This window comes from Shimia sp. Alg240-R146 (assembly GCF_947331465.1).
In the GTDB taxonomy this organism is placed as follows: domain Bacteria; phylum Pseudomonadota; class Alphaproteobacteria; order Rhodobacterales; family Rhodobacteraceae; genus Shimia.
Genome location: NZ_CAMZOK010000002.1, coordinates 977,143 through 1,034,229, shown reverse-complemented (window position 1 = coordinate 1,034,229; position 57,087 = coordinate 977,143). Strand labels below are relative to the sequence as shown.

Sequence of the window (57,087 nt, the reverse complement as noted above, 5' to 3'; positions counted from 1 at the left end):
TTGTTGTTGAAGTTGTGGACAGTCTGCTCGCGACGGGAACCGCGTCATATACTCTGACCATTGTACCTGTGACGACCTTGGTGGTTTCTCCGACGTTACTGGGGGACGGAATTTATGGCGTGGCCTACGCCGATCTGTTTACAGCAACCGGAGGCGATGGCAGCAATAACTTCGTAGAGACATCCGGCAACTTACCCAATGGGATGCAGGTTCAGTCAAGTGGTGCAATTGACGGCATTCCTTCGGAAACGGGTACCTTCAACCTTACGGTGACGGTGGAGGACGGGCAGGGCAACACTGGCAGTGCTTCTATGCCCTTGGCCATTAATCCAGTTGTGGACCTATTCAGTCTGACCCCCACCACGTTACCAAACGCCACGTATGCCGCGTCTTATGAAGTCACAATCGACACGACCGGTGGCGTTGCGCCTTTCACCGGTGCGCTTACTGGGAGTTTGCCGAGCGGGGTTACGTTTAACACCACCAACGGAAAGATTTCCGGTGTACCAACTGAGGTGGGGAGCTTCCCGGTCAATATTGTCGTCACGGATGTTCATGGGAACACGGGATCGCGCGGGTATACTTTGGTGGTTAACCCGATAGAAAACCTGCAAATTTCACCGGATGCGGTGGCGGATGGCGTTTACGGGACCAACTATACCGAAACCTTTGGTGCCGCAGGGGGCGCCGGGGGCTATGGCTTTGTGGTGAGTTCCGGATCGCTGCCTACAGGGGTGACTCTGGCAGCAGGAGGCGAGTTGTCGGGGGCACCAACTGAGACCGGAGAATTCAATTTTACTGTGACGGTCACGGATAGCGAAACCAACACTGGGACCAAGTCGTACGCGTTGACTGTTGCGCCTGCGGATGTAATTGCGATTACTCCTACTGCGGTGCCCGGTGGCAGCTTTGCTGTTGCGTATTCGCAGGTTCTGACAGCGACGGGTGGCTCTGGCGGATACACCTTCCAACGGTCATCAGGAGACTTGCCGAATGGCGTGACATTGGCCGCCAATGGCACCTTGGCAGGAACGCCAAGTGAAACAGGTAGTTTCGATTTTGTTGTCGGCGTGACGGACAGCGAAAACAATACTGGAAGCCAAAGTTACACACTTGCCATTGATCCGGTCGATGGCTTGTTTGACCTCACACCAAGCAGTCTGTCGCAGGCCACATATGGCCAAAGCTACAGCGTGACCATCGACACCACAGGCGGGGTGGCTCCGTTCGTCGGGCAGGTGGCAGGAGCATTGCCTGTAGGGGTGAGTTTCGACACAACCACCGGAAAAATTTCGGGTATACCTACGGAAACAGGGGATTTTCCCATCACGGTCACAGTGACGGATGTGCACGGCAACACCGGCCAACGTGACTATACTTTGACTGTTTTGCCGGTGAATAATTTGGAGATTTCACCTGCCAGCCTAAGCGACGGTGTTTATGGCGAAGCTTACTCGGAAACACTAACAGCCAGCGGAGGCGACGGAACATATCAGTTTGATGTGTTAGCTGGGAGCCTGCCTTTGGGACTGACGTTGACGGCGCAAGGGGTGCTAAGCGGAACCCCAACCGAAACTGGTGCGTTCAATTTTCTCGTACGCGTGCAAGACGGACAAACCAACACAGGTACGCGGCTTTATGCGCTGCAAATTGACACCATTTCATCACTTACCGTTTTGCCAGCGACGTTACCTGATGGCGACTATGGCGTGGCCTATGCAGAGGCTCTGACCGCGTCAGGTGGCGACGGAAACTACAGTTTCTCTATATCCTCCGGTGCATTGCCTGATGGGTTGAGCCTTGCATCGAATGGCGCGCTGTCAGGGGCACCTACTGTGACCGGCATCTTCAATTTCACTGTCGCAGTAGAAGATGGACAGGCGAACACCGGCGGCCTTGTCTATACAATCGAAATTCGTGCGGTATCGGGCCTGTTGACGATTGCGCCTTCGACTCTCGCGGACGGTCAATTTGGCACAACTTATATCGGTTTATTCATCGCAACAGGAGGGGACGGGGCCTACTCCTATACGCTAACCGGCGATTTACCCGCCGGTATGGCTTTTGACGGGGCGACGGGTTTGTTGGGCGGCGATCCACAGGAAACCGGCAGTTTCGAATTCGAAATTGGTGCTCAGGACGGGCAAAGCAACACAGGTCAGCGGTCTTATTCTTGGACCGTGGCACCGATCACAACTCTGAACATTACCCCGAGTGCTTTGACCGATGGCGTTTTCGGAACGCCGTATACTCAAACACTCACGGCGTCCGGAGGCGTGCCCGCTTATGAATTTAGTGTGACCGAAGGTGTTTTGCCCGACGGACTCAGCTTGTCGGCCAGCGGGGAGTTGAGCGGAACGCCAATTGAAACTGGAAGCTTCAATTTTGAGGTCACGGTGATTGATGAGCAGTCCAATATAGGTAAGCAAAACTTTTCGTTCGCTATACAATCGCTCACCAATCTGGCCATTGCGCCGGCAAGTTTGCCTGCGGTTGATTTTGGCGCAAGTTATTCCCAAACGTTGACTGCATCCGGAGGAGACGGGACCTATGAGTTCTATGTTATTTCAGGAAGTTTGCCGGCAGGGATAACGTTGTCGGTAGCAGGTGGGCTGTCAGGGACACCGTCACAAACAGGGAGTTTTGCGTTCCAGGTTTCCGTGGTCGATGGGCAAAACAACTCTGGAACGATTGGGTACACTTTGGTGGTGAATCCTGTGTCAGGCCTGATTGAGGTTATTCCGGCAGACTTGCCAACAGGTAGCTTCGGCACCGCATATGTCGCGTTGATCCAAGGCAGCGGCGGGGTGGAGCCCTATACTTCGGTCATGACTGGCACCTTGCCGTCAGGATTGGTTTTTGATGCTGCGGCTTCCGGAATTTCGGGTCGTATTTCGGGTATTCCAATCGAAACGGGTCAATTTCCGGTCAGTGTGGTGGTGACTGATGCAGAGGGCAACTCCGGCACCCGAAGTTACACGCTCGATATTCAGACGATCGACACTTTGGAGATTTCACCAGCATCATTGAGCCCCGTCACCTACGGTACAGGGTTCACGCAGACGTTGACGGCAACTGGCGGCGCGGGCGGCTATGAGTTCCATGCAGTCAGCGGAAGCCTTCCTAGTGGCGTTGTATTGGCTTTGGACGGCACTCTTTCCGGTACGCCTGCGGAAACCGGAACCTTTGAGTTTTCCGTGCAAGTGACCGACACACAGGCCAACTCAGGTACTCGATCGTATTCGTTGAGGGTGGATCCAGACACAGATTTGGAGATTTTGCCAAATACATTGCCAAACGGCAGCTATGGCGCTGCCTATTCGCAAGCGCTTAGTGCGACTGGCGGCGATGGAAATTATGTTTTCGCAAAGGCGAGTGGGGACTTGCCGGCTGGGGTTGGGCTTGCAATTGATGGGAGCCTGTCCGGAACACCATTGGAAACAGGGGTGTTTAGCTTTGATGCCTTTGTTCAGGATGGTCAGGGCAATGAAGGCACACAAGCGTTGACGCTGACCGTCTTGCCGCAAGTTGGTCTCGTTGACATCACACCGGTAAGTATTCCTGAAGGCACCTTTGGCCAAGCTTACTCTGTTCAGTTCTTTAACGACGGCGGTGCCGCGCCTTATACAATGACCTTAACCGGCACATTGCCTAACGGAATAGGATACGTTGCCCGAAGTGCAACGCCGGCAGGGGAGCTGACAGGCCTTCCGACGGAGACGGGAAGTTTCCCGTTCACATTGAATGTCACCGACGATGAAGGAAACACCGGATCCCACAGCTATACATTGATCATCAATGAAGTTACCGATCTCGTAATTCAGCCTAGCGACCTCGCAGACGGTGTATTTGGAGATGCCTATTCGCAAAACTTGAGCGCGACAGGCGGCGATGGGAACTATACGTTCTCACTGACATCCGGCGATTTGCCTGATGGCCTTGCGTTGGCCGCAGGGGGTGCGTTGACCGGTGTGCCCACACGCAATGGAGATTTCAATTTCTCAGTCTCGGCCCAGGACGGTCAAGGCAACACGGGCCAGCGTACTTATTCGGTTAGAATTACGGCACGCACCGATCTAAGCATTACTCCGACGAGTTTGCCGGATGGCACCTATGCAAATAGTTATTCCGTTTCTCTGAATACGACTGGAGGGGCTGGATCTTACGTCTATGGCGTCTCATCTGGGAATTTGCCCTCTGGTTTGACGCTAAGTCCGGGTGGCGAGATATCTGGCCTTCCTCTTGAGGCGGGGCCATTTCCTTTTGATGTCCAAGTTTTCGACGAAGAGGGCAATTCTGGCACGCAGAACTTTACGCTGGTTATTTTGCCGGTTGAGAATGGGCTCCCTATAACGCCCTCCACATTGCCGACAGCGCGCTATGGATCATTTTATAGCGTGGTGTTGAGCACGGGCTTTGGTGTTGCTCCCTATACTTTTGAAGTCCAAGACGTCGTCGCTGCGAGTGCTGACCGCGTATTTCAAGACGGGCTGTCTAGGAATATAGGCAGCTTGTCTGACGGCGATGAGGTCTTTTTTGGCATCCCGGTTTTGACTGGCTCATTTCAATTGGTGGCTCGAGTAACGGATTCTGTGGGCAACACGGGCAGCCAATCCTATACCCTTGTCGTTGAACCGGTTGATGATTTGGATGTATCGCCGGACGATTTGCCGGCGGGTGCCTATGGTTCTCCGTTCAGCCTTAAATTTGAGACCGCTGGAGGCGACGGAAATTACAGTTACAGCCTCGGAACTGGTGATCTCCCGACTGGCGTGAGTCTGCAAAGTGATGGTGAATTAGCCGGTACTCCGACCGAGACTGGGGACTTCAATATCCGGATTGATGTAATTGATGGACAATCAAATACTGGTTCGCAACAGGTTGTTGTTCGGATTTTGCCAGCAGCGGTTTTGACAATTTCACCTGAGACGCTGTCAGATGGAACATATGGTTCTCTCTACGCAGCGAGCCTTTCGGCCTCAGGCGGTGATGGAAATTATTCATTCTCGGTTGGAAGTGGCGATTTGCCTTTGGGGCTTGATCTGGCATCAGATGGGACGTTAACCGGCACGCCAGAGGACACCGGGAGTTTCGAATTTACCGCTGACGTTATCGATGGGTCGGGCAACACGGGCAGCCGTGACTATGTGTTGCTAATCGCATCTGTGGACGGATTGTTGACCATTTCGCCAGCCGCACTGACGGAAGGTACCTACGGCGAGCCTTACAGCGAGGTTTTGACTGCGAGTGGGGGCAACGGAAATTACACATTCACCTTATCAGCCGGAGCGCTACCGGACGGAATAGACCTGACGTCTGCTGGTGTTCTGCAAGGTGCACCACTCGAAACCGGAACTTTTGCTGTGACAGTTGCTGTGGTGGATTCAGTAGGCAACACTGGTGTTGCATCCTATTCATTAGAGATAGATCCGGCGCTAGGGATTTTGGATATCTCTCCGGATGTGTTGCCAAGTGGCTCCAAATTTGAAGAATATAGCCAACAGTTGTCGGCAGATGGCGGAAGCGGGGTTTATCAGTTTACTCTGGAAAGTGGAGTCTTGCCCACTGGTTTGACTTTGGGGGCGGAAGGACTTCTGTCGGGTACACCTGAAAATGATGGTGATTTCAACATTTCGATTGGTGTGATTGACAGCGAGGGCAACACAGGGCTCATCAACTATAGTTTCGTCATTGAAGATCGCCGACCCGATCCGACAACTGATCCGGATATCGCCGACCTGATCGAGAAACAATTTGGTATGTCGATGCGAATTTCAGACGGGTTCAGCCGCAACATACTTCGCCGTACCGAAACTCTTCACTACAAACTGAATTGCCTTGGTTTCGAAGATAACTGTAACGATCTTGGGGTCTGGATTGAGGGAGAATATACCGAAGCCGATGATGAGACGCAAAGCAGTCATAGCTTTGGAATTGACTTTAAAATCAATGACAATCTTTTCGCTGGTGTTGCTTATTCTCACGCTGCCGCTGCCGCTCGAATTGGATCGTTGGGAACGTATTCCGAGGCTGACGCTCATTCGCTGGCTGGCTATTTTTCCTTGAAGTTTCAGGACACATTTTACCTTGATGGAACGATAGGGCACGGCGAATTGCGCTATTCAGATACGAGGGTGGATGCGACGACGGGCATTACCGAATTTTCAAACCGAAGCGGGAATAACAGTTTCCTCTCCATGAAGCTTTCAGGTGATTACACTTTGGAGTCTCAAACGATCCTGTCACCGTATTTGCGCTACGATTGGCGACGGACCAATTTGGACAGCTACCAAGAGGGTGGGGCGGGGCCTTTTGCCTTGGGATATTCACAATCTGATCAGACGGTCCAAAGACTGGCCGTAGGTTTGAAAATGCGACGGATAATTGTACGACCCTGGGGTTCGATGATTGGTGAGATTCAGGCCGAAATTGGTCATGACTATCGAGGCGGGTACCAGCAAGGCATTTACTATTTGGACGACCCGGCGACCGTCTACACTTTGAGACAAAAGAGGACAGACAGTACCCGCGGGGCGATCGGGGTTGGTCTTGATGTGCGACGCGGCAATGCCCAGTTTGATTTCGACCTCTTTGTAACGCAGACCACAGCAGATCCGTCTCCAACGGTCACTTTGGCCGTAGGCGCCAGCATAGAGTTTTGATTGTACAGAAATGGGATTGGCACAAATTCGCCTCCACACGGATGTCGCTGACCACCCAATCGATGTCAGGCGATAAGTGAAAGTCTAAGGCGCGGCGCGTATTCAGCATATCCGCTTCGCAAAAACGCCGATGAGATAGCGACCCAATTTAAAGCGAAACGAAAGTAAAGGGCGTAGTTTTGCCCTTCGAAAGTCAAGAGTTTCTCTTTTAAGTCATTGATTTTATGGCGGAGAGACAGGGATTCGAACCCTGGGTCCCCGTGAAGGGACAACGGTTTTCGAGACCGCCCCGTTCGACCACTCCGGCACCTCTCCGCGGTAGGGTCTTGGTGAGGGAGGCGTTTAATCAACTTCGTGATCGCCTGCAAGCGGCTTTTGCATTGTTTTGCCGGGTAAATGTTCTAGCGTTGAAGAATGTCATGTTCTGTTCAGGCCCGCGCCGTCCCGTTTCGCCAACCAATGCCATTCTCTCATATCCTGTGGGGCGCATTTGTGGCTGCGTTTATTGCTGTTCTGCTGTGTACCGGACCATCTCGGGCTGCGGAGCGCGACAAAGTCAAAGCTTTTCTTCAGGTGACCGGATTTGACGTCGCCATCGACTCCATTGCTCTTTCGGCCAGCACAGCACCTTTGATGCTCGGATTGGAAGAAGATGCGTTTGGGTTGGAATGGACGTTGTTGTCAAAGAAAGTGTTCGACAGGGAACTGATGCAAACCCGCGCTACGGATATATTGGAAGCCACGCTAAGCGACGATGTATTGGCGCACGGTGCGGCGTTTTATGCGTCGGAACTGGGGCAAAGGTTGGTAGAGGTCGAGAACGCGTCTCATTTGGCCGATGACGATGAAAAGGCCGCCGAGGGAGACCGGCTGCTGCGGAACTGGGGCGAAGAGGGCGATCAGAGAGTAGCGCTCTTTCAGAGAATGGACGTGGCCATCGATCCGCAGGACATCGGCTCACAAGCCGTCGCCGAAATTCAGGTGCGCTTTATTCTTGCGGCGTCATATGCCGGGGTCGTTGAGTTGCGCACAGATGAAGACGGGCTGAGGTCTATGCTTCGGGAAAGCGCAGAAGAGTTTGCGCAGGAGCGCGAGCAGTCCGCGTTGCGCAATGCAGCTTATACATATCAGTCCTTTTCGCTGGAGGAGCTGACTGCGTATACCGAGGCATTGGAAGACCCGATGATGATGCAGCTTTATGAGTTGATGAATGCCGTGCATTTTGAAGTCATGTCCAACCGCTTTGAAGCCTTGGCAATTGCGATGGGACAGATACAGCCGCAACAGGAGCTGTGAGGCGCGCAGAGCATTTTAATGGTCCGCGAGGCTGCAGCGAAAACCCGCGTTTAAGGCTTGACTTGCCCTGAAAACCAACGGATAAGCCCGCATCCGGCGTGAGGTTTGTTCTTTGCGCCGCGTTTTTGTTGACACACAGCCCGAAAAGGGCGCGCTGTTCGAGGCGGCTTAGCCAAAACACCGGAGCCGAAAGGCAAAGGGGCCACAGAATGCGGAGAGATCGAAGGAAATAGGACATGTTCGCAGTCCTCAAGACCGGCGGCAAACAGTATAAAGTACAGGCAGGCGACGTCCTGCGTGTCGAAAAACTGGCTGCAGACGCTGGCGAAAAAATTCAATTCAACGACGTGCTGATGGTTGGCGGTGACAAAACCGTTGTTGGCGCACCTTTCGTTGATGGCGCTGCCGTGCAGGCCGACGTGATCGACCAGATCAAAGGCGAAAAGCTGATCAAGTTCGTGAAGCGTCGTCGTAAGCACAGCTCCAAGCGTACCGTGGGCCACCGTCAGAAACTGACACTGGTTCGCATCACCGACATTCTGGCATCTGGTGCTGATAAGTCCGGCGTCAAAGCCGCGATCGGTTCTGGTTCCGTTGCTGCTGTGGCTGTTGCCGCTGCTGCTCCGAAAAAAGCCGCTGCCAAGAAAGCCGCTCCGAAGAAAGCTGAAGCGAAAGCCGAAGCACCTGCGGGCGCGGATGATCTGAAAAAGCTGTCTGGCGTTGGTCCGGCACTTGAGAAAAAGTTGCTCGCCGCTGGCGTAACAACATTTGCTCAGATCGCTGCATGGGGCGAAGCTGATATTGCCGAGTTCGACGAAAAACTGTCGTTCAAAGGCCGCATCGAACGCGAAGGCTGGGTTGCACAAGCAGCTGAGCTGGCGAAGTAAGCGAAGTATAGGAGACTAACGATATGGCACATAAAAAAGCTGGTGGTAGTTCCCGTAACGGTCGCGACTCCGCAGGTCGCCGTTTGGGCGTGAAAAAATACGGTGGCGAAAGCGTCATCTCTGGCAACATCATCATGCGTCAGCGTGGCACAAAGATGTGGCCGGGCGAAGGCGTTGGCATGGGCAAAGATCACACCATCTTTGCAACCACCGACGGCAACGTGAAGTTCCACAAAGGCCTCAAGGGCCGCACCTTTATTTCGGTTCTCCCGCTGGCGGAGGCCGCTGAGTAAGCCGACCTTAAGGTTAATGAGACATTTAGGGGGCCGGCTGACACAGCCGGCCCTTTTTCTTTTTGAGTTGAGAGGTGCGTGATGAGCGTCGCCATTGCACAATTTGCCGTTTTTGCAGCGAGCCAGGTGGGTACACCTGGGCCGGCGAATATGGCGTTGTTGGCAACGGGTGCGCGATTTGGCTTTGTCGCGGCTTTGCCATTTGTGGCTGGTGTTGCACTTGGCAAGCAATTGATTATTTGGCCCATCGGTTTCGGCCTCATGGCTTTGGCGGACACGCTGCCGTGGCTGTTTGAGGCCCTTAAATGGGCCAGTGTCGCATATATCTGTTGGTTGGCGTGGAAAGTTGCGAATTTGCGGTTGTCACCGCAGAGCGGCGCGTCAGAGAAACCACCGGGTTTTCTGGCCGGTCTTTGGGTGCATCCACTGAACCCCAAAGCTTGGGCAATGATTGTCACAGGTTTTACCAGTTTCGTGAGCCCCGACACACCAACGTTGCAAGCCACCGCCACGATAGCCATCTGTCTGCTAGCAACGCAGGCGATATTTCACCCGATCTGGACATATGGGGGAGACCGGATCGCACAGCTCGTCGCAGGACGCCCTGCGGAGCGGTATTTGATGAGGACCCTGGCGGCTTTGACCGTCCTGTCGGTTCTTGTTGTATTACTCTGAGGAGGAGAGTGGTATGAAACTTGATACCATCGTGAACCAGCCCGTAATGGAAGCGGAGCGTTTTGTGCTGCGTCCATTGCGGCGGTCAGATCAAGGGTTGATCGATATGTATGCGGGGCAGGAGGACGTGGCACGCATGACCACGTCCATTCCACATCCGCTGCCGCCCGGCGCCACTGAAGCATTCATTTTGCGTGCGCAATCTGAAGATCGGGTTGAAGACGTCTGGGCTATTGACGGATCGCAGGATGGTCAGGCCGAAGTCATGGGGCTGATTGGACTGACGCGCGTGGACACTGGCCTGGTGGAAATCGGGTATTGGATCGGTCCGGGGTTCTGGAATACCGGCCTTGCTTCTGCTGCCGTACGCACTTTGATTGCCGCAAATCCGCTGGACAGCATCTCGATTTTTGCCAGCGTGTTTCAGGACAACCCGGCTTCAGCGCGGGTTCTGACAAACTGCGGCTTCGAATATCTTGGGGACGCGGAGAGCTTTTCGGTGTCTCGCGATGCAAACGTGCCGACGTGGACCTATTCTCTGAAGATGGCCGAAACCTGATTGAGCCTGAGCGCAGGGCGCGCTATCAGGCACAATGCCCAAAAGGAACGAAAAGACATGAAATTCCTCGACCTTGCCAAAGTGTATCTCCGTTCCGGCGGCGGCGGGTCGGGCTGTGTCTCGTTCCGGCGTGAAAAATACATCGAATACGGCGGCCCCGACGGCGGGGACGGTGGCAGCGGTGGTTCGGTTTATGCCGAAGCGGTGGACGGTCTGAACACGCTGATCGACTTTCGCTATCAGCAGCACTTTTTTGCGAAGTCGGGCATTCCTGGAATGGGACAACAGCGGACCGGTAAAACCGGTGACGACATCGTTTTGCGCGTGCCTGTGGGCACCGAAATTCTTGATGAAGATCAGGAAACGGTTGTGGCTGACCTCACAGAGATAGGACAACGTGTTTTGCTGGCCAAGGGTGGCAATGGCGGCTGGGGTAACTTGCACTTCAAATCGGCCACCAACCAAGCGCCGAGGCGCGCCAATCCGGGCCAACCGGGGATCGAACGTACGATCTGGCTGCGTTTGAAACTGATCGCTGACGTGGGTTTGTTGGGTCTGCCAAATGCAGGCAAGTCAACGTTTTTGGCGGCGACATCTAATGCGCGGCCCAAAATTGCGGACTATCCATTCACCACGCTGCACCCGAACCTTGGCGTTGTGGGCGTGGACGGGGTTGAATTTGTCGTCGCGGATATTCCGGGCCTGATCGAAGGCGCGTCCGAAGGGCGCGGTCTTGGGGATCTGTTCTTGGGCCATGTCGAGCGGTGTGCAGTATTGCTGCACCTTGTTGACGGCTCATCAGGAACGCTGCTGGATGACTATAAAACCATCGTCCAAGAGATTGGAAACTATGCAGAAATTCTCGCGGAGAAACCACGGGTGATCGTGCTTAACAAGATCGATACTTTGGACGAAGAGGAACGCACCTTCCTCAAGGAAGAGCTTGAAGCGGTTGCAGGAGCGCCGGTGATGTTGATGTCCGGCATCAGCCATGAAGGCACGACCGAAGTTCTGCGCGCTTTGCGGGCGGAAATTGATGACGGTCGCCTGCGTCAAAGAATTGCAGACAATGTCGGCGAGGAAGAAGAGCCTTGGCAACCCTGAGCGATGCAAAACGGGTTGTGATAAAAATCGGGTCTGCCTTGCTGGTGGACCGGAACAAAGGGGTTTTGCGCGAAGATTGGCTGCGTGGGTTGGCCGAAGACGTGGCCATGCTCAAAGCGCGCGGCGCCGATGTGGTTCTTGTGTCGTCAGGTTCGATCGCGTTGGGAAGACGCGCGCTTGACTTGCCAGCAACCGAGCTTTCATTGGATCAATCTCAGGCCGCCGCCGCTGTTGGGCAAATCCGGCTGGCGCGGGCGTATGAAGAGGCCTTGGCGCCACATGGGATCACCACGGCGCAGGTATTGGTCACTCTGGAAGACAGCGCCAACCGGCGTCGCTATCTGAATTCACGTGCCACCTTGGCGCAATTGCTTTCGTTGGGCGTGGTTCCAATTGTGAACGAAAACGACACTGTGGCAACCGATGAAATTCGGTATGGCGACAATGACCGATTGGCAGCACAGATCGCGTTGACCACCGGTGCGGACCGGTTGGTTTTGCTGTCAGACGTCGACGGGTTTTATTCGGCCAATCCGATGGAAGACCCCACCGCGCAGCGCTTTGACGTGATCGAAGACATCACCGCCGAGATCGAAGATATGGCGGGCGAGGGTGTTTCCGGCCTGTCCAAAGGCGGAATGATCACCAAGCTGATGGCTGCCAAGACTGCCACCGCTGGCGGGTGTGCGATGGCGATCACCGAAGGCAGTGTGATGCGGCCGGTTTCGGCGCTTCAGGAAGGTGCCAACGCCACATGGTTCACCGCACAAGGCACGCCACAGTTGGCCCGCAAACGGTGGATCGGATCGATGAAACCACAAGGCACTCTAATCGTGGATGCCGGCGCGGCACGGGCGTTGGGACAAGGGAAAAGCTTGCTTGCGGCAGGTGTGATCGATGTAGACGGAGACTTCGGTCGGGGCGATCCGGTGGTGATTGCCGACCCGGAGGGACATAAAATCGGGCAGGGGTTAGCAGCCTACAAATCTGGTGACGCTGCAAAAATCAAAGGCCATCATAGCCGCGACATCGAACCGCTGCTTGGCTATCCGGGGCGCGCGGCCCTTGTTCACCGCGACGATATGGCACTCTGAGCCGCCTCTACCTATCCTTACCGCCTCGACCTAGTTGAATTTTTAACGAAAGCATAAAAGCGAAACGCAAAGGACCCGTCTGATGAACGACATCGCAGATATCCCCGCCCTGATGACCGAGCTTGGCCAGAACGCCAAAGCCGCAGCAGCGGAATTGGCCTTTGCCCCGGCAGAGGCCAAGCGCAAGGCGCTTGAGGCTGCTGCAGACGAGGTCTGGGCTCAACGCGCCGACATAATTGCCGCCAATGCCAAGGATTTGGAATTTGGACGCGACAAGGGTCTTTCGGATGCGATGATGGACCGTCTGATGCTGGACGAGAGCCGCATTCAAGGCATTGTAGACGGGTTGCGCGCTGTTGCGGCGCAGAATGATCCTGTGGGCGAAATCCTAGAAGAATGGGACCGTCCTACTGGGCTGAATATCCGTCGCGTGCGCACACCTTTGGGCGTGGTCGGCGTGATCTATGAAAGCCGGCCCAATGTGACGGCAGACGCCGGTGCGCTGTGCCTGAAATCCGGCAATGCGGTTATTTTGCGCGGCGGCTCTGAGAGTTTTCACAGTTCCGGTGCAATCCATGCCTGCCTTGTAGAGGGTTTGCGCGCGGCCGGATTGCCGTTGAGCGCGATTCAGCTGGTGCCCACCCGAGATCGCGCGGCCGTCCAGGCGCTGCTGACAATGACCGACCACGTGGATGTGATTGTGCCTCGTGGCGGAAAGGGGCTGGTTGGGCTTGTGCAACGCGAAGCCCGCGTGCCGGTGTTTGCGCATCTGGAAGGTATAGTTCATGTCTATTTGGACAAAGCCGCAGATCCAAAAAAAGCAATGGAGATTGTCCTGAACGCAAAGACACGGCGCACTGGGATCTGTGGTGCCGCTGAGTGTCTTTTGATCCACGAGGATCTGGTTGACACTTTGGGGTCTGACGTCGTGTCCATGCTGGTCAACGCAGGCGTGAAGGTGCACGCTGACGGTCCTCTGCAAGGTATATCTGGCACCGTCGCTGCGACCGACGCGGATTGGGGCAAAGAATATCTCGACATGGATATTGCCGCCAAAGTCGTAGGTGATGTGGATGGGGCGATCGCACATATCCGCCAGTTTGGGTCAGATCACACCGATTGCATCATCACCGAAGATGAAGCGGCAGTTGCGCGATTTTTTGAACGCGTAGACAGCGCGATCTTGATGCACAATGCCTCAACACAGTTTGCCGATGGTGGCGAATTTGGCATGGGCGCGGAAATCGGCATCGCCACGGGCAAAATGCACGCCCGCGGCCCTGTTGGGGCCGCTCAGCTGACAAGCTTCAAGTATCTGGTCACCGGTGACGGGACGACGCGGGCCTAAGCCCGACTAAAACGACAGGTTCAGCTGGGTTTCGGTCCAGCTGGCGCTGATTTTGCGACCTGATTGCTGTGCCGAATGGGGCAGGAGGCCAAATTGAACTTTGGCAGGAGCAAGATCTTCGGGCAGATCGCCGGTTTGCGCAGCGGTCCACAAGACGTCATCCACCCGCAGCTTTTCGCTTTGCCCTGTCAGGCGCCACGTGCCGTCTTCGCATTGCACACTGACCACGCCACCAAAGGGCAGGGCGTTTTCAAAACAGAGCAATCCGAGGAACGCCAAACGCAACTCTGCGCGCTCGACATGTCCCTGCACTGTCCAGTCAACCATCATGCGCGCGCCAATGGCGAGATTGTCCAGAATGGTGAGAATTTCCTGCTCACCTACTTGCTGATCGCCGGAGCTCTGACCAAAGGCAACACGAAAAAATCGAATTTTCGCGTTGGCGTTCTGCACACTTTCGCTGATCAATCCAAGCTCGGGTCCATTGGCGGCCCCGGCAAGTTCAATAAGTTCCATCCCGTTGCTGATGGCGCCAACAGGGCTAATCAGGTCGTGGCAGATGCGGGAGCCTACCAATGCGGCCAGATCCGGTTTATGTGTCATGCTCATCACTCCTGATGCGTGGACTAAAAATGGACGACCTTAACGCCTTTCTTGAACCCGGTGCGCTGGTGAGACATCCGACCCAACCTGGTTGGGGTGTTGGTCAGGTGCAGTCCAACATCGGCGGCAAAGTCACGGTGAATTTCCGCGAGGCGGGCAAGGTGGTTATCAATGGCAGTCACGTAGGGCTGTTACCGGTAATTGAGGATTAATTGGTTAAAATCAAGTTCACGTGCGTCGAACAACGTCAACCGCCGGCAGGTTTTTTCCAATTTACGCCAGCTTGGTTGATTAAAAGCGGTGCGGTGCGTAAAACCGCGGCAACGAGAGGCGCAAAAGCAGCACGATGACCGCACATACCCCTGATTTTGAAGTGAGACTTGCCAAATCCGACGATGACCTGCGTGCGGCTCAGAGACTGCGGTATCGGGTCTTTGTCGAAGAACTGGGCGGCGGCGGTGCGATGGTCGATCACGACGCACGGCTTGAGCAAGACAAGTTTGATCCGTTCTATGATCATATGATCCTGATTGATCGCGCGCTTGAGGGCGATGCTTTGGACAAGGTGGTGGGTGTGTATCGGCTGCTGCGTCATGACATGGCTGCCAAAATGGGGCAGTTTTATTCTGAAGATGAATACGACCTCAGCAAGCTCAAAGCATCGGGCCGCAGGTTGATGGAACTTGGACGGTCTTGCCTGTTGCCGGAGTATCGGGGCGGAACCGCGATGTTTCACCTGTGGTCGGCGCTGGCAGCATATGTTGCAGAGCATGATGTCGAAATTCTGTTTGGCGTGGCCAGCTTTCACGGCACCGATGTCGGGGCCTTGGAGCAACCTCTGTCTTTGCTGCACACTCGCCATCTTGCGCCTGAAGATATTCGCACCCGCACACAACCACAGCATTTCCAGAGCATGGATTTGGTGGCTGAGGATCAAATCGACCGGCGCGCAGCGATGCTCGAAGTGCCGGCATTGATCAAAGCATATCTGCGGTTGGGGGGATTTGTAGGCGAGGGGGCGTTTGTGGACCATGCGTTCAACACGACGGATGTGTGCCTGATACTGGACACAGCCCGGATGAATGAAAAGAACCGCGCACTCTATACCAAGGCGCGCCTCGCGTGAGTACCTGGGAAGGCCCGGAGGGGTATCTGGCGCATAAACCTTTGGGGTTCGGCGGCTGGATGCGAGCGATTTTGCGCGGAGTGCCGTTGGGCGTCTTGGTTTTTGGCTGTCTCGTGTTGCTGCTTGCTGTGCGTATGTTTGAGGCGCCGCTGTTCGGGCTGCACCGTCCCTGGACGCCCTATATCACGCGGTTTGTCTGCCGCTCTGCGTTCCACATTCTGGGAATTGGGTTTTCCTCGCAAGGCACGCCGATGACCCATCGCGGGGCAGTGGTGTCAAATCACAGCTCTTGGTTGGACATTTTTACGTTGAACGCCCGCAAAAACCTTTATTTCGTGTCCAAGGCCGAAGTGGCCAAATGGCCTGGCATCGGCTGGCTGGCGCGGGCGACTGGGACCGTGTTCATCAACCGCGACCGCCGCGAGGCAGCGGCGCAAAAGAAAGTGTTCGAAGACCGGCTGTTGGCGGGGCACAAGTTGTTGTTCTTTCCCGAAGGCACAAGCACCGACGGACAGAGAGTTTTACCTTTTAAATCAACACTTTTTGCCGCTTTCTTTGATCAACGCCTACATGAAGATATGCACATCCAGCCCGTGACCGTGCGCTATATCGCGCCCGCGGGCGAGGATGCTCGGTTTTATGGTTGGTGGGGCGATATGGACTTTGGTCCGCACCTTTTGGTGACATTGGCGGCACGCCGGCAAGGACGTGTCGTTGTGGTCTATCATGAAGAGCTGAGCGTGGCGGATTTTGACAGCCGCAAAGCCCTGGCAGAGGCCGCGGAAAAAAGTGTCCGCAGCGCTATGTTGCCCGAGGTTTAGCCGTTGTCGCGGGCCTGTGCCCGCTGGTAGGCGGGACGGGCGTGGATAGCATCCACAAAGCGTGCGAGCGCCGGATACTGTTTGGCGCCTTCGCCACGCACTGCAATCTCCGCCGGAAACACCATCATCACATCCACCGCAGACAGATCATCCAGAACAAAGTGACCAGAGGGACGCAGTTGGCTGTCCATGTAGGAGAAGTGGTTGTGCATCTCTGAGGTGATGCGCGGCTGCAGTGGCGCAGCGGACTCGCCAAGGATTGAAGTATAAAGCCCCAAGAGCGGCGGCAGCATGGCGGACCCCTCGGCGAAATGCATCAGCTCCAGATGGTTGACGTAAGATGTCGTGCCTTTCTCTGGGATCATCTGAGGCGCATGCTTGGCGCAGATCATCTCGACAATGGCGGCGGATTCCGCAATCACACGGCCATCCATTTCGATCACCGGCGATTTGCCTAAAGGGTGCACGTCGCGCAGCTCCGGTGGGGCCAGTCGGGTCTGTTTGTTGCGGTGGTAGGCCACAAGATCATAGTCTACGCCGATCTCTTCGAGCAGCCACATAATGCGCAGAGACCGCGACTTGTTGAGGTGATGCAAACGGATCATGAAAAGGCTCCTTGAAGGGTGTCTGAACGCAGTTTACGAAACACCTGCGGGAAAAGGCGATTTTTGCGCCTTAAGGAACGCGGCGTCACGGGATTTACGTATTATCGGAACATCCCTCTATTGCGGGGTTGCGCCGCCCAGAATCCTCGTATAAACGCGCGTCATTCAAACCCGCAGGCGGGGTTTGGGCTCGGGCAGGGGAGACATCCCTGTCAGTCCGCCGGTTGGAGCATCCGCTCTCACTTCTCCCCGCCAAGGCGTAAACCGGAAAAGGAAATACAAGCATGGCTCTTCCTGAGTTCTCCATGCGTCAGCTGCTGGAAGCTGGCGTTCACTTTGGCCACCAGACGCAACGTTGGAACCCCCGCATGGGCGAGTTCATCTACGGTTCGCGCAACGGCATTCACATTCTTGACCTGACACAGACAGTTCCAATGCTGGACGCGGCTTTGAACGCGATCCACGCAACCGTCGCCAAAGGCGGCCGCGTTCTGTTTGTAGGCACCAAGCGTCAGGCCGCAGCGCCGATCGCAGACGCTGCTGAAAAATCTGCTCAGTACTTCATGAACCACCGTTGGCTCGGCGGCACATTGACCAACTGGAAAACCGTTTCCCAGTCGATCAACCGCTTGAAAGAGATCGACGAGAAAATGGAATCCGGCGCTGAAGGCCTGACCAAAAAAGAGCGTCTGGGCATGGAACGTGACCAGGAGAAACTGCAGGCGTCGCTGGGCGGTATCCGCGACATGGGCGGCGTTCCTGATCTTCTGTTCGTCATCGACGTGAAAAAAGAAGCACTGGCGATTGCAGAAGCCAACAAACTGGGCATTCCGGTTGTGGCGATTGTCGACACCAACTGCAGCCCGGATGGCGTTGACTACATCATCCCAGGCAACGACGACGCAGCACGTGCAATCGCTCTGTATTGTGATCTGGCAGCCCGTGCCGCTCTGGACGGTATGACCGCACAGATGGGCGCTGCTGGCGTTGACCTTGGTGCATTCGAAGAAGCACCGGCTGAAGACGTCGTTGCAGAAGAAGCACCGGCTGCGGAAGCAGAAGCACCTGCCGAAGCGTAACAATTCTGACACGGGGGCAGGGTAAGCCCGCCCCCGTATTTCCAATTCTGACGAGGAGAGCCAAAAATGGCGATCACAGCAGCTATGGTCAAAGAACTGCGCGAGATGACCGGCGCAGGCATGATGGACGCGAAAAAAGCGTTGACCGAAACAGACGGCGACCAGGAAGCAGCAATCGATTGGCTGCGCACCAAAGGTCTGGCGAAAGCGGCCAAAAAATCCGGCCGTACCGCAGCCGAAGGTCTAGTGGCCGTTAAGGTTGACGGCGGCAAAGGTGTTGCCGTTGAAGTGAACTCTGAAACCGACTTCGTCGGCAAGAACGCGGACTTCCAGTCGATGGTTTCCGCCATCGCGGGCGCGGCTCTGACAGTGTCTGACGTTGATGCGCTGAAAGCGGCGGATCTGGGCGGCAAAACCGTGGAAGAAACCGTCACGGCAGCCGTTGCAACGATCGGTGAAAACATGTCCGTGCGCCGTATGGCGACCGTTGAGGGCGACGTTGTGACCTCATATGTGCACAATCCCGCGACTGACGGCATGGGCAAAATCGGTGTTCTGGTTGCGCTGAAAGGCGGCGACGAAGCCTTTGGCAAGCAGGTTGCAATGCACATTGCAGCTGCGAACCCACAGTCTCTGTCCGAAGCAGATCTGGACGCGGCCGTTGTTGAAAAAGAGCGTAATGTTCAAATCGAGATCGCCCGCGAATCCGGCAAGCCCGAGCAGGTAATCGAAAAGATGATCGTTGGCCGCATGAAAAAATTCATGTCCGAAGTGACCCTTTTGGGCCAAAACTTCGTGATCAATCCTGACCTGACCGTCGAAGCTGCCGCAAAAGAAGCTGGAGCTGAAATCGTTGGGTACGTCCGCATGGAAGTGGGCGAAGGCATTGAGAAAAAAGAAGAAGACTTTGCGGCAGAAGTGGCTAAAGCCGCTCAAGGCTAAGCCTTGTTGCAAACAGTGTTTTGGAAAGGGGCCGGTTCTTTGAACTGGCCCTTTTCTATGTGGTAAATAACCCGAGATCTACTTGGCCTGGCACAAAAAAACGACGCCATCCTGGGGGACAACGCCGTCTCTTTTCACGGCCTCCAAAACATGGGGATGGGGAGACCTCCGAAAATTGCCAGCCTGAAAACTGAAATATACTTTCAGACTGACGTCCGGGATTTACCGGTCAAAACAGAGAGCTTCGATATCGCGAAGATCCGATCTGATATGTTCCAAAGGCCAAAGCCACCACTCACGGAACAGCTACAGTGTGCCATTACACGCGGACTTGGGGCAAGTCAGGGTTCCCTTACTAACCCCGGAGATCAGGACCGAGGCGCTTCGAGCAGATAAATCTGCTTCATAAACGACGCTTTGAGCAAAGCTTGTGCAGTTGTCTCCACGTTCATCGCGTCACGGGCCAGTCTGAGGTGCTTTTCAACGGTGGCGGGTGTGCGTTCGATCAACAAGGCAATGTCTTGAATAGTTTTGCCGTCGCCAACCCACTCGAGAACCTCACGCTGGCGGCTTGTCAGTTCCCGCTCGGCGTTTGCATGGGGCAGGGATTGTACTTTGAGGTGCGCAACGTTGTTGATGAGTTCGATCTCACGACCGTGTTGCCGCCATACTTCATCTGCGTCTGCCTGCGTCAGATCGCTTCGTGCGGCCAATGAAATTGCGCCTTTGGTGCGTGACGACACCGATGGGAAACTGACTGTGTAGCCGGCCTGGATCCCAAAACTCTTGTTGACCTCAAGTACATTCAATTGCTGGTCGCTCAGCGCGCCCGCGTCCAACGCCTTGGCGGCCATGCCCCAGCCGGCAGATCCTGAGTTGTTCAGTGTCCATTCAAACATCGGGCCGTGAAAATACAGACCTTCACCAAGGAACTTATGTAGGTAGGCGGGGTCGTGGTTGGATAGAATAAAGAAATCATCCACATCGCCAACCATCATACCGCTGCGATAATTGGTGTAGCCATAAATGATGCGATCAAACCCGAATTTGGCCATGTAGTCGCAGTGCTCAGGCCAAAGCTCTTCCAATCGCGTGTGCCGGGTGAGATTTTCGATGTAGGCGAGCGTTTCGTTCATTCAACTGGGTCTTTCAAAGTCTTCAAACACGCGACATCCAGGCGACACGCCGGTTAGCGCGGATTTGGAGACAAGTCGCCGATATCTGTGGTTTTGTGGTGCACCGACAGTATGTGCAAGTGCGCGACTCTGTCCAGTGTAGAGTTGGTCACGGATTTAGTGATTATTGAACGCCAATATTTTACATAATACCTATTATGCGCATTATACTAACCATCAATATTGCGCCCAACCTGATCGGCAACCACAGGTGCACACTACTTTCACTCTGCCGTCTAATTAATTGAAACTAAACATTACCCCAGTGCATATCCCGCGCCACGCACTGTGCGCAACGGATCTTCACCACCGTGAACACACAGCGCCTTGCGAAGACGTCCTATGTGCACATCAACGGTTCGGCTGTCGACGTAGATGTCGCGCCCCCAAACACGATCCAACAACTGCTCGCGGCTCCAGACCCGTCCGGGTTTCTCCATAAAGGTAGTCAGAAGCCGGAACTCGGTTGGACCAAGCTTTAGTTGCTTTTCCCGACGCGTGACGCGATGGGTTTCCGCGTCGAGTTCAATGTCTTCGTATTTGAGACGTTGGCCAACGGCCGCCGGGCGGACACGACGCAATTGATTGCGCACCCGCGCCATCAGTTCGAGGACAGAATACGGCTTGATGACATAGTCGTCAGCACCGGTTTCGAGCCCCCTCACCCGGTCGACTTCCTCGGACCGCGCAGACAGCATGATGATCGGGATTCCGGCTGTCTCGGTCCGCGTTTTCAGCTGTCGACAGACCTCGATGCCAGACGTTCCAGGCAACATCCAATCCAGTACGATAATATCCGGGTTCACTTCCTGAACGACGATTAATGCTTCATCGCCGTCCGGTGCTGTTTCGACGTAAAAGCCTTCTGCCTGAAGGTTGTAGGACAAGACTTCGCGTTGTGCGGGTTCGTCTTCAACGATCAGAACTGTGGGGTGATCCTTACTCATGACAACTATCCTGTTGGAGTCATTCGGCTTCGAGGCGTGTGGCCTTTGGGCGGGAGTCTTCCGGCAAGTTTCCGGAAACGAGGTAGATGACCTGTTCCGCCACAGACGTCACATGGTCCCCCATCCGTTCGGTATTTTTGGCGATGAAATGCAGGTGCATACAGGGCGTGATGTGTCGCGGATCTTCCATCATAAAGGTGATGAATTCCCGGAACAACGCGTTGTACATTTGGTCCACATCCCGGTCGCGTTCCAGCACGTCATGCGCCTTGTCTACATCGCGCAAAATAAATGCGTCCAGCACATCTTTGAGCATCAGCTGAACTTCGCGGGCCATGCGCTGCAGAGCGCCGCGGGCCCCCTCGATCGGTGTCATGTGAACCAGCACGGCATTGCGTTTTGCCATATTTTTGGCGTAGTCACCAATGCGTTCCAGATTGCCCGAAATTTTCATCACCGACAGAACAACGCGCAAGTCCAAAGCAGCTGGCGCACGCAGCGCAATCAGGTTGGCGCATTCCTCGTTGATGAGTGTGTCCAGCGCGTCAATGGCTTGATCGCGCTTGATAACTTCGGCGGACAGTTCTTCGTCCTGGTTAAGCAGTGCTTGGGAGGCGTCGACAATGGCGGCTTCCACCAGACCACCCATTTTCATGATGTGAGCCTGGATGCCTTCGAGGTCACGGTCAAACGATGAAACGATATGTTGATCAGGCATTTGCGGGTATCTCCTTAACCGATCCGGCCAGTGATGTAGTTTTGCGTCCGCTCGTCTAGCGGGTTGGTGAATATCTGCGAGGTGTCGCCGTATTCCACGAGATTGCCGAGGTGGAAAAAGGCGGTTTTCTGGCTCACGCGCGCGGCTTGCTGCATGGAGTGTGTGACGATCACAACCGAGAACTGATTGCGCAGTTCGTCAATCAATTCTTCGACTTGTGCCGTGGCAATCGGGTCAAGTGCCGAGCAAGGCTCATCCATCAGCAATACTTCGGGTTCGGTCGCGACGGCGCGTGCGATACACAAGCGTTGCTGCTGACCACCGGAAAGCCCGGTACCCGGAGCATCAAGACGGTCTTTGACTTCGTCCCAAATAGCGCCGCGGCGCAGGGATTTCTCAACGATAACGTCAAGATCGGCCTTGTTCTTGGCCAGTCCATGAATTCTGGGGCCATAGGCGATGTTGTCATAGATCGATTTCGGGAACGGGTTTGGTTTTTGAAAAACCATCCCTACTTTGGCCCGCAATTGAACTGGATCCACACGTTTGTCGTAGATGTCTTCGCCGTCAATTTTGATGTCGCCAACAACGCGACAAACATCAATTGTATCGTTCATCCTATTGATGCAGCGCAGGAAAGTTGATTTCCCACAGCCGGATGGACCGATAAATGCGGTGACCGTCTTGGAGTCAATGTCCACGTTTACATCTTTGATCGCGTGTGTGTCACCGTAGTACACCTGCACATCGCGAGCGGAGATTTTTGTTGTCTTCTGATCCACGGTATCCCCCAGAATTGGTGCGTCATACATGTCTTGGTTTTCCTCAGCTTACCAGCGACGCTCAAAGCGGCGGCGCAGGATGATAGCGATGGCATTCATAAACAGCAGGAATACCAGTAGCACAATGATGGCCCCGGAGGCGCGCTCCGCAAAGGCCGGGTCGGCGCGTTGTGTCCAGTTGTAAACCTGAACCGGCAAAGCGGCCGCAGGGTCAAACAGACCTTCAGGCGGGGCGCCAGGGAATTCTCGCACAAAGGCAACCATCCCAATCAGCAGGAGTGGCGCGGTTTCACCCAGTGCCTGTGCAAGTCCGATGATGGTGCCGGTCAGGATGCCGGGCGCGGCCAGTGGCAAAACGTGGTGGAAGACCGCCTGCATTTTTGAGGCCCCTACCCCCAATGCCGCATCGCGGATCGACGGCGGCACAGCTTTGAGCGATGCGCGCGTCGAGATGATGATGGTCGGCAACGTCATCAGTGTCAGCACAAGACCACCAACGATGGGTGCGGATTGCGGCAAGCCCGCGAAGTTGATGAAAATCGCAAGCCCAAGAATACCAAACACGATCGATGGAACGGCCGCGAGATTTGAGATGTTGACTTCAACAATGTCAGTGAACCAGTTTTTGGGCGCAAATTCCTCAAGATAGATCGAGGCCGCCACACCGATTGGCAACGTCAGACAGAGCACCACGGCCATCATATAAAGCGAACCCAGAATAGCGACGCCAAGACCGGCGGCTTCGGGACGGTTTTCTGAGGCGTCTGCGCGGGTCAAGAAACCCCAATTAAAGGACGTTTCCAACAGGCCCGCGTCTTTAAGCTTATCGGCGAACATCAGTTGTTGAGGGGAAATATTGCTGTCGCGTTCCGCGCTCTCCATCGTAACCCGGCCCTTGTAATAGCCGTCAACGCGGCCAGAGGCGAGAAACTTGAAGCTGACGGTTTCGCCAATCATGTCAGGGTTGGCAAGTACGAAGCGGCGCATCTCCGCTGCGCTCTCATTGGAGATCATCTTGACCGCGTCTTTGGCCGACAGATCGTCAACGGCCATGTTTGGCGCGTCCAAGTGCGTTTGCAACGTGTTCCGAATGAGAGGCGCATACCCAAAAGTCGAAACCTTGCGGATTTTTTCCAAATCGCCGGAACCGTCTTTGTCCAGCTTGGCAGGATCCAGATAAACCTCCAGCGTGACAAAAGTCTGTTTGAAGGCCGACAAGCCGTTGGTCAGAATTGATGTCATCAAACCGGCGAGCGCCAGCATTGCCAACACAATGGCGATTACACCGTAAACGCGAAACCGTTTTTCGGCGGCATTGCGCCGGCGTGTACGGTCGTCGACAGCGAGAAGAGACGAGGTGGAGGAAACGTCGGTCATTCGTACTGCTCCCGGTACTTACGGACGATGTAGAGCGCCAGAACATTGAGTCCAAGCGTGATGACAAAGAGAGACAGGCCAAGCGCGAAGGCCACCAGCGTTTCAGGGCTAGCGAATTCGGTGTCCCCGGTCAGCTGGCTGACGATTTTCACTGTGATGGTTGTCATGGCCTCGAGCGGATTAAGACTGAGTTTGGCCGCGGCCCCTGCCCCCATAACTACAATCATGGTTTCGCCAATGGCGCGTGACGCGGCCAAAAGTATTGCCCCAACGATGCCCGGCAACGCAGCTGGCAGGATCACCTGTTTTACGGTTTCCGATTGGGTCGCCCCAAGGCCGTAAGATCCATCGCGCATTGCCTGAGGAACCGCGTTGATCACGTCATCAGACAGCGAAGATACAAAGGGGATCAACATGATGCCCATAACGATGCCAGCGGTCAAAACGGAAGAAGACGACTGTCCAAGTCCCAAAGGTTGCGCGAAGTAGTCCCGCAACAAGGGCCCCACTGTGATCAGCGCGAAAAGACCATAAACGATTGTCGGGATACCAGCGAGAATTTCAACGGCCGGCTTAACAATCGAGCGCACTCTATTGGTCGCATATTCGGACAAATAAACTGCGACGAACAAGCCGATAGGCACGGCAAAAACAAGCGCCACAAAAGAGACGTAGAGCGTCCCCCAGAGAAGAGGAATAAACCCAAGGTCAGAGCCGCCGGTGAACTGCGGGTTCCAAGTGAGGTTAAAGAAGAAGTCTTTGGCCGGATACAGCTGGAAGAAGTGCAGCGTTTCAAAAACCAGCGATGCGATGATGCCTACGGTGGTCAGGATCGCAACGAGAGACGACAGGATCAGCAGCGCTTTGACGGCCTGTTCTGAAACATTGCGAGCGCGGTATTCAGGCTTAATACGGGTCAGAGCGACAACAAGACCCAACACACTCAGAGCAATTGCGACGACCGCCATTGCAATCCGTAGCGTGCTGGTCAAAGTTCGGAACTCTTTCGCGGCAGCCAGAATATTCTGCTGCACATCCGAGGCCACAGCCACGCCAACCCCAGCCAACAAAGCGCGCACATCGGTGGACGCGGTGTTTAGCTTTTCGATGCCTGTTTCACTCAACTTTCCAGCTGTCACAGCAACATCGAGGCCATTTGCAATCCGGCGCACATCCGCCATTACCAGCGTGCGCGAAGCGCCTTCGACGATGTCCCCGGACACGATCATGCCGGAGATTTGGCTTGCGACAAACATTGGCTGCAAAATCAGCCACGCAAAGGTCACCAATAGCGCGGGAACGGCTGCGAACAGAAACGTCGCTTGTCCGTAATAACTCGGCAGAGAATGCAACTGGCGAATATCGCCACCTGCTGAGCTGAGAGATTTCGCTCTCCCAACAAAAAAGCCGACGGTCGCAATTGCGACGACGGCGAGAATTACAAGACCGGCGCTCATCTTAACTCCATACGCAGTAAGGTGGTGTCGAGTGATGGCGTCCCCATTCGCGGGGGCGCCATCATGATCATTGTTCGCTTAGTTCAGCGGAGGCATTGGTGTGCCGTTGGCAACCATTTCCTGAGTTGTGGCCAGTTCCGGATCAGAAACCAGACCGTACTCTGCCAGCGGGCCATCAGGGCCGGCCATGTCGTCAGACACGAAGAAGTCGATGTATTCCTGCAGGCCAGGGATCACACCCAGATGCGCTTTCTTCACGTAGAAGAACAGCGGACGGGACACAGGGTATTCGCCGGACGCAACGGTTTCAGTCGACGGGGTAACGTCGTCCATGGTCGCAACAATCAGCTTGTCTGTGTTGTTCTGGTAGAAGGACAGACCGAAGACGCCGATGGCGTTTTTGTTGGCGTCCAGACGGGCCAGAGTTTCGGTGTAATCGCCGTCGATGTCGACAGACAGGCCGTCGGTGCGCAGTGCGTGACATGCTTTCTTGTCGCCCAAAAGTTCAAGCGCGCCAGTTGCTTTACAGCCAGCTTCCAGAACCTTTTTGTCAAACACTTCGCGTGTGCCGTGCTTTGTGCCTGGGATGAAGGCCAGGATGTTGTTGGCTGGCAAGTTTGCGTTAGCGTCGGCCCAAGTTTTGTTTGGGTTGGCAACCAGCTTGCCGTCTACAACAACTTCCTTTGCGATCGCGTTAAACCAGTCCGCTGGAGTAAACTCAAACGAAGGACCGTCGATGTCTGATGCGAACACGATACCGTCATACCCGAAACGCACTTCCATGATCTCGGATACACCGTTGGTGCCGCAGAGGTCGATGTCCGACTGTTTGATGCGCGAGGAAGAGTTCGCGATATCAAGTGTGTTGGGGCCAACGCCTTCACACATTTTTTTACGACCAGCACCGGAACCGCCACCTTCAACAACGGGTGTTGGAAATTCGAAGTTCTCGCCGAACGCTTCGGCAACGATTGTGGCGTATGGCAGAACGGTGGACGAACCAGCGATCTGAACCTGATCACGAGCGGCGGCCGATGTAGCGGCGATGGCTGCAACGGCGATGGCCGAAGCGGTCAGTTTGACGGACATATGTGTAACTCCAATTGTACGTGACTGTCGGGCGACAGCCTTGGAGGACGAAGTAAGCCTCCTGAACAAAGCTTTTGTGACACGTATGTAACAGTAATATGACACCGCCTGAGATCGGCGGAAAATTGTCAATTGATTGGTAAGAAAACGCTTATTTCAGTGCCTTCCCCAAGGACACTTTCAATCTCTAGGCGACCCCGGTGGCGGTTGATGATGTGTTTTACAATCGCAAGCCCCAAACCCGTGCCACCTTTCTCACGAGACCTGTGAGAATCAATCCTGTAAAAACGTTCTGTAAGGCGCGGAAGGTGTACGTCATCTATTCCGGGTCCGTCGTCTCGAATCGTTAGGCGAACCGCAGGACCCAAAACGCCAATAGCACGTGGCAACTCGTCCATCGTCAACGTGACATTGGTCCCCTGGCCCCCATATTTAATCGCGTTTTCAATGAGGTTCGTGACAACCTGAAGCAATTGATCAGCGTCGCCCGGCACGGTGAGTTCTGGGCTTTTAGGCTCAAAAATCAGCGTGGACCCGTTTTCCTCGGCCAAGGGCGACAGGTTTTGGACGGCGGAGGCTACGATGCCACACAGATCCACCGGGTCGGTCGGGCGCATGCGTGAAACTTCTTCGACCTTGCTGAGGGACAACAAATCGCCAACCAGACGGTTCATACGGCTGGCTTCGTTGGACATTGTGGTCAGGAATCGGTCCTGAGCAACCGGATCGTTCTTTGCCGGTCCCTGCAGTGTCTCGATAAAGCCCAAAATGGCGGTCAGCGGCGTGCGCAACTCATGGCTGACGTTGGCCACAAAGTCTCGCCGCATCTGGTCCAGTTGGCGTTCTTCGGTCACGTCGCGAAAACAGATCATCCCACCACCGCCGGCAATCGGAGAACACAGCACTTCGTAGCGATGTTCCTGACGCGCGTCGCTGTGCAGATACAGGCTGCGCTGTGGCTGGCGTGTCCGGAGGCACTTTTCCACTGCGTCGTTCAACGCAGGCTGGCGAAAGACCAAAATGAGCGGGCGGTTCTCGCTGGCTTGAGGTTGGAGAGCCACAGCGCGCGCGTTCGCGTCGATGATACGGGCGTTGGCGTCCACAAAAAATGCCGGCAGCGGCACAGCTTCTAGTACGGAGGCGTTGAAATTCTCGGTCATTGGTTCAGTTGTCTCGGGAACGTTGCATCAAACGCAAACCAGACGTGTCCTTCTCAACAGATTTATGACAGTTATCCGCACCGCGCGGTTAATCGCCAATGTGTCGCAGCCCACTGGCAAAGCGGCGCGCGTTGTTTTGGTAGTGGAGCGCCGACATCTGAAGGCCTTGAATGGCCGCATCATCCAGTTGACGCACAACTTTGCCTGGTGCGCCCATCACAAGGCTGCCATCGGGAATTTCTTTGCCCTCGGTGATCAGGGCCCCTGCCCCAATCAAACAGTTTTTACCAATCTTGGCGCCGTTCAGAACCGTTGCCCCCATACCGATCAGGCTGCCGTCGCCAATCGAGCAGCCGTGCAACATGGCCTTGTGACCAATTGTGCAATTGGTGCCGATGGTCAGCGCGAAACCGGGATCTGTGTGCATGACCGTGTTTTCCTGCACGTTGGATCCGGAACCAATGCGAATTTCTTCGTTGTCGCCCCGCAATGTACAGCCGAACCAAACAGACGTATCCGCCTCAAGCACCACGTTGCCGATGACATTGGCATCGGGTGCCACCCACGCAGTGGCATCCTTGGAAGGTGTCACGCCGTCAAGTTCGTAAATCGCCATTATGACATCTCCTGAAACTGGTCTTGCAGCGCGCGCACATGTGATTGCAGCACAGGTTGTTGTTCGCGCCGCATGCGCTCGGCCGTAATGATGGTTTTAAGCTGCTCTTCGGTGACATCCAGATCATCGTTGATCAAAACATAATCATAGGCGCCCCAGTGGCTGATTTCGTCCCAGCTTTTCTGCATGCGTTTGGAAATCACCTCTTCGCTGTCCTGTGCGCGCGTTACAAGACGGCGGTGCAACTCTTTGATCGTCGGCGGCAAAATGAAAATCGACAAGGCATGTTTGCCAAGGTCAGAATTGCGGATTTGTTGCTCACCCTGCCAATCAACGTCAAAAAGCACGTCGTTGCCTGCCTCGATGGTGTCTTTCACCGGCCCTGCGGGGGATCCGTAGAAGTTGCCGAACACGTGGGCGTGTTCAAGCATCTGGTTCTCGGTAACCTGAGTTTTAAAGTCGTCTTCGGAGAGAAAAACGTAATCCCGTCCGTGCTCTTCACCGGGCCGCGGTTGGCGTGTGGTGGCGGAAACCGAGAAACTAAGGCCGGAATCCCAAGTCATCAGCCGTTTTGCCAAAGTCGATTTGCCTGCGCCGGATGGCGAAGACAAGATGATTAGAAGACCGCGTCGCTGTGTCATGATCCTATTCCACGTTTTGTACCTGTTCGCGCATCTGATCGATCACGGCTTTGAGGTCCAGACCAATTCTCGTTAAATCCACCGATTGCGCCTTGGAACACAGCGTGTTGGCCTCGCGATTGAATTCCTGCATCAGGAAATCAAGTTTGCGGCCCACCGGCCCCTCAGTAGCGAGCAAGTCACGCGCCGCACCAATATGGGCGTGCAGACGGTCGAGTTCCTCCATCACATCGGATTTCACGGCAATCATCGCCAGTTCTTGTGCGACCCGCGCTTCATCTGCGCCTTCGGTGTTTTCCATCACTCGCGCGAGGTTGTCACGCAGCGTTTGCGCTGTGGCGTCGCGACGGGATTCGGCCGCGCCGGAGGCCGATTGTGTTAACGTTTCAATTTGACTCACCTGATCCATCAGCACCTCATAGAGCGCCTGACCTTCAGTTTTGCGCATCTCGACAAAGCTCGAGATCAGCTCAGGAAGCTGAGCTGTCAGTGCGCTTAGCAATTTCTTTTGCCCACTGTCTGGAGCCACGTTTTCAAGCACGCCACGCATTGCCATAAGATCTGAAGCACGCGATGGCTGCAGAGCAACGCCTTGGTCCATGGCTGTGGCTTCAACAGCTTGCAAAGCAAGGATCACCGCTTGCAGCTGTTGTTCGTTAACGGCAAGAGTACCTTGCTCATCGCCTTTGTTTACACGCAAATTGAGGTTGACCGAGCCGCGTCCCAGGGATTTTGACAATGCCCCCTTCACGGTCGCTTCAAGCCCTTCGATCCAATCCGGCATGCGCAAGCGGATATCCAACCCTTTGGCATTCACGCTTCGCAAATCCCACGCCCACGTGTATCCGTCTTCTTCACCTTTGAGGGCCGCAAAACCGGTCATTGAATGCAACACGGGCCTCTCCTTTTGTCTGTTGATAACACGATACCTAAAGCCATTGGTGGCCTGAGAGCAACGTCGCAGGCGATCAGTTAACCATTCCATCGGCTTTTTATCGCAAATTGGGAAAAATCTGATTAAACAGGAGGGGCATCGGGGGATGTCTCGCGGTTACTTGGTCGCCTTTGGCGCTTACCGCGTGTGCAATTGGTTGGGACTTTAGCTATGGATAAAATTGTAAGCAATCTATCAGGCGAAAACGGGCGAGACGGCGGGTTGGTTCTTGACCGAATGGAAGATTATTGGAGCAGCCTGCGACGCGGCAAGACCGTGCCTTATCGCTCTGACGTGGATCCTCGTTCTGTGCAACGTATGCTGCGCAACGCTTTTATTCTGGAGCGTTTGGCACCGGGTGTCGGCAAACTTCGGGTCTCTTGCAGCACACTCACGGACCTACAGGGCATGGATATGCGCGGAATGCCAATCGCGTCGATCATATCCGAAGAAAGCCGCGAAGAGTTTGGGGAAATTCTTGAACAAGTCTTTGCCGGACCCGCGACCGCGCGCCTTGAACTGTCAACATCACGCGGGTTCCGCAGAAACGGCAAACGCGCATCGATGCTTTTCCTGCCATTGCGAAGCGATTCCGGAGAGATCAACCGTGTTCTTGGGGCAATCTCCGTGGACGGTTCCGCACGAAAAGAACCGACTCGGTTTGACCTGACTGAGAGCCTTTTGCATGACGTCAGCGTCAACGATGATGGTTTAGCGGAGCGCCTTTCGGTCCGTCCGGTGACATTGGCGGAACGTCAAAAAGCGCTTTCAGCGGATGACCTTCAAGCCAGCACAATGCCCACGCGGCACGCGCACCTAAGATTGGTTGTGTCAGATACTTAACTGCCAGAAGGCGAAAGTGTCATACAGAAAAGGGCGGAGCCACTGGACATGGCACTCCGCCCTTTTTGATTTTTGATACAGTTTTAGGGATCGCGAAACCAAAAAAGGCGCCCCAATGAGATGGGGCGCCTTTTGTTTTATTGGGTGAAAGCGGAGCTAGCCCGCTTCGGCCTGACGCGCTTCGTTCATCACCGACAGTTCTTCGGCGACCAGGAACGCCAATTCCAAAGATTGCGAGGCGTTCAAACGCGGATCACAGGCTGTGTGATATCGGGAAGACAGATCTTCGTCGGTCACCGCACGCACACCACCGGTACATTCAGTCACATCCTGACCGGTCATCTCGAAATGCACGCCGCCTGGAACAGTGCCTTCGGCTTTGTGAACGCCAAAGAATTCCCGAACTTCGCGCAGGACGCTTTCGAAGGGTCGGGTTTTGTACCCGGTGCTCGACTTGATCGTGTTGCCGTGCATCGCGTCACATGTCCAAAGCACATTTGCACCTTCTTCCTTGACGGCTTTGATCAGCCGCGGAAGGTGTTCGCCAACCGATCCAGCGCCAAAGCGCGCAATCAAAGTCAGACGCCCTGCTTCGTTTTCCGGATTCAGTTTTTCCATCAAAACCTTGAGGTCATCGGCCGTGGTGGTCGGACCACATTTCAGGCCGATCGGGTTCTGAACGCCACGCGCAAATTCCACATGTGCACCGTCGGGCTGACGGGTGCGGTCACCAATCCAGATCATGTGACCGGAACCGGCAAGCCACTTTCCGGAAGTGGAATCCAGACGTGTCAGCGCCTCTTCATACTCCAGCAAAAGCGATTCATGACTTGTGTAAAAATCCACCGTTTGCAGAGAGTGCATCTTGTCGGAAGTCACGCCAGCAGCGCGCATGAAATCCAACGTATCGCTGATACGGTTGGCCATGTCGCGGTACGTTTCGGCTTTTTCACCTTCGGTAAATCCAAGCGTCCAGGCATGCACCTGATGCACATCCGCGTAGCCACCAGTTGAAAACGCGCGCAACAGGTTCAATGTAGCCGCAGCCTGCGTGTAGGCCTGCAACATCTTTTGCGGATCCGGAATCCGGGACTCCGATGTAAATGCCAGCTCGTTGATGATGTCGCCGCGGTAGCTCGGCAGTTCAACACCATCGACGGTTTCGGTTGGCGCAGAGCGTGGTTTGGCGAATTGACCCGCCATCCGTCCCACTTTGACCACCGGCACCTTGGCGCCATAGGTCAGCACCATTGCCATCTGCAGCATCACTTTGAACGTGTCGCGAATGCCATCTGCAGAAAACTGTTCAAAACTCTCGGCGCAATCCCCACCCTGCAACAAAAAGGCCTCGCCGCGGGACGCGGCACCAAGCTGGGCTTTCAGGCGGCGCGCCTCTCCGGCAAAGACCAATGGTGGATAGCTGGAGAGCTTGGCTTCGACAGCCTTCAGCTCTGCTTCATCCGTATACTCAGGCATCTGAATCCGGGGCTTGTTGCGCCAGTCAGATTTCTGCCATTCAGCCATTGTCTTTACTCCAATTAGACAGTCAGAGCCCGCGTTATACATGTGGGTTAATGATAGCGCTATATGCTAAATTCGGCTCTTGACGCGCCCTACATTTTTAGCGCTAAAGTCGTTGCCTAGACCGGGCTGCCGGCCCGCGGCGCCTTGCAGGGGAAAAGGCTTAAATGTCAGATACTTCTATGACAAACCTGTCCACAGGAGATCAGAAGGCCAAACGCTTCGTGTTTGTGCTTTTGAATGATTTTACCCTGCTGAGCTTTGCCTCGGCGGTGGATTGTCTGCGCTTGGCCAACCGCAGATTGGGCCGCAAACACTATACTTGGGTGCTGGCGGGTGAAGACGGTGACTCGGTTTCATCTTCTACCGAAACGGAATTCAAACTTGACGAAGATCTTGGCGAAACCCGCCGGGACGACACCATTGTTTTGTGTGGCGGTATAAATATTCAGGCCGCGACAACCAAACGCCTTTTGAATTGGCTGCGACGTGAGGCCCGCAAAGGTCCGTCGATCGCCGGCCTGTGCACCGCGTCGTTTACCATGGCGAAAGCCGGATTGCTTGATGGCAAGCGCGCAACCATTCACTGGGAAAATCAGGACAGCTTCAGCGAAGAATTCGAAGATGTAGAGCTTTCCAAATCGGTGTTCACCATTGACGGCAACCGAATGACCACAGCTGGCGGCACTTCGTCGATTGATCTGTTTTTGCAGATTATCGCCAAAGATCTTGGCGATGAGATTGCCAATTGGGTTGCCGATCAACAAATCTATAGCTCGATCCGCACCGATCAGGACACGCAGCGCCTATCTGTGCCAACCCGCATCGGCGTGCGCCACCCAAAGCTGAGCATGGTGATCCAGAAGATGGAAACCAACATCGAGGAACCCATCAGCCCGTCGTTGCTGGCCAAAGATGTTGGCATGTCCACTCGCCAGTTGGAGCGCTTGTTCCGCCGCTATCTAAACCGCTCACCAAAGCGCTATTACATGGAGTTGCGCCTGCAAAAAGCGCGTAATTTGCTGATGCAAACGGATATGAGCGTGATCAACGTAGCACTGGCCTGTGGGTTTGCCTCGCCCAGCCATTTCTCAAAGTGCTATCGGGCGCATTACGAAACCACGCCGTATCGCGAACGTGGCACGCAATCGGCACGGCTTTCGATTTAGGCGTTTTGACGCGGCTTAGAATTTACCCGTAATCTTGCCCGCTTTCGTGCTGTAATGGAATTCCAGAACGGCCAACCCGGTCTCATGTTCGTGCAGCAGAGCGTAAAGGAATAGGTATGAGGTTCCCTGCCAATACATGCGTCCTTCCTGCCGCACACCGCCGTCTAGCATTACTGTTTTGAAAACAGTCTTATTGGTGAAGTCGCGTTGAAAAATGCCAAGCAGCTGTTGTTCGATGGACGCCATTTTTTCCGGTGTGATTTCATCGCGCCCGCCAAGTCGCATCGTGGCTGTGGCGAATTCCCGTGACATCATATGGGAATTCACAAAGGCTTCATAATCCGCATAGGATTCAAAAACGCCGTCCTGTGCGCTGGCCATCGTTGCGCCAAGAAACAGCGAAACTGCCGCCAAAATGGATTTCATAATCTTCGTTCCTTGGTTTTGAGGTGCCCTTCAAAGTCACTAGTCCGTGGCCCGGGCATTTCTTTCGTTTCTGAGATGGCTCGCTTGATCAAAACAACATGTTCAGGTCGTGGAAATCCAAATCATATTTGATGTCCAAAACTTTGCGGCGGTTTTCGCGCGCGTGCATGAAAATGTAGATGTAAAGATAATCGCCGTCGCCGGTCCAATAGGACAACAATTCTTGGCGGAACCCGTTTTTGAGCGCCTGTGACCGAACGGTTGCTGAGCCAACAAAATCCTCTTCAAAGAACTGCTGCATCTGGCTGTTGATGGCCTCGCGCTCCTCCGCGCTCATATTGAGATCGGTCCGGATCAGGTCAATGGCGTCGCCAATTTTTCGTTGCATCACCAATTCGTTGAAATTGGCCAGACCCTCGTTGAACTGCGTGCGCAGATTTGTTTGTGCACCGCCGGTGTTTGGCATCAAAAGGGCGCTGGCCAGTATCACGGCAAGAAGTCTGAACATGGGAATTTCCAATTTGGTCAAATGATTACTTTGAAACTCTAAGGGGTTGGGCGCATTCGGTAAAGTGTTCCGCGGTCTTCTGACAAAAACCATATGCCACCGTCAGGACCTTCACGAATATCGCGCACACGTTTGGTCTCTTTGGCTTTGATTTGGGCTGTCTCGGTCAGGTTCGAACAACACAACACTGAGATGTAGTCAAATTTGAGGCTGCCTACAAACATATGGCCACGCCACTGCGGCCATAACTTACCAGAATAAATCATCATCCCTGAGGGCGCGATAGATGGGTCCCAATAATGCACGGGCTGTTTCATGCCTGCTTTCTGGGTGCCTTCGCCAATTTTCGCACCCGAGTAATGCTGACCATATGAAATAACCGGCCACCCGTAATTTGCGCCTCTTTTAATGTGATTGACTTCATCTCCGCCCTTGGCCCCGTGCTCCACGGCCCATAACTCTCCGTTCAGACCCAGCGCCATACCTTGTGGATTGCGATGTCCGGAGGACCAGATTTCATCCAGAGCGTCACTGTGACCCATATAGGGATTGCCAGGTGCAGGATCGCCGTTTCGCGTGATACGCAAGATCGACCCGTTGTGGCGGGTAAGATCTTGTGCAGAAGGACGGTCTCCGCGATCCCCAATCGTAACAAAAAGTGCGCCATCGTTGGCCTCTACCAATCGACTGCCAAAATGCCGTCCACCACTGCTGCCCTCGCTAATTTCAAAGATCACCTTCACATTCGACAAGCGCTTTGCGTTCTCGCTCAACTGGCCGCGCGCGACAGCTGTACCTTCGCCGCTTGATTGCTTCTTTGAGAAAGTCAGAAATATCTCACGCCGCTGAGCGAAGTCTGCAGGCACCAACACGTCCAGCAAACCACCCTGCCCGTTGGCCTGTGATTTGGGCACGCCGGAAACCGTGTTCCGAGTCCCGTTTTGGCTGATATGGATCAGCTTTCCGCCGCGCTCAGTGATCAAAAGGCCGCCGTCTGGAAGAAATCCAAAACTCCAGGGTGTCTTGAGCTTGGATACCACAGCTTCAAAGGTCATTGTTTCCGCTGCGTCAGCCATTGCCGGCGCCATAAGTGCCGCGAATATGATCACCGCAAGACGTCGCTGTAAGCGATTGAAATAATTCATAACTTATGCCCCGTTCAAAGGTCGAAAATTCCTCTCAAAATGGTAGCACCAAACGCACGGCTCGTGTGATCAAGTTTTGGGCAGTTGCCTCTTTTCTTTTGAAATCTCCCCGCATAGGCTCTCGGCAGTTAAAAAACGAAAAGGGAGTGTAACAATGAAAAAACTGCTTATGGCGACGGCCGCGACCGCGCTGATCGCAGGGGCCGCATCGGCTGAAGACATCAAACTGGGTATCATTCTGGGCTTCACTGGTCCAATTGAATCGCTGACGCCATCCATGGCGGACGGCGCTGAGCTGGCGATGAAAGAAGTCACCGACAGTGGCAAGCTGCTGGGCGGTTCTGCTGTAATGCCTGTGCGCGCTGACTCAACTTGTGTTGACGCCGCTGCCGCTTCGGCTGCTGCAGAACGTCTGATCACCGCTGATGGCGTAAAAGGCATCATGGGCGCAGACTGCTCCGGTGTAACTGGCGCGATCCTGAACAACGTGGCACTGGCCAACGGTGTTGTGATGATCTCTCCTTCGGCCACTTCACCCGGCCTGAGCCACAACAACAACGAAGACAACGGCTTGTTCTTCCGCACCGCGCCATCGGATGCCCGTCAGGGTGTTGTGATGACCGAAGTGCTGATCGAAGAAGGCATCAAAGAAGTTGCCGTTACTTACACCAACAACGACTACGGCAAGGGTCTTGCTGATGCGTTTCAGGCTGCGTTCGAAGCGGCTGGTGGTACAGTGACAATCAACGCAGCGCACGAAGACGGCAAAGCCGACTACTCGGCTGAAGTTGGTGCACTGGCTTCTGCCGGTGGCGACCGTCTGGTCGTTGCAGGTTATGTGGACCAAGGTGGTTCCGGAATCGTTCGTGCCGCGATCGACTCCGGTGCGTTTGACACGTTCCACTTCCCTGACGGCATGATCGGCGCCAAACTGGAAGAGAACTTCGGCGACGAAATCGAAGGCTCCACCGGTCAGCACCCTGGCACAGACAGCCCAGGTGCCGCCAAGTTCGAAGAACTGGTTGCTGGCGCGTTTGACGCAACCTCGCCTTTCACACCTGAAAGCTATGACGCGGCAGCTCTGATGATGCTGGCGATGCAGGCGGCGGGCTCTTCTGACCCAGCTGACTACAAAGGCAAAGTCATGGATGTTGCTAACGCACCCGGCGAGCAGATCTTCCCTGGTGAGCTGGCCAAAGCGCTGGAAATTCTCGCGGGTGGCGGTGAAATCGACTATGTCGGTGCAACTGCTGTTGAGCTGATTGGCGCAGGTGAGTCGGCTGGTAACTACCGCCAGATCGTCATCGACGGCGGCGCAATTACCACGGCTAAGTACCGCTAATCGCTTACTGATCCGAACTCGAAAACAGCCCGGCTTGTCCGGGCTGTTTTTCAATATATAACGCGCGGCAATGAACTGCGCAGGGGGTGTAACATGATCGTCGTAGAAGACGTTCACAAACATTTTGGGGGATTCCGCGCCGTCGACGGTGCCAGTCTCCGCATCGAACCGGGCTCAATCACTGGTCTTATTGGTCCAAACGGGGCCGGAAAAACCACTCTTTTCAATGTGATCGCCGGGGTTCTGGAACCCACATCCGGTCGCGTCACCATGGACGGCGAAGACATCACAGGTCTGCCACCGCACACACTTTTCCACAAAGGCTTGCTGCGCACCTTTCAGATCGCGCATGAATTCAGCTCCATGAGTTGTCGCGAAAATCTGATGATGGTGCCCGGCGCGCAATCTGGTGAAACGCTGTGGAATACGTGGTTTGGTCGCAAGCGCATCGCAAACGAAGAGCGCGCGTTGCGGGCCAAGGCCGACGAAGTGCTTGAATTTCTTACCATTGAACATCTTTCCGACCACAAGGCCGGTCAGGTGTCGGGCGGACAGAAGAAGCTGTTGGAACTCGGCCGTACAATGATGGTGGACGCCAAGATTGTGTTCTTGGACGAGGTTGGCGCGGGTGTGAACCGCACGCTGCTGAACACCATTGGCGACGCGATTATCCGGCTCAACAAAGAGCGCAATTATACCTTTGTCGTGATCGAACACGATATGGATTTCATCGGTCGCCTGTGTGATCCGGTGATCTGCATGGCCGAAGGCAAAGTGCTGGCCGAAGGCACGCTTGATGAAATCAAGGCCAATGAGCAAGTGATCGAGGCCTATCTCGGCACCGGTCTGAAGAACAAAGAAAAGCTGGAAGCATGAAGCGGCTTGCGGTTCTGGCAGCCTTGGTGTTGGGGCTCGGCGTATCCGAGCCTTTCGCAATGGATCGCAGTGAGGTTGCGCGGATGCCACTGGACGCTCGAACGGTTGTTCTTTTTGACGATGGATACTGGCGGTACGCCGATGACCACGTCGATAACTGCTGGGATATCGCATTTGTCGGAAAGTTCTGCGCGACACCCAATGAATGGACAATTGTGCCTCGGCACCCAGCAAAAGTTCGGCAGACCCGGCCAGAGTTCACCGACAACAACAACACTCTGGCCCAAGCAACTTCACTAACTGAAACCCGAGAAAATCGGACACTTCCCGATGAAGCGATTGGTCGTCACTTAACGAGGCGGATAACCGGAGATGATGGTCTTCGCATGTCTCTCATGTCACAGCGCGCAGTCCAAATCGACGGGCGTAATTGGGACAGGCTGGCGTTCGGAACCGATCACGTAAAACTGTTTTCGGTTACGCGCATCAGCCCGCAAAGAGTTGTAATCGTCGAGACAAGCCAATTCGGCACTGGACTTCTGTGGGACGAACATACTGAAAAGCACAACGGATTTCTGAAAAACTTGGAGCTGGACGGCGATGGCTAAGCAATTGCGCCAAGTAGAAATCCAAGTGTCACAACGGCGGGAACAAACAGCCGTCGAGGGGGAAAAATGAACAACTTTGAAAAAGGGGAACGCAATGAGCGGTAACCCGTATCAAGACGATCGCGGCAACAAGGATGCCACGATCACCAATCCCAATGGCGGAGGCGAAATGACGCCGGCCGTGGGGACTGGCAAAGACATGAACACAACGGACGCCTTTCTGGTCGGCGACAGCATGACCGGCGGCTACGGCAAAGACGGTCCGGACATTTTGCACGATTGCACAATTGCCGTGAACCCGGGCGAGATTGCCGTGATTGTCGGCCCAAATGGCGCGGGCAAATCCACGGGAATGAAGGCCGTGTTCGGGATGTTGAACCTGCGCCAAGGTTCGGTACGGCTGGATGGTGAGGACATCACCAACCTAAGCCCGCAAAACCGCGTGGCCAAAGGCATGGGCTTTGTGCCACAGACCAACAACATCTTCACGTCGATGACGGTTGAGGAAAACCTCGAAATGGGCGCCTTTATCCGCAAGGACGATTTTGCGGACACCATGGAGCAAGTCTATCACCTATTCCCGATCCTGAAGGAAAAGCGCAATCAGCCAGCAGGTGAATTGTCTGGCGGTCAACGTCAACAGGTGGCCGTTGGCCGGTCTTTGATGACACAGCCCAAAGTTCTGATGCTGGACGAGCCGACCGCAGGCGTGTCGCCCATCGTCATGGACGAGCTGTTTGATCGCATCATCGAGGTCAGCCGCACGGGCATCCCGATCCTGATGGTCGAGCAAAACGCCCGTCAGGCGCTGGAAATCGCGGACAAAGGCTACGTGCTGGTTCAAGGCCGCAACGCCTTTACCGGCACCGGCAAAGACCTTCTCGCGGATGAAGACGTCCGCAAATCGTTCTTGGGGGGGTGAGGATATGACCATTCGAATTTCCCCACTTGGGCTCGCCACAGCAGCGGTGCTTCCGGTTACGGCTTGGGCTGCGGATGACAACAAGATCACCTGCTTGTTTGATACGCAGTGCATCGGCGACGCGGACTGCACTGTGACCACAAATGTCGCGATTTTTGATCCGCTTGGTGGGTCTTTTTCATGGAAAGACAAGGAGTTACCGGTCCATCTTGTATCGGCAGAAAAAGGCTCTTTGACCGTTGTTGCAAAGGAAAACGGCAAACGATTTACATTGGGCGTCAATGCAGCCTTCGCCCAAGGGGCGGACGCAGACCCGAACAGTGCTGTGCTGACCATAAGCAGCGAGGACGCTAACTCTGAGGTGATTTACGCCGGACATTTCGGCAAGTGCGAGGTGTTTAGCTAATGGACTTCCTCAACGCCTCATTACGCCTGATATTTGTGCTGACACTTGGGCTCGCCACGCCTGCAAGTGCCGCCAAAGATCGACTGCTTACGTGCTCAACGCAAACCGCATGTGAGTTTGGAACCATATGCACTCCGTCGTCTTCAATTTTCGAACTGAAAGTTCTTGCAAATGGCGGCGCCAAAACAACTCGTATTCAAGGTTCCGTGCGTTTGGACAGCACAAAGTGGGGAACGATCGCCCCCTATTGGTTTGTCCGCGAAGCTGCGTGGGATGGCATGGAAATGCTTTATCTCGGCTTTGATCAGAGTTTCGTTCGTGTGACCACCCGCAACGGTGCAGCAGCATTTCGACAAACAGAAGAAAAACTCCAACGTGGCGGGCCATTGGTCATCGCGAAATCTGAAGTCACCACAACAAAGGGGGTGTGTTCCTAATGGACTTCCTCAACGCCATTGTGGCGCTTTCCAACTTTGTCATTATCCCCGCGATTGCCTATGGCAGTCAGCTCGCGCTTGGCGCGCTGGGGGTTACTCTTATTTACGGCATCCTGCGGTTCTCCAACTTTGCGCATGGCGACACCATGGCGTTTGGCGCTATGCTGGCCGTGTTGATCACGTGGTGGTTCCAGTCGATGGGCATAAGCTTTGGGGTGCTGCCGACTGCCTTGCTCGCCCTGCCCTTTGCCATTCTTGGCACAATGGCTTTGATGCTTATCACCGACCGCGTGGTCTATCGGTTTTACCGAGAGCAAAAGGCCAAACCCGTGATCCTTGTGATCGTGTCGATGGGCGTGATGTTCATCATGAACGGTCTGGTACGTTTTATCATTGGGCCGAACGATCAGAAATTCGCAGATGGCGAGAGGTTCATCATTTCGGTGCGGGAATTCAAAGCCATGACCGGCCTTAAGGAAGGTCTGGCGATCAAAACCACGCAAGGCATCACGGTTGTGGTGGCGATCATCTGTGTGGTTCTGCTCTTCTGGTTCCTGAACCGCACGCGCACTGGGAAATCCATGCGCGCCTATTCGGATAACGAGGATCTGGCGCTTTTGTCGGGCATCAACCCAGAACGTGTGGTGATGTACACATGGCTGATCGTGGCGGCGCTCGCGACGACGGCTGGTGTGCTTTACGGTCTGGATAAATCCTTCAAACCCTTTGTCTACTTCCAGCTTTTGCTGCCGATCTTTGCGTCAGCGATTGTCGGCGGTCTTGGCAGCCCCTTGGGCGCCATCGCCGGTGGGTTCGTGATTGCCTTTAGTGAGGTCACGATCACTTACGCTTGGAAGAAAGTGCTGAAATATTTGATGCCCGAAAGTCTGGAACCTTCCAGCCTCGTGCAGCTTCTCAGCACAGACTATAAATTTGCCGTCAGCTTTGTGATCCTGATTGTGGTTCTGCTGTTTAAGCCGACGGGCCTGTTTAAGGGGAAATCGGTATGAGCGAACCTGTGAAAAACACCGCTCTTTTTGTGCTGGTCTTTGCGATGATCGCATTGACCGGATTTATGCAAAGCTGGAACGTTGCTCTGCTCATTCTCAACATGGGGCTGATTTCGGCCATCATGGCGCTGGGTGTAAACCTGCAATGGGGCTTTGCCGGGCTGTTCAACGTTGGTGTCATGGGCTTTGTGGCGCTTGGCGGCTTGGCTGTGGTTCTGACATCCGCAGCCCCTGTTGAAGGTGCCTGGAGTGCCGGCGGCTGGCGTATTGTGATCGCTTTGTTGGCGGGCGCAGGCACGATTGTTGGCACGGTTATGGTGCGACAGCGCATGGCCGTGGGCCGTGCGCGCAACATCGCGACCATTGCCATTCTGGTTGGCGGGTTCTTCCTTTATCGCGGTATTTTTGATCCCGGTGTGGAAGCGGTTGAGGCGATCAACCCTGCCCTGCAAGGCAACCTTGGGGGGCTGAACCTGCCCGTGCTTTTGGCTTGGCCCATGGGCGGCTTGTTGGCGGCCGGTGTGGCTTGGTTGATTGGTAAGACGGCGTTGGGTTTGCGGTCTGACTACCTCGCGATTGCAACGTTGGGCATCGCGGAAATCATCATTGCCGTGATGAAGAACGAAGACTGGCTTGCGCGTGGCGTGAAAAACGTCGTCGGGCTGGACCGTCCGGTGCCTTACGAGATCGACCTGCAAAACAGCTCTAGCTTTATCAATCGCGCCGAGGGCCTTGGCATGGATGTGGCAACCGCTTCGTCGATCTTTGTCAAACTCAACTACTCGGTCTTGTTTGCGGTCGTGCTGGTTCTGATCTTTGTGATGGCTCAGCTTGCCCTCAAAAGCCCGTGGGGCCGCATGATGCGCGCGATCCGTGACAACGAAGTCGCCGCTGAGGCGATGGGCAAGGACGTCACCAACCGCCATTTGCAAATATTTGTGCTGGGCTCCGCGATTTGCGGTATTGGCGGTGCGATGATGACAACGCTGGATGGTCAACTGACCCCCGGCACGTATCAGCCGCTGCGCTATACCTTCCTGATCTGGGTGATGGTGATTGTTGGCGGGTCCGGCAATAACCTTGGCGCCGTACTTGGCGGTTTCCTGATCTGGTTCCTGTGGGTTCAGGTGGAGCCGATGGGTTTGTGGCTGATGCAGATGATCACCTCCGGCATGGCCGAAGGCAGCGGGCTCAAGAAGCACCTGATCGACAGTGCCGCGCATATGCGCTTGTTGACCATGGGGGTGATATTGCTCTTGGTGCTGAGGTTCAGCCCAAGGGGTCTTATCCCGGAGAAATAAAGAAAAAGGGCGTCCCGCGGGGCGCCCTTTTTGTTGTCAAATAGTTCGGTGGCCAATCAGCGTCCCTTGAACAAGCCGCCCAATACGCCACGCACAATGCGCCGGCCTGTGGTGCCGGACAACTCTTTCACGACCATCTTGGTCATGGCCTCGCCAAACGTATCATCGGCTCTGACGCGCAATGTGCGCGACGATGACCGCCGCACGCGCGTGCCTGAGTACCGCCGTGCCGCAGAAAACTCCCTCTCTGCCACACTCATCTCTTCTTCTTTGGCTTCCGCTTCTTGCGCTGCAGCGGCCGCACTGTCCGCCCGCTCTTTTAGGATCTCATAAGCGGACCGGCGGTCGTTCAATTGGTCGTATTTGCCCGCCATCGGCGAGGCCGCCATCACAGCGCGTCGTTCTGAGGGATCAAGCGGGCCAAGTTGTGAGCTCGGCGGGCGGATCAAAGTCCGCTCCACGATGCCGGGGACGCCTTTCTTCATCAGCATCGATGTCACGGCTTCCCCGACCCCGACTTCTCGGATCGCCGCCTCGGTGTCAAAACGAGGATTGGGTCGATAGGTTTCAGACGCCATTTTCAACGCTTTGCGGTCGCGGGCAGTAAAGGCGCGCAGCGCGTGTTGAACGCGATTGCCAAGCTGACCAAGGATGTCTTCGGGAATATCGTCGGGGTTTTGCGTGACGAAATACACCCCCACCCCTTTGGAGCGGATCAGGCGCGCGACCTGCTCAACCTTGTCGACCAAAGCCTTAGGGGCGCCGTCAAACAACAGATGCGCCTCATCAAAAAAGAAGACAAGTTTGGGTTTGTCCGGATCCCCAACTTCTGGCAATTCCTCAAAGAGTTCGGACAGAAGCCAAAGCAGGAATGTCGCGTAAAGACGCGGCGCACCCATCAGCTTGTCGGCTGCCAGCACATTGATCTGTCCACGTCCGTCGGCACCCACATGCATGATGTCCATCAAATCCAAGGCCGGTTCGCCGAACAATTTGCTCGCGCCCTGGTTTTCCAAAACCAGAAGCCGTCGCTGAATGGCGCCAATGGAATGCACCGACACATTGCCATAGCGCAACGCAATCTCGCCGCGGTTCTCACCAAGCCAAACCAGTAAAGACTGTAGGTCCTTAAGATCCAGCAACGGCAAGCCTTTCTGGTCGGCCAGCCGGAACGCAATGTTGAGAACGCCTTCCTGTGCCTCTGTCAGCTCCATTAAGCGCGCCAGCAACAGTGGGCCCATTTCAGAGACTGTGGTGCGCACCGGGTGGCCTTGATCGCCAAACAAATCCCAGAAAGTGACCGGAAAGGACTCATAGGCGTAGTTATCAAACCCGATTTGTGTCGCTCGGTCGGTAAACGCCTGATGAAGCTTAAACGTCTCGCTGCCTGCTGCGGCCAACCCTGAAAGATCTCCTTTCACGTCAGACAAAAATACGGGGACCCCAGCTTTGGAAAATCCCTCGGCCAGAATTTGCAGGGTCACAGTTTTTCCGGTCCCTGTGGCGCCTGCTATCAAGCCGTGCCGGTTCGCATATTTGAGCGTAAGCCCTTGCTTGTCGCCGTAGTCTTGCCCACCGCCGCCAATGAATACTTTACCGTCCATGTCCGTCTCCGGTTTTTTCAATGCTTTGTGTGCCCTTCGACATCATTCCACGATAAGGCGGGTTGATCACAGTCGCCAGCCCTCAATCGGTAATCCCAAGCTCTCGCAAAGCGCACAAATTCTTTTTGTTTCATTTCCGTACGGGCTCGGGATTGTTAACAAGTAACCTATCGAAATCCCTAAAAAAAACGCAAAACTTGCTGTTGACGGTACGGAAATAACCTCGTAGTTTCTGGGCAATGAATAAGTCGGCCAGTCCGACGGGGAGTGAAAATAAAAGGGGGCCCATGTTTTGGGCCCCTTTTTTTTATTCCGGCACCAACCTGCAGCAACACGCTCCCAATCCTCATGCTTGAAAAATTTGCGATACTTCGCGGACCTGTGATGCGCTTTTTTCTGACATCCGATAAACGGCGTGGTAATCGGAAGGCAACTTCACGCTATTGATGGGAAATCTCATGCCCAAGTTTTACCACCTCCTCGTTGCTGCGGTCTTCGCGGTCTCTTCCGGCCCCACATTGGCCCAAGTTGGATCCCTGTCCGACGGCTCACTGTCTGTCGGCCAAAAGGTCGAGCAAGCACCGCAAGGTGCAACCGGAACAGCCGCAGATGTCACGTCGGAAATTCACGGCGATTGGGATCTGCAATGCGCCAAAGACGGTCCGGAGCCGCGCCCGTGCCGTTTGTACCAATTGATGAAAGATCAAAACGGCAGCCCTCTGTCGGAGGTCACGTTGTTCAAGCTGCCCGCGCCCGATGGGACTGCAATCGCAGGCGCCACCATTATCGTGCCACTTGAAACTTTGCTGCCTGCACAGTTGACCATCACTGTGGATGGCGAGAATGCTCGGCGCTACCCATTCGCCTTTTGCAATCAGGTTGGATGCATCTCGCGCCTTGGCTTGACCGAAGAAGACGTGACTGCATTGAAGAGTGGCACACAGGCTTCAATCGTGATTGTGCCTGCTGTGGCGCCGGATCAGATCGTGACAGTCACAATGTCATTGAAAGGCTTCACTGCCGCCTTCGACAAAGCGGCTGCCGTTCCAAACTGATCTTTTCAGTATGTAAACAGAAGACGCCGCCCGATTTTTTGGGCGGCGTTTTTGTTTCTGCGATTGGCCTAAAACCGACGTAACGCCAGAACTGCGTTCAAGCCGCCAAACGCAAAAGCGTTGCTGAGCGCTACCTCAACGGTGGCGTCGCGGGCCTCGTTTGGCACCACGTCAATTGCACATTCCGGGTCTGCTTCTTCATAGCTGATGGTTGGGGCAACAACGCCATCGCGCACAGCCATAATACAGGCCAAAAGTTCTACTGCACCGGTTCCGCCGATCAGATGCCCATGCATGGATTTGGTCGACGACATCATCAACGCGTCTGCATGCGGGCCAAACACATCGGCCACAGCGCTGCATTCGGTTTTGTCGTTGGCCGCGGTTCCCGTGCCATGGGCATTGATGTAGCCCACATCCTCGCGGTTCAGACCAGCGTTTTCCAGTGCGCCGGAAATTGCCCGCGCCGCACCCTGTTTTGAAGGCATCACAATGTCAGCAGCGTCCGAACTCATGGCAAACCCCACAACTTCGGCGAGGATATCGGCGCCACGCGCCTTGGCATGGTCGAGTTCCTCAAAAACAAAAGCACCAGCCCCTTCGCCTTGCACCATGCCATTGCGGTTGGCTGAAAACGGCCGGCATGCGTCTTTGGACATAACGCGCAACCCTTCCCATGCTTTGACACCACCGAAACACAACATCGATTCCGCGCCGCCGGTGATCATCACCGGAGACATGCCGCTGCGCACCATCTGAAAGGCCTGCGCCATCGCGTGATTGGAACTGGCACAGGCAGACGCCACTGTGAAACTGGGCCCTTTGAGGTTAAATTCCATGCTCACATGGCTGGCAGCCGCGTTGTTCATCAACTTGGGCACCACAAACGGGTGCACGCGGTTCTTTCCGTCTTCGTACACAGACCGGTAGTTTTCATCGAGCGTCTGCATACCGCCGCCGGAATTGCCAAACACAACGCCTGATTTGGCGGCGAGATCGCCGTGAAATTCCAGACCTGATTGACCGATGGCCTCACGGGCGGCAACCAGAGCAAACTGGGTAAAACGATCAAACAGCGCAATCTGCTGGCGGTTAAAAAGCTTTTCGGATTCAAAGTCTTGCACTTGCGCGCCGATTTGGACGGCAAGCCGTTCCACGTCACGCAGGTCCAATGGCCCAATGCCACAGCGACCTTCTCGCATTGCCTCGAGCGTTTGCCCAACATTGTGGCCAAGCGCGTTGACCGTTCCGGCTCCGGTGATAACCACCCGTTTCATAGTTCTTTCCCTGCCCACGCGGGTCTGCGTGTATTTTTAAGCCTGCTCTGAGACCAGCGTCTGGATGCCGGAAATGATGCTTGAGACCGTAGAAATGTCAAAATCGCTGGCGCTTGGCTCATTGGCGTTGAACGGCACAGAAATATCAAAAGCTTCTTCAATCGCGAAAATGCTCTCCACAAGACCAAGACTGTCTATCCCAAGGTCTTCAAGAGTACTCGAAAGGGTCACATCCGAAGGTTCCAGAACTGCCTGTTCTGCAATGATTTCAATAACCTTGTCTTGAATGCTCATGTGATGTCCTTTCCACGCCTCGCCTCGATTTAGTCATTGGACCCACGTTTTGAAACAGATTTTTGAAGCTCAGCCACCTGTTTCATCAATCGCGGCAATCTGCGCAGGCTTTTGTACATTTCCAGATTGGTGTCCATCTTGACCGCGGGGTAACCCAGCATCACCTGTCCATTTGGAACTCTGCTTAGGATTTTTGTGCCGCCGCCTGCGATCACATTATCACCCACAATGGTGTTGTCAGTCACGCCGACTTGGCCTCCGAAAACAACGTTATTGCCAATCACCGTTGATCCAGCAATGCCGGATTGCGCTGCAAAAAGGCAATCACGACCAACAGTCACGTTGTGCGCGATGTGCACGAGATTGTCGATTTTGGTGCCGTTTCCGATCCGCGTGTCACGTATGGTGCCGCAGTCGACACATGTGTTTGCACCAATTTCTACGTCGTCCCCGATGGTTACGGCGCCCAGCGAATGAATGCGGGCCCAGGGCTGACTTTGCACGTCACCTTGATCGCCCAAGCTTTCACGCGCCTTTTCAACGCCAGACTGCTCTGGTGTAACAAACGACATACCATCGGCACCGATGCGCGCGCCGGGTTGGGCATGAAAACGCGCACCGATAGACACCCGCGCCCCGATTGAAACATGGTCGCGCAGATAGGCGTCCTCGCCCAGTTCGCTGTCCGCACCAATGTGGCAAAACGGGCCGATCACACAATTGGCGCCGACGCGGGCACGTGGCCCAATCACTACAAACTGGCCGATTTGCGCATCCGGGCCGATCTCGGCGGACGCATCAATCTGCGCGGTTGGGTGAATGCCCGGCGCGTAATGCTGTCCAAGGTCCATCATTTTGGAAAGACCTGCCATGGCGTACCGGCCGCGCGTTGGAATGATCGCAGCCTCCAGCCCCATGGACTGCCAGTCAGCACCTGGCCAAAGCATAGCAACCCGCGCGTGTCCCTGACCAAGCCCTTCTGCAAATTTCGGATTGGTTAGCAAAGCCAAGTCGTTAGCCGTCGCACTTGCCGGTTCTTCAACGCGCTCAACAGCGATCGATGTATCGCCAAAAGCCTCACAGTCCAAAGCTTCTGCAATCTCACGTACGGTGTATGTCATGGGTTCTCCCCCGGATGCACTCGGGGGGGTATTTATCCCTGTTGACCCGGCAATGCCACCCCTACATTGGCCAACGCTTTCCAGATCTTGGCATCGCGGCCATAGACATCACGGCGGTATTGCACCGGCCCTTTGGCCTCGGTGTAAGCCGTCCGGTAAATGATGTGCACAGGAACATTGACCTCTAGATCAACCTTTGTCTCACGGCCTGTTTTTAAACGGGAATGAAAAAATTCCTTGGGGTTTTCTTCCTGCTTCGCAAGCAAAGCATATGCGAAATCAAAGGGTTGATGCAGGCGAATGCATCCATGGCTATAAGCGCGTGTCTCACGGGCAAACAACGCTTTTTGCGGCGTGTCGTGCAAATAGATGTTGTGTTTGTTCGGGAACATAAACTTCACCAGACCCAGCGCATTGCGATTGCCCGGTGCCTGTTTCATATCAAACGGAAAATTGCGCGTGGAAAACTGGCTAAAGTCCACCTGACTGCGATCTACTGTTTGGCCACGCGAGTTCACCAGACGCAAATACCCAACCGCGTTCGGGTTGTTCTTCAGCATCGGCAGGTATTCTTTGGTCGCGATCGAGCGCGGAACATTCCACGTGGGATTGATAACCATATGTTCCATCGTGTCCGAAAACTCGGGGCTGCGGCGGTCTGATTGGTTTTTACCCACCACCGACCGCGTGCGGAACGTCAGCTTGCCGTCGTCCAGGATCTTGGCGGTGAAGTCTGCAAGGTTAACAAGGACTTCGCGCCCCTCAATGGATCGGTCCAACCAACGTTCACGCTCCATTGCTACCATAACGGACTTCAACCGATGCTCAGGGCTGCGATTGACTTCCTCGATGGTGCCCTTGCCAGCAACGCCGTCTGCCTCAAGCCCGTGGGCAATCTGAAACGCCTGAACGGCTTTTTCCATCGTGCGGTCGTAGTTGGCCGAAGACGACCTCTGCATAAACCCAAGCGCAATCAATCTGTCGCGCAGCTTAATCACCGATGCGCCGGTGTCACCGGGCTCAAATTTTCCGCTGGGAACCTGTGGCCCCCACCCGCCCGAAGCAATCAAAGCCTCAAGACGCAGGCGTTCTTTTTTGAGACGGAGGTATTCCGCAGTTTGCGGCGCCAGACTTTTGAGAAAATCATCCGGAGTCCCGGACGCCACCAAAGAGTCCATCAACTCCTGCTTGTCGCGATGGACAATTTCCCGCACCAGACCGTCGTCGATTTTGGAAGGCACCAACATGCCAGACGTCAAATCGCGCGCATATTTCAGATACACCCGCGTCATCGCCACTTCGACAAGCCCCAAGTCCCGGCGAGATCGGGCGGCTGCCATTTGACCAACCAATGCGTCCACTTCGTAGCGCGCAGAGGGCATCCCATGGTCGTCAGAGCTGGCCAACGCGCTGATCAAAGCTTTGCGCCGTTCACGGGAGATCTCGGTGTCGGCTGTCCAAACAGGGTCATACTGAACAGACCGGTAATAGGCGGCCACGCTTGAGTTTTGCGAAGCGGCCTCTGCAACGGCTTGTTTGAAAACTGGAAACGCGACGGCCGGACTGGCTGTCAAAACTGTCCCCGCAAGAAGCGCTGCGCCCACTTTTGACACAACGCGGCGTTGGAACCCTAACAACATATTTTGACCCTCGAACTGTTTTATATCCGCAGTTTGGCGGTTTGTTTGGTCTACCATCATAAACTGCGTAAGCGCTGTCTAATCACAACTTCTCGAAATCTCAAACCCCATGCGAAGTGTGACCCGTAAACCCGTCAAATGCGCCGCGTTTTTTCCACGCCACCAGAACATTCGGAGAACATCTGAAAAGTGTTGTATCCCGGGCAAAGCATTTAGCCCTGCGTTAAGCAATTTTTCGCCTAATTCGGCCAGTATCCAAATCAAGTGGAAAACAGTTCTTGGAGCATGATTCCATGTGTGTCATAAAAACCCACATCTGCGGGGATGGTTCATGAGCTACGTAACATCGTGGCAACAGGCAAGCGACGGGACAGGCGCTGAAACTATGATTAATAAACGCTCTTCGAGCATTTCTAGGCGCACGCTATTGGGCGCCTTTGCAGCTACCGCACTCGTCGCTGCACCCACGTATTCCAACGCCGCAGGCTTTCTGCGCGGTGGTGGCGACATTCGACGTATTCGAATGTATTCCGGCCGAACCGGCGAACGCTTGGACACGATTTATTGGGTCGAAGGAAAATACATCAAAGATGCCGTGAAAGAGGTCAACGCATTTATGCGCGACTGGCGGTCAAACGATGTGATTTCTATCGACACACGCACCATCGACATTATGGCAGCTGCACATAACCTTATGGACGTTAGCGAGCCTTACATGTTGCTGTCGGGTTACCGTAGCCCCGCGACCAACGCTATGCTGCGTTCGCGTTCTCGCGGCGTTGCTAAAAATTCGCTTCATATGACCGGCAAAGCTGCTGACCTTCGCCTTGCATCGCGTTCAGTGAACCAGATGGCAAAAGCCGCCTCCGCATGTCGTGCGGGTGGCGTGGGTCGCTACTCGGGCTCCAACTTTGTGCACATGGATTGCGGTCCGGTCCGCAACTGGGGTCGGTAAGACACCCTACACTGTCCAATTTGAGAGGCGTCCTTTTAGGGCGTCTTTTTTGCGACTGTCGCGGGTTTTGGTAGATCAAAGGCATCGCTTGATTTGACTATCAGCTCGAACTTAACCCGCGCTGCGCTCAACTCCTTGTAAAAGTTCAGCAACAGCCGCCAGGGACTGTTGATCCGCTCCAACGCTGAAATCGCCGCAACCACTGTGCCCACGTCGGACAGACCTTCGCGCATCAAGAGGCCGCCGATCAATAAGATGCCCACAAGGCCGATGCCACTGATGACATTCATGGCCATCTTCATCGACAGCTTGAGTTTGAAAATACCCCGCCGGATAACGAAGATTTGGTCAAAATCCTGCAGGGTCTTTTCCTGCACGTGATGGATGTTTTTCAGGTCTTCCTCGGAAATATCGGAGGAAGCCTGTCGCAACACAATGGTGCGCTCCTTGACGCGGCGGTTCACACGCTCTTGCAGAAACAAGACAATCGCGGCCTGCGGCAGGATGATCAAAACAAGAAACCCGCCAAGATAGGGTTGTGTGGCGGCAACATAGCTGACCACCGAAACCAATGTGCCGATCTGCAAAAGCGGATTGGCCACGGCCTGTCCGACAAAGCGCCCCACCTCTTCGGCCTCTGCCGCGATGATCGTGGCCAAGGTTCCAGTGTTTGGTTTTCGTTTGGTGTCGGGATTATGGTGGGCACCATAGATGCTGGCCCGGATGCGACGGATGATGTCTTCGCCGAGAACAGAGCTTTTGTAGTTGAGCGCAAATTTGAAGATGTTGGTGACAACGATTACCGCCAAATAGCCACCACAAAGATAGAGCAACTGGTTAGTTTGCAGATCCGGCCCAAGACTATTGATTATGTCTTTCTGAAAACGCAACGGTGCGGCGGCAAGTGCGGCCACGATCAGCGAAAGCACCACAAGTGTCAGCTGCGCCCGTCCGGTGTTGCGCCAAATTCGCGCATAAAAGTTCCACATAAAGTGCTGCCCTCATTTTTCGTGGGTTCACTATTTCACGCTTTGGCAGAAAAGCTAGGCCGATGACATGCGCAATTCAGCGGACAAGCATGGGTGAAACAAAGGCTGGGATGTCCCGCGCCCCAAGTTTAACCTGAACGAGTTTTTGCAAAGACCTCGACATGTCTTTCCTACGGGTAAAGACCAAAATGCCGGCCCAACGGTTCATTTCAAGGGAAAATGGCGCACCCAGAAGGATTCGAACCTTCGACCTTCGCCTTCGGAGGGCGACACTCTATCCAGCTGAGCTATGGGTGCGTCATTGGCTCTATAGCCACAGGAGCCTTTGGCCGCAATCGCAAAATCACGACCAAAATTGGATCAAGCGAACAACTCATGCGCCAGATGAAGAGCGTCGATCAGAACATCGACTTCTTCGACAGTGTTATAGAGACCAAAGCTGGCCCGGCACGTCGCGCTGACCCCAAGATGGTCCATAAGCGGTCCGGCACAATGGTGTCCGGCGCGCACCGCGACGCCCTTCTTGTCCAGAATGGTCGAAATATCATGCGCGTGCCCTGCCCCATCCAGCGTAAAGCTAAAGATAGCGGCCTTGTCAGATGTCGTGCCCTGCACTTGCATCCAGTTCAATCCGGCGAACTTTTCAGCCGCATAATCACGCAGACCGGCCTCATGTTTGGCGACGTTTTCCATCCCCAATTCCATCAGAAAGTCCAACGCCACACCAAACCCGATGGTCTGAACGATCCCTGGCGTGCCAGCCTCAAATTTCATCGGTGGATCGTTATAGATCACCGCCTCCTTGGAGACCTCCTTGATCATGTCACCACCGCCGATGAACGGGCGCATCTCGGCCATGCGATCCGCTTTGCAATAAATCGCGCCGGACCCTGATGGGCCGTACAGTTTGTGCCCAGTGATGGCGTAGAAGTCACAATCGATGTCTTGCACATCAACAGGCGCATGAACCGACCCTTGCGAGCCATCCACCAGTACCGGCACTCCTTTGGCATGCGCGCCAGCGGTGATTGCCTTGACGTCGACCATCGTGCCCAAAACGTTGGAACACTGGGTAACCGCAACCAGCTTGGTTTTTGGACCAATCGCGTCGATGACCGCTTGAGGATCAAGCGCGCCGGTGCTGTCGACATCCACCCATTTGATCACCACGCCCTGACGTTCGCGCAGGAAATGCCAAGGCACGATGTTGGCGTGATGCTCCATCACGGACAGAACAATTTCATCGCCTGCCTGCATTCGTGGCATGGCCCAGCCATAAGCCACCATATTGATGCCTTCGGTGGTGCCTGAGTTCAGCACGATTTCATCTTCGCTAGCCGCGTTCAGGAATTTGGCAATGCTGCCACGGACGGCCTCATACTTGTCAGTCGCTAGATTAGAAAGGTAGTGCAAGCCTCTGTGTACGTTGGAATATTCCATCGAATACGCCTGCGTGACCGCGTCAATCACCACCTGCGGCTTTTGCGCGGACGCCCCGTTGTCGAGATACACCAGTGGCTTGTTATTCACCTCCCTCGACAGGATCGGAAACTCGGCGCGAATCTTGTGAACATCATACATCTCAGGACATCCCAATGACGGTTGCGGTAAACAAAGAAAGGAATACGGACAGTCCGACGGTCAATCCAACCGCCGACAAAACAATCACGCCAATGGCTTTGCCAAAGGAGTCAAAGCCATGGGCTTCTTTGAGAAAGTTGAGCAAAATCCAAACGCCATAAAGACCAACTGCCATAACAAAGATCTGCGCAAGTGCCGGCGATAGGATCATCAAGACAAGCGATGCAAGCTGTACCACAAGCCGCATATATTGCAGCCAACCTACCATGATCAAAATGGTATCAAATGCCGCCCGACCGCCAAGACTGTGGCCGACCCAATAGAAAGCAAAGACAAAGATAACCGTCGTGGATCCCAGCATAATCCAAACCAGATAAGGCTGGGTCAAAAGCGGAATTGTCATCTCGTCAGGCACGGGAAACAGCACAATGGACAGGAAGTAGACCAGCGTGTTCAACGTCACTGCCAGCGCCAGAATTGTCCACGCCGTCGCGCGGTCAAACCGCACATCTGACAGAACCTGCGCCGCCTGTGCCGGATCGCGAATGGTCAGGCCAAACAACTGTATCAATTGCTCTTTCATTAGATCTCTTTTCCAGCCTGCAACATGCCAGACATCCAAAACCACAGAAAACAGACCAGCCAAAACAGACCAACAATCGACAACTGTATGCCCTCGCCGATGAAGCCAGCCACAAGGCCGTGAAGCAAGATCAGAGGCGACGCCGCCAACATTGCCCAGAACAGCGCAATCCGCGATCCAAAAGGAGTTTGTTTGCGGCGCAATGCGCGGAAAACAAAATGAAACACGAATGCCAAGGCATAGGCCAGAAGCGGCGCAATAAACAGCCAGGCCATCAGCGTGCCGCCCAACAGCGGGTTAAGCTCTTGGCCGGTGACATGCGCTTCGCGGGCCAAACGCGGCCATTGCCCGATAAAGGTCACAGCACAAGCCGCCATAAGGATCACAAATGCGCGGTCTTCACGCTCGCCCATTGCCAAAAGGCGGGCCACAACCTTGTGCGGCCCACGGTAGGTTGCGGCGATGTCGCGAACGACAGACATCAGTCGCGCCGCCGTTCCAGCCAGCCTTCAAGGCGTGCAAGCATTTCGTCGCGCAGATCTTCGTTTTCGATTTCGTCAACGGCCTCTGCAACAAACGACAGAACCATCAGATCCGTGGCGATGTCTTTTGGAACACCGCGCGCGCGCAAATAAAACAGCGCCTCTTCGTCGATCGCGCCCGAGGTTGAGCCGTGTGAACACGCCACATCATCGGCATAAATCTCAAGTTCAGGCTTGGCGAGGAACTGGCTGTCTTCATCCAACAGCAACGATTGGCTGATCTGGTACCCATCGGTTTTTTGAGCACCCGGTTGCACAAGGATTTTGCCCTGAAACACACCGGTCGCGCCATTGCGCAGCACTTTTTTGAAAACCTGACGGCTTTCACAGTTCACCGCGTCATGGGTCACGAATACCGTGTCATCGTGATGGAAATCACCGTCACCCAGACAGGCACCAGCCACATGTGCGACCGCGTCGTCCCCGGTCAGCTCAAGAATGGCCTCATTGCGCGTCAGGCGGCCATTCACAGTCAGTGTGAAAGACTTAAACACGCTTTCAGTGCCAAGACGGCCAAAAATATGGGTCACTGCACGGCGTTCATGATCACGTCCCTGCGCCCGCACATGATGGAAAGCGGCCCCATCAGCCACGTCGACTTCCATCGACTTGTTGAACCGCGCAGCCGCCGGACCGTTTTCCAGAACCGTCAGCTCAGCCCCGGCATCAAGTTTGATCACGTGGTGCAGGATCGCGTCGGAACTGTCTGATTTGTGACGATAAATCAGGTTCACGGGTCGAGACACCTTGCCTGTGACATGGATCACAACACCATCCGTCGCAAAGGCAGAATTCAGCGCCGCAAGTGGGCGTTCCACCGGTGACTGGCCATTGTTTTCCAACACACCATACACATCACGCGCCCAGTGAATGTCTTTTGCCGCGACATCCGCCAAACGCTCGATGTTCAGGCCTTCGCCAGACAGATCGTCAGATTGCTCGGCGTCAAAGACACCGTCCACAAACACAACTTTCAACCTGTCAAACCCGTCAAAAAGCGGTGCCTCGCCGGTGTCCAATACCGATGCCTCAGGCGCGTCGGTCTGTGTCAGCGTGTCGGGACGGGTGTATTTCCAATACTCGTCACGACGATCTGGCAAACCCATGGTGCGCAGGCGCGTCAATGCAGCCTCGCGCGCTTCGGTGGCCCATTTGCCGCCCGCAGGAAGGCTCATGCCCTCCAAGCGTGCGGTCGTGGCCTCTATTTTCTTTGCAACAGCGTTCATTACGCCATCTCCGCCAAAATGTCGGCATAGCCGTTCTTTTCAACTTCCAGCGCCAACTCGGGACCGCCGGTTTTGATGATGCGACCATCGGCCATGATGTGCACGACATCGGGTTTGATGTGGTCCAGCAGACGTTGGTAGTGAGTGATAACCAAGAAGCCACGACCTTCGTCACGCAGCGCATTCACGCCTTCCGACACCAATTTCATGGCGTCCACATCCAGGCCGGAGTCTGTTTCGTCCAGGATGCACATCTTTGGCTCAAGCATCGCCATCTGCAGGATCTCGTTACGTTTCTTCTCACCGCCGGAGAAGCCAACATTGACCGGTCGCTTCAGCATATCCGCGTCGATTTTCAGCGTTTTTGCCTTGGCACGGATTTCCTGGAGGAAGTCTTTGGCAGACAGTTCTTCTTCGCCACGTGCCTTGCGCTGGGAATTCACCGCGGTGCGCAGGAATGTCATGTTGCCCACGCCAGGGATTTCCACGGGGTATTGGAAGGCCAAAAACAGGCCCAGGGCGGCGCGCTCTTCGGCTTCCAGTTCCAACAGGTCTTCGCCATTCAAAGACGCGCTGCCGTCGGTGACTTCATAACCGTCTTTGCCAGACAGCACGTAGGACAGCGTAGATTTACCCGATCCGTTTGGACCCATGATTGCATGCACCTTACCGGCTTCGACCTTCAGGTCGACACCTTTCAGGATTTGCTTGTCTTCGTCTTCAAGTTGGACCTTCAGGCCTTTGATTTCCAACATAATTACTTCCTTCGCGTTTCCTTGGGCGGCCCTAGGCCTGCCCGCTTATTCTACTGTGACGGCTGTGCCGCTGGCCGAGACCATCAACATGCTGTCACCCACAACTTCATAATCCAGATCAACGCCCACAACGGCGTTGGCGCCTTGTGCGGCGGCGCGCTCCTCGAGCTCCGCCAACGCGGTTTCGCGCGCATCCTGCAACTTGCTTTCGTAAGCACCTGACCGACCGCCGACGACGTCGGTGATGCTGGCAAAGAAATCCCGCACCACATTGGCACCCATGATCGCCTCGCCCACGACAATGCCGTGATACGTAGCGATTTTGCGCCCTTCGACAGACGGTGTGGTTGTCACGATCATTGCAGCGGTCCCCAGATCCGTTAGCCCACAGAGCCTTCGAGCGAAATTGCCACAAGCTGTTGTGCTTCCATGGCAAATTCCATCGGCAGCGCTTGAAGCACTTCCTTGGCAAACCCGTTCACGATCAAGGCCACGGCCTCCTCTTCGCCCATGCCACGCTGGCGGCAATAGAACATCTGCTCGTCATCCACCTTGGATGTCGTCGCCTCATGTTCCACGCGCGAAGAGTTGTTGCGCACCTCGATATAAGGCACGGTATGCGCCCCGCATTTGTCGCCAATCAGCAAGCTGTCACACTGGGTATAGTTACGCGAGTTCTTGGCTTTTGGATGCATCGACACCTGACCGCGATAGGTGTTCTGGGCCACACCGGCGCTGATACCTTTGGAGACAATCCGCGATTTGGAATTTTTACCCAAGTGGATCATCTTTGTGCCTGTATCGGCTTGCTGGTGGTGGTTCGTGATGGCGATGGAATAGAACTCGCCTTGGCTGTCGTCGCCGCGCAGGATGCAGGACGGGTATTTCCACGTCACAGCCGAGCCGGTTTCAACCTGTGTCCACATGATCTTGGCGCGATCCCCACGGCAATCGGCGCGTT

General features: G+C 54.8%; 56 protein-coding genes and 2 tRNA genes (2 of these 58 cut by a window edge). 26 read left to right on the top strand and 32 right to left on the bottom strand.

The annotated features are described in order from the left end of the window. On the top strand, positions 1-6,662 hold the 3' end of the coding sequence (locus PG871_RS14285) for a putative Ig domain-containing protein (protein WP_270730374.1). It extends 6,817 nt beyond the left edge of the window; only the last 6,662 of its 13,479 coding nucleotides appear in the window; its start codon lies beyond the left edge, outside the window; its stop codon occupies positions 6,660-6,662. Positions 6,663-6,887: 225 nt separating this feature from the next. On the opposite strand, the gene PG871_RS14280 is transcribed toward PG871_RS14285, so the two are convergent. Continuing rightward, positions 6,888-6,977: transfer RNA gene (locus PG871_RS14280), tRNA-Ser, on the bottom strand. A gap of 144 nt (positions 6,978-7,121) precedes the next feature. On the opposite strand from PG871_RS14280, the gene PG871_RS14275 reads away from it, so the two are divergent. The 8 genes from PG871_RS14275 to PG871_RS14240 all read left to right on the top strand — a co-directional run bounded on the left by PG871_RS14275 (position 7,122) and on the right by PG871_RS14240 (position 13,918). Further along, the gene (locus PG871_RS14275; RefSeq protein WP_270730372.1) at positions 7,122-7,958 is read left to right on the top strand and encodes a DUF2059 domain-containing protein; all 837 of its coding nucleotides are present in this window, start codon (positions 7,122-7,124) and stop codon (positions 7,956-7,958) included. 236 nt (positions 7,959-8,194) lie between these two features. After that, entirely contained in the window at positions 8,195-8,845 is a 651-nt protein-coding gene (locus PG871_RS14270) for a 50S ribosomal protein L21 (RefSeq protein ID WP_270730371.1), read from the top strand. Between the two features lie 23 nt (positions 8,846-8,868). Beyond that, the gene (gene rpmA / locus PG871_RS14265) at positions 8,869-9,138 is read left to right on the top strand and encodes a 50S ribosomal protein L27 (RefSeq protein WP_054001362.1); all 270 of its coding nucleotides are present in this window, start codon (positions 8,869-8,871) and stop codon (positions 9,136-9,138) included. 81 nt (positions 9,139-9,219) lie between these two features. Then, the gene (locus tag PG871_RS14260) at positions 9,220-9,813 is read left to right on the top strand and encodes a LysE family translocator (RefSeq protein WP_270730368.1); all 594 of its coding nucleotides are present in this window, start codon (positions 9,220-9,222) and stop codon (positions 9,811-9,813) included. A gap of 13 nt (positions 9,814-9,826) precedes the next feature. Then, positions 9,827-10,372, top strand: a complete 546-nt coding sequence (locus PG871_RS14255) for a GNAT family N-acetyltransferase (RefSeq protein ID WP_270730367.1) — start codon at positions 9,827-9,829, stop codon at positions 10,370-10,372. 57 nt (positions 10,373-10,429) lie between these two features. Next, complete coding sequence (gene obgE, locus PG871_RS14250) at positions 10,430-11,476, top strand: GTPase ObgE (RefSeq protein WP_270730366.1); 1,047 nt, start codon at positions 10,430-10,432, stop codon at positions 11,474-11,476. After that, positions 11,464-12,570: a glutamate 5-kinase gene (gene proB, locus PG871_RS14245; RefSeq protein ID WP_270730365.1), complete on the top strand. Its 1,107-nt coding sequence runs from the start codon at positions 11,464-11,466 to the stop codon at positions 12,568-12,570. The genes obgE and proB overlap by 13 nt, the downstream gene beginning before the upstream one ends. A gap of 82 nt (positions 12,571-12,652) precedes the next feature. Next, positions 12,653-13,918, top strand: coding sequence for a glutamate-5-semialdehyde dehydrogenase (locus PG871_RS14240; RefSeq protein ID WP_270730363.1), 1,266 nt, complete (start codon positions 12,653-12,655; stop codon positions 13,916-13,918). Between the two features lie 6 nt (positions 13,919-13,924). On the opposite strand, the gene PG871_RS14235 is transcribed toward PG871_RS14240, so the two are convergent. Then, positions 13,925-14,521 (bottom strand): histidine phosphotransferase family protein, encoded by a 597-nt coding sequence (locus PG871_RS14235; RefSeq protein ID WP_270730361.1) that lies wholly within the window; start codon positions 14,519-14,521, stop codon positions 13,925-13,927. 29 nt (positions 14,522-14,550) lie between these two features. Between PG871_RS14235 and PG871_RS14230 the strand changes: the two genes are divergently transcribed. From PG871_RS14230 to PG871_RS14220, 3 genes are all read left to right on the top strand, one after another. Further along, a complete protein-coding gene (locus tag PG871_RS14230) occupies positions 14,551-14,733 on the top strand; it encodes a DUF3553 domain-containing protein (RefSeq protein ID WP_270730359.1) in 183 nt (60 codons plus the stop codon). A 134-nt stretch (positions 14,734-14,867) separates the two neighbouring features. Continuing rightward, the gene (locus PG871_RS14225; protein WP_270730358.1) at positions 14,868-15,647 is read left to right on the top strand and encodes a GNAT family N-acetyltransferase; all 780 of its coding nucleotides are present in this window, start codon (positions 14,868-14,870) and stop codon (positions 15,645-15,647) included. After that, positions 15,644-16,468 carry a lysophospholipid acyltransferase family protein gene (locus tag PG871_RS14220; protein ID WP_443020496.1) on the top strand — a complete coding sequence of 275 codons (825 nt, stop codon included), beginning with the start codon at positions 15,644-15,646 and terminating at the stop codon, positions 16,466-16,468. The genes PG871_RS14225 and PG871_RS14220 overlap by 4 nt, the downstream gene beginning before the upstream one ends. On the opposite strand, the gene PG871_RS14215 is transcribed toward PG871_RS14220, so the two are convergent. Then, on the bottom strand, positions 16,465-17,073 hold the full coding sequence (locus PG871_RS14215; RefSeq protein WP_270730356.1) for a glutathione S-transferase family protein: 609 nt from the start codon (positions 17,071-17,073) through the stop codon (positions 16,465-16,467). The two genes, PG871_RS14220 and PG871_RS14215, sit on opposite strands and share 4 nt — an antisense overlap. Before the next feature lie 284 nt (positions 17,074-17,357). Here PG871_RS14215 and rpsB point away from each other — a divergent pair, with 284 nt between their 5' ends. Together rpsB and tsf are read left to right on the top strand one after the other, a co-directional pair. After that, positions 17,358-18,152, top strand: coding sequence for a 30S ribosomal protein S2 (rpsB, locus tag PG871_RS14210; protein WP_270730355.1), 795 nt, complete (start codon positions 17,358-17,360; stop codon positions 18,150-18,152). A gap of 66 nt (positions 18,153-18,218) precedes the next feature. Then, the gene (tsf, locus tag PG871_RS14205) at positions 18,219-19,094 is read left to right on the top strand and encodes a translation elongation factor Ts (RefSeq protein ID WP_270730353.1); all 876 of its coding nucleotides are present in this window, start codon (positions 18,219-18,221) and stop codon (positions 19,092-19,094) included. A 368-nt stretch (positions 19,095-19,462) separates the two neighbouring features. Here tsf and PG871_RS14200 read toward each other — a convergent pair whose 3' ends face one another. The 11 genes from PG871_RS14200 to PG871_RS14150 form a co-directional block, all read right to left on the bottom strand. Further along, a complete protein-coding gene (locus tag PG871_RS14200; RefSeq protein ID WP_270730352.1) occupies positions 19,463-20,230 on the bottom strand; it encodes a LuxR family transcriptional regulator in 768 nt (255 codons plus the stop codon). 296 nt (positions 20,231-20,526) lie between these two features. Then, on the bottom strand, positions 20,527-21,216 hold the full coding sequence (phoB, locus tag PG871_RS14195) for a phosphate regulon transcriptional regulator PhoB (RefSeq protein ID WP_270730349.1): 690 nt from the start codon (positions 21,214-21,216) through the stop codon (positions 20,527-20,529). 19 nt (positions 21,217-21,235) lie between these two features. Then, positions 21,236-21,934 carry a phosphate signaling complex protein PhoU gene (phoU, locus tag PG871_RS14190; protein WP_270730347.1) on the bottom strand — a complete coding sequence of 233 codons (699 nt, stop codon included), beginning with the start codon at positions 21,932-21,934 and terminating at the stop codon, positions 21,236-21,238. A gap of 14 nt (positions 21,935-21,948) precedes the next feature. Next, positions 21,949-22,746 carry a phosphate ABC transporter ATP-binding protein PstB gene (pstB, locus tag PG871_RS14185; protein ID WP_270730343.1) on the bottom strand — a complete coding sequence of 266 codons (798 nt, stop codon included), beginning with the start codon at positions 22,744-22,746 and terminating at the stop codon, positions 21,949-21,951. 18 nt (positions 22,747-22,764) lie between these two features. Continuing rightward, positions 22,765-24,093 carry a phosphate ABC transporter permease PstA gene (pstA, locus tag PG871_RS14180; RefSeq protein WP_270730340.1) on the bottom strand — a complete coding sequence of 443 codons (1,329 nt, stop codon included), beginning with the start codon at positions 24,091-24,093 and terminating at the stop codon, positions 22,765-22,767. Next, positions 24,090-25,550 carry a phosphate ABC transporter permease subunit PstC gene (gene pstC, locus PG871_RS14175; RefSeq protein WP_270730339.1) on the bottom strand — a complete coding sequence of 487 codons (1,461 nt, stop codon included), beginning with the start codon at positions 25,548-25,550 and terminating at the stop codon, positions 24,090-24,092. Before pstC ends, pstA begins: the two co-directional genes overlap by 4 nt. 78 nt (positions 25,551-25,628) lie before the next feature. After that, on the bottom strand, positions 25,629-26,639 hold the full coding sequence (locus tag PG871_RS14170) for a substrate-binding domain-containing protein (protein ID WP_270730338.1): 1,011 nt from the start codon (positions 26,637-26,639) through the stop codon (positions 25,629-25,631). A gap of 128 nt (positions 26,640-26,767) precedes the next feature. Further along, positions 26,768-27,799, bottom strand: coding sequence for an ATP-binding protein (locus tag PG871_RS14165; protein WP_270730337.1), 1,032 nt, complete (start codon positions 27,797-27,799; stop codon positions 26,768-26,770). Between the two features lie 88 nt (positions 27,800-27,887). Continuing rightward, positions 27,888-28,415, bottom strand: coding sequence for a gamma carbonic anhydrase family protein (locus tag PG871_RS14160; RefSeq protein WP_270730334.1), 528 nt, complete (start codon positions 28,413-28,415; stop codon positions 27,888-27,890). Next, positions 28,415-29,056 carry a guanylate kinase gene (gene gmk, locus PG871_RS14155; RefSeq protein ID WP_270730332.1) on the bottom strand — a complete coding sequence of 214 codons (642 nt, stop codon included), beginning with the start codon at positions 29,054-29,056 and terminating at the stop codon, positions 28,415-28,417. Before gmk ends, PG871_RS14160 begins: the two co-directional genes overlap by 1 nt. 4 nt (positions 29,057-29,060) lie before the next feature. Then, complete coding sequence (locus PG871_RS14150) at positions 29,061-29,951, bottom strand: YicC/YloC family endoribonuclease (RefSeq protein ID WP_270730330.1); 891 nt, start codon at positions 29,949-29,951, stop codon at positions 29,061-29,063. Positions 29,952-30,161: 210 nt separating this feature from the next. Between PG871_RS14150 and PG871_RS14145 the strand changes: the two genes are divergently transcribed. Continuing rightward, positions 30,162-30,833, top strand: a complete 672-nt coding sequence (locus tag PG871_RS14145; protein WP_270730327.1) for a PAS domain-containing protein — start codon at positions 30,162-30,164, stop codon at positions 30,831-30,833. A 156-nt stretch (positions 30,834-30,989) separates the two neighbouring features. Here the strand turns inward: PG871_RS14145 and PG871_RS14140 are convergent, their stop codons facing one another. Next, complete coding sequence (locus PG871_RS14140; protein WP_270730326.1) at positions 30,990-32,357, bottom strand: class II 3-deoxy-7-phosphoheptulonate synthase; 1,368 nt, start codon at positions 32,355-32,357, stop codon at positions 30,990-30,992. A gap of 164 nt (positions 32,358-32,521) precedes the next feature. On the opposite strand from PG871_RS14140, the gene PG871_RS14135 reads away from it, so the two are divergent. Further along, positions 32,522-33,523, top strand: coding sequence for a GlxA family transcriptional regulator (locus PG871_RS14135; protein ID WP_270730324.1), 1,002 nt, complete (start codon positions 32,522-32,524; stop codon positions 33,521-33,523). 15 nt (positions 33,524-33,538) lie between these two features. Here the strand turns inward: PG871_RS14135 and PG871_RS14130 are convergent, their stop codons facing one another. From PG871_RS14130 to PG871_RS14120, 3 genes are all read right to left on the bottom strand, one after another. Then, the gene (locus tag PG871_RS14130) at positions 33,539-33,949 is read right to left on the bottom strand and encodes a hypothetical protein (protein ID WP_270730322.1); all 411 of its coding nucleotides are present in this window, start codon (positions 33,947-33,949) and stop codon (positions 33,539-33,541) included. Between the two features lie 88 nt (positions 33,950-34,037). Further along, complete coding sequence (locus tag PG871_RS14125) at positions 34,038-34,457, bottom strand: hypothetical protein (protein WP_270730321.1); 420 nt, start codon at positions 34,455-34,457, stop codon at positions 34,038-34,040. A gap of 38 nt (positions 34,458-34,495) precedes the next feature. Then, a complete protein-coding gene (locus PG871_RS14120) occupies positions 34,496-35,533 on the bottom strand; it encodes a PQQ-dependent sugar dehydrogenase (RefSeq protein ID WP_270730319.1) in 1,038 nt (345 codons plus the stop codon). A 223-nt stretch (positions 35,534-35,756) separates the two neighbouring features. On the opposite strand from PG871_RS14120, the gene PG871_RS14115 reads away from it, so the two are divergent. The 8 genes from PG871_RS14115 to PG871_RS14080 all read left to right on the top strand — a co-directional run bounded on the left by PG871_RS14115 (position 35,757) and on the right by PG871_RS14080 (position 42,504). Then, a complete protein-coding gene (locus tag PG871_RS14115; protein ID WP_270730318.1) occupies positions 35,757-36,944 on the top strand; it encodes an ABC transporter substrate-binding protein in 1,188 nt (395 codons plus the stop codon). 93 nt (positions 36,945-37,037) lie between these two features. Then, positions 37,038-37,820, top strand: a complete 783-nt coding sequence (locus PG871_RS14110; protein WP_270730317.1) for an ABC transporter ATP-binding protein — start codon at positions 37,038-37,040, stop codon at positions 37,818-37,820. After that, positions 37,817-38,428 (top strand): hypothetical protein, encoded by a 612-nt coding sequence (locus PG871_RS14105; RefSeq protein WP_270730314.1) that lies wholly within the window; start codon positions 37,817-37,819, stop codon positions 38,426-38,428. Before PG871_RS14110 ends, PG871_RS14105 begins: the two co-directional genes overlap by 4 nt. Positions 38,429-38,522: 94 nt before the next feature. Further along, complete coding sequence (locus PG871_RS14100) at positions 38,523-39,350, top strand: ABC transporter ATP-binding protein (RefSeq protein ID WP_270730313.1); 828 nt, start codon at positions 38,523-38,525, stop codon at positions 39,348-39,350. A 4-nt stretch (positions 39,351-39,354) separates the two neighbouring features. Continuing rightward, positions 39,355-39,756, top strand: coding sequence for a hypothetical protein (locus tag PG871_RS14095; protein WP_270730312.1), 402 nt, complete (start codon positions 39,355-39,357; stop codon positions 39,754-39,756). Continuing rightward, a complete protein-coding gene (locus tag PG871_RS14090; RefSeq protein WP_270730311.1) occupies positions 39,756-40,193 on the top strand; it encodes a hypothetical protein in 438 nt (145 codons plus the stop codon). The genes PG871_RS14095 and PG871_RS14090 overlap by 1 nt, the downstream gene beginning before the upstream one ends. Next, a complete protein-coding gene (locus tag PG871_RS14085) occupies positions 40,193-41,203 on the top strand; it encodes a branched-chain amino acid ABC transporter permease (RefSeq protein ID WP_270730309.1) in 1,011 nt (336 codons plus the stop codon). The genes PG871_RS14090 and PG871_RS14085 overlap by 1 nt, the downstream gene beginning before the upstream one ends. After that, complete coding sequence (locus tag PG871_RS14080; protein WP_270730307.1) at positions 41,200-42,504, top strand: branched-chain amino acid ABC transporter permease; 1,305 nt, start codon at positions 41,200-41,202, stop codon at positions 42,502-42,504. The genes PG871_RS14085 and PG871_RS14080 overlap by 4 nt, the downstream gene beginning before the upstream one ends. Positions 42,505-42,560: 56 nt before the next feature. Here the strand turns inward: PG871_RS14080 and PG871_RS14075 are convergent, their stop codons facing one another. Further along, the gene (locus PG871_RS14075; protein WP_270730305.1) at positions 42,561-44,108 is read right to left on the bottom strand and encodes a helicase HerA-like domain-containing protein; all 1,548 of its coding nucleotides are present in this window, start codon (positions 44,106-44,108) and stop codon (positions 42,561-42,563) included. A 458-nt stretch (positions 44,109-44,566) separates the two neighbouring features. On the opposite strand from PG871_RS14075, the gene PG871_RS14070 reads away from it, so the two are divergent. After that, positions 44,567-45,163 (top strand): invasion associated locus B family protein, encoded by a 597-nt coding sequence (locus PG871_RS14070; protein WP_270730303.1) that lies wholly within the window; start codon positions 44,567-44,569, stop codon positions 45,161-45,163. A 68-nt stretch (positions 45,164-45,231) separates the two neighbouring features. On the opposite strand, the gene PG871_RS14065 is transcribed toward PG871_RS14070, so the two are convergent. Genes PG871_RS14065 through PG871_RS14050 form a run of 4 tightly spaced genes read right to left on the bottom strand, consistent with a single transcriptional unit; the run spans position 45,232 to position 49,495 of the window. Further along, positions 45,232-46,440, bottom strand: a complete 1,209-nt coding sequence (locus PG871_RS14065) for a beta-ketoacyl-[acyl-carrier-protein] synthase family protein (RefSeq protein ID WP_270730301.1) — start codon at positions 46,438-46,440, stop codon at positions 45,232-45,234. 36 nt (positions 46,441-46,476) lie between these two features. Further along, a complete protein-coding gene (locus PG871_RS14060; protein WP_270730299.1) occupies positions 46,477-46,734 on the bottom strand; it encodes an acyl carrier protein in 258 nt (85 codons plus the stop codon). Positions 46,735-46,763: 29 nt separating this feature from the next. Then, positions 46,764-47,855, bottom strand: coding sequence for a UDP-3-O-(3-hydroxymyristoyl)glucosamine N-acyltransferase (lpxD, locus tag PG871_RS14055; protein WP_270730298.1), 1,092 nt, complete (start codon positions 47,853-47,855; stop codon positions 46,764-46,766). A 32-nt stretch (positions 47,856-47,887) separates the two neighbouring features. After that, a complete protein-coding gene (locus PG871_RS14050) occupies positions 47,888-49,495 on the bottom strand; it encodes a L,D-transpeptidase family protein (RefSeq protein ID WP_443020505.1) in 1,608 nt (535 codons plus the stop codon). Positions 49,496-49,880: 385 nt separating this feature from the next. On the opposite strand from PG871_RS14050, the gene PG871_RS14045 reads away from it, so the two are divergent. Then, positions 49,881-50,450: a YcbK family protein gene (locus tag PG871_RS14045; protein WP_270730295.1), complete on the top strand. Its 570-nt coding sequence runs from the start codon at positions 49,881-49,883 to the stop codon at positions 50,448-50,450. Positions 50,451-50,485: 35 nt separating this feature from the next. Here the strand turns inward: PG871_RS14045 and PG871_RS14040 are convergent, their stop codons facing one another. The 9 genes from PG871_RS14040 to sufB form a co-directional block, all read right to left on the bottom strand. Continuing rightward, positions 50,486-51,439, bottom strand: a complete 954-nt coding sequence (locus PG871_RS14040; RefSeq protein ID WP_270730293.1) for an ABC transporter ATP-binding protein — start codon at positions 51,437-51,439, stop codon at positions 50,486-50,488. 220 nt (positions 51,440-51,659) lie between these two features. Further along, a tRNA-Arg gene (locus PG871_RS14035) sits at positions 51,660-51,736 on the bottom strand. Positions 51,737-51,799: 63 nt separating this feature from the next. After that, positions 51,800-53,020 (bottom strand): cysteine desulfurase, encoded by a 1,221-nt coding sequence (locus tag PG871_RS14030; RefSeq protein WP_270730290.1) that lies wholly within the window; start codon positions 53,018-53,020, stop codon positions 51,800-51,802. Between the two features lies 1 nt (position 53,021). Beyond that, positions 53,022-53,603, bottom strand: a complete 582-nt coding sequence (locus PG871_RS14025; protein WP_270730289.1) for a Yip1 family protein — start codon at positions 53,601-53,603, stop codon at positions 53,022-53,024. After that, entirely contained in the window at positions 53,603-54,085 is a 483-nt protein-coding gene (locus tag PG871_RS14020; protein ID WP_270730288.1) for a YIP1 family protein, read from the bottom strand. The genes PG871_RS14025 and PG871_RS14020 overlap by 1 nt, the downstream gene beginning before the upstream one ends. Then, positions 54,085-55,371: a SufB/SufD family protein gene (locus tag PG871_RS14015; protein WP_443020495.1), complete on the bottom strand. Its 1,287-nt coding sequence runs from the start codon at positions 55,369-55,371 to the stop codon at positions 54,085-54,087. Before PG871_RS14015 ends, PG871_RS14020 begins: the two co-directional genes overlap by 1 nt. Then, the gene (gene sufC / locus PG871_RS14010; protein ID WP_270730285.1) at positions 55,371-56,126 is read right to left on the bottom strand and encodes a Fe-S cluster assembly ATPase SufC; all 756 of its coding nucleotides are present in this window, start codon (positions 56,124-56,126) and stop codon (positions 55,371-55,373) included. The genes PG871_RS14015 and sufC overlap by 1 nt, the downstream gene beginning before the upstream one ends. A 45-nt stretch (positions 56,127-56,171) precedes the next feature. Next, a complete protein-coding gene (locus PG871_RS14005) occupies positions 56,172-56,486 on the bottom strand; it encodes a heavy metal-binding domain-containing protein (protein ID WP_270730283.1) in 315 nt (104 codons plus the stop codon). 20 nt (positions 56,487-56,506) lie between these two features. Next, on the bottom strand, positions 56,507-57,087 hold the final stretch of the coding sequence (gene sufB, locus PG871_RS14000) for a Fe-S cluster assembly protein SufB (RefSeq protein ID WP_270730281.1). Its footprint extends 943 nt past the window's final position; 581 of the gene's 1,524 nt are visible here — the last part of the coding sequence; its start codon lies off the right edge, out of view; it ends in the stop codon at positions 56,507-56,509.

Bases quoted from the DNA above. Each gene is read 5' to 3' on its own strand.
- PG871_RS14275 (WP_270730372.1), top strand. From the start codon at position 7,122: ATGCCATTCTCTCATATCCTGTGGGGCGCATTTGTGGCTGCGTTTATT.
- PG871_RS14270 (WP_270730371.1), top strand. From the start codon at position 8,195: ATGTTCGCAGTCCTCAAGACCGGCGGCAAACAGTATAAAGTACAGGCA.
- rpmA (WP_054001362.1), top strand. From the start codon at position 8,869: ATGGCACATAAAAAAGCTGGTGGTAGTTCCCGTAACGGTCGCGACTCC.
- PG871_RS14260 (WP_270730368.1), top strand. From the start codon at position 9,220: ATGAGCGTCGCCATTGCACAATTTGCCGTTTTTGCAGCGAGCCAGGTG.
- PG871_RS14255 (WP_270730367.1), top strand. From the start codon at position 9,827: ATGAAACTTGATACCATCGTGAACCAGCCCGTAATGGAAGCGGAGCGT.
- obgE (WP_270730366.1), top strand. From the start codon at position 10,430: ATGAAATTCCTCGACCTTGCCAAAGTGTATCTCCGTTCCGGCGGCGGC.
- PG871_RS14240 (WP_270730363.1), top strand. From the start codon at position 12,653: ATGAACGACATCGCAGATATCCCCGCCCTGATGACCGAGCTTGGCCAG.
- PG871_RS14235 (WP_270730361.1), bottom strand. From the start codon at position 14,521: ATGACACATAAACCGGATCTGGCCGCATTGGTAGGCTCCCGCATCTGC.
- PG871_RS14230 (WP_270730359.1), top strand. From the start codon at position 14,551: ATGGACGACCTTAACGCCTTTCTTGAACCCGGTGCGCTGGTGAGACAT.
- PG871_RS14225 (WP_270730358.1), top strand. From the start codon at position 14,868: ATGACCGCACATACCCCTGATTTTGAAGTGAGACTTGCCAAATCCGAC.
- PG871_RS14215 (WP_270730356.1), bottom strand. From the start codon at position 17,073: ATGATCCGTTTGCATCACCTCAACAAGTCGCGGTCTCTGCGCATTATG.
- rpsB (WP_270730355.1), top strand. From the start codon at position 17,358: ATGGCTCTTCCTGAGTTCTCCATGCGTCAGCTGCTGGAAGCTGGCGTT.
- tsf (WP_270730353.1), top strand. From the start codon at position 18,219: ATGGCGATCACAGCAGCTATGGTCAAAGAACTGCGCGAGATGACCGGC.
- PG871_RS14200 (WP_270730352.1), bottom strand. From the start codon at position 20,230: ATGAACGAAACGCTCGCCTACATCGAAAATCTCACCCGGCACACGCGA.
- phoB (WP_270730349.1), bottom strand. From the start codon at position 21,216: ATGAGTAAGGATCACCCCACAGTTCTGATCGTTGAAGACGAACCCGCA.
- phoU (WP_270730347.1), bottom strand. From the start codon at position 21,934: ATGCCTGATCAACATATCGTTTCATCGTTTGACCGTGACCTCGAAGGC.
- pstB (WP_270730343.1), bottom strand. From the start codon at position 22,746: ATGTATGACGCACCAATTCTGGGGGATACCGTGGATCAGAAGACAACA.
- pstA (WP_270730340.1), bottom strand. From the start codon at position 24,093: ATGACCGACGTTTCCTCCACCTCGTCTCTTCTCGCTGTCGACGACCGT.
- pstC (WP_270730339.1), bottom strand. From the start codon at position 25,550: ATGAGCGCCGGTCTTGTAATTCTCGCCGTCGTCGCAATTGCGACCGTC.
- PG871_RS14170 (WP_270730338.1), bottom strand. From the start codon at position 26,639: ATGTCCGTCAAACTGACCGCTTCGGCCATCGCCGTTGCAGCCATCGCC.
- PG871_RS14165 (WP_270730337.1), bottom strand. From the start codon at position 27,799: ATGACCGAGAATTTCAACGCCTCCGTACTAGAAGCTGTGCCGCTGCCG.
- PG871_RS14160 (WP_270730334.1), bottom strand. From the start codon at position 28,415: ATGGCGATTTACGAACTTGACGGCGTGACACCTTCCAAGGATGCCACT.
- gmk (WP_270730332.1), bottom strand. From the start codon at position 29,056: ATGACACAGCGACGCGGTCTTCTAATCATCTTGTCTTCGCCATCCGGC.
- PG871_RS14145 (WP_270730327.1), top strand. From the start codon at position 30,162: ATGGATAAAATTGTAAGCAATCTATCAGGCGAAAACGGGCGAGACGGC.
- PG871_RS14140 (WP_270730326.1), bottom strand. From the start codon at position 32,357: ATGGCTGAATGGCAGAAATCTGACTGGCGCAACAAGCCCCGGATTCAG.
- PG871_RS14135 (WP_270730324.1), top strand. From the start codon at position 32,522: ATGTCAGATACTTCTATGACAAACCTGTCCACAGGAGATCAGAAGGCC.
- PG871_RS14130 (WP_270730322.1), bottom strand. From the start codon at position 33,949: ATGAAATCCATTTTGGCGGCAGTTTCGCTGTTTCTTGGCGCAACGATG.
- PG871_RS14125 (WP_270730321.1), bottom strand. From the start codon at position 34,457: ATGTTCAGACTTCTTGCCGTGATACTGGCCAGCGCCCTTTTGATGCCA.
- PG871_RS14120 (WP_270730319.1), bottom strand. From the start codon at position 35,533: ATGGCTGACGCAGCGGAAACAATGACCTTTGAAGCTGTGGTATCCAAG.
- PG871_RS14115 (WP_270730318.1), top strand. From the start codon at position 35,757: ATGAAAAAACTGCTTATGGCGACGGCCGCGACCGCGCTGATCGCAGGG.
- PG871_RS14110 (WP_270730317.1), top strand. From the start codon at position 37,038: ATGATCGTCGTAGAAGACGTTCACAAACATTTTGGGGGATTCCGCGCC.
- PG871_RS14105 (WP_270730314.1), top strand. From the start codon at position 37,817: ATGAAGCGGCTTGCGGTTCTGGCAGCCTTGGTGTTGGGGCTCGGCGTA.
- PG871_RS14100 (WP_270730313.1), top strand. From the start codon at position 38,523: ATGAGCGGTAACCCGTATCAAGACGATCGCGGCAACAAGGATGCCACG.
- PG871_RS14095 (WP_270730312.1), top strand. From the start codon at position 39,355: ATGACCATTCGAATTTCCCCACTTGGGCTCGCCACAGCAGCGGTGCTT.
- PG871_RS14090 (WP_270730311.1), top strand. From the start codon at position 39,756: ATGGACTTCCTCAACGCCTCATTACGCCTGATATTTGTGCTGACACTT.
- PG871_RS14085 (WP_270730309.1), top strand. From the start codon at position 40,193: ATGGACTTCCTCAACGCCATTGTGGCGCTTTCCAACTTTGTCATTATC.
- PG871_RS14080 (WP_270730307.1), top strand. From the start codon at position 41,200: ATGAGCGAACCTGTGAAAAACACCGCTCTTTTTGTGCTGGTCTTTGCG.
- PG871_RS14075 (WP_270730305.1), bottom strand. From the start codon at position 44,108: ATGGACGGTAAAGTATTCATTGGCGGCGGTGGGCAAGACTACGGCGAC.
- PG871_RS14070 (WP_270730303.1), top strand. From the start codon at position 44,567: ATGCCCAAGTTTTACCACCTCCTCGTTGCTGCGGTCTTCGCGGTCTCT.
- PG871_RS14065 (WP_270730301.1), bottom strand. From the start codon at position 46,440: ATGAAACGGGTGGTTATCACCGGAGCCGGAACGGTCAACGCGCTTGGC.
- PG871_RS14060 (WP_270730299.1), bottom strand. From the start codon at position 46,734: ATGAGCATTCAAGACAAGGTTATTGAAATCATTGCAGAACAGGCAGTT.
- lpxD (WP_270730298.1), bottom strand. From the start codon at position 47,855: ATGACATACACCGTACGTGAGATTGCAGAAGCTTTGGACTGTGAGGCT.
- PG871_RS14050 (WP_443020505.1), bottom strand. From the start codon at position 49,495: ATGTTGTTAGGGTTCCAACGCCGCGTTGTGTCAAAAGTGGGCGCAGCG.
- PG871_RS14045 (WP_270730295.1), top strand. From the start codon at position 49,881: ATGATTAATAAACGCTCTTCGAGCATTTCTAGGCGCACGCTATTGGGC.
- PG871_RS14040 (WP_270730293.1), bottom strand. From the start codon at position 51,439: ATGTGGAACTTTTATGCGCGAATTTGGCGCAACACCGGACGGGCGCAG.
- PG871_RS14030 (WP_270730290.1), bottom strand. From the start codon at position 53,020: ATGTATGATGTTCACAAGATTCGCGCCGAGTTTCCGATCCTGTCGAGG.
- PG871_RS14025 (WP_270730289.1), bottom strand. From the start codon at position 53,603: ATGAAAGAGCAATTGATACAGTTGTTTGGCCTGACCATTCGCGATCCG.
- PG871_RS14020 (WP_270730288.1), bottom strand. From the start codon at position 54,085: ATGTCTGTCGTTCGCGACATCGCCGCAACCTACCGTGGGCCGCACAAG.
- PG871_RS14015 (WP_443020495.1), bottom strand. From the start codon at position 55,371: ATGAACGCTGTTGCAAAGAAAATAGAGGCCACGACCGCACGCTTGGAG.
- sufC (WP_270730285.1), bottom strand. From the start codon at position 56,126: ATGTTGGAAATCAAAGGCCTGAAGGTCCAACTTGAAGACGAAGACAAG.
- PG871_RS14005 (WP_270730283.1), bottom strand. From the start codon at position 56,486: ATGATCGTGACAACCACACCGTCTGTCGAAGGGCGCAAAATCGCTACG.